This window comes from Chryseobacterium sp. CBTAP 102, assembly GCF_003201365.1.
GTDB lineage: Bacteria > Bacteroidota > Bacteroidia > Flavobacteriales > Weeksellaceae > Chryseobacterium > Chryseobacterium candidae.
Genome location: NZ_QICX01000012.1, coordinates 57,672 through 115,342, shown reverse-complemented (window position 1 = coordinate 115,342; position 57,671 = coordinate 57,672). Strand labels below are relative to the sequence as shown.

The 57,671-nt window shown below is 35.3% G+C and carries 43 protein-coding genes and 1 tRNA gene (2 of these 44 cut by a window edge); 20 read left to right on the top strand and 24 right to left on the bottom strand.

Annotation, left to right across the window (positions count from 1 at the left end; all coding sequences use genetic code 11):
• Positions 1-813, bottom strand: the 5' portion of a protein-coding gene (locus tag C8D70_RS16175; protein ID WP_110368002.1) for a hydroxymethylglutaryl-CoA reductase, degradative. It extends 516 nt beyond the left edge of the window; the window shows 813 of its 1,329 coding nt (coding positions 1-813); it begins with the start codon at positions 811-813; its stop codon lies off the left edge, out of view.
• A 156-nt stretch (positions 814-969) separates the two neighbouring features.
• Between C8D70_RS16175 and C8D70_RS16170 the strand changes: the two genes are divergently transcribed.
• Entirely contained in the window at positions 970-2,229 is a 1,260-nt protein-coding gene (locus C8D70_RS16170) for a putative DNA modification/repair radical SAM protein (protein ID WP_110368001.1), read from the top strand.
• A gap of 159 nt (positions 2,230-2,388) precedes the next feature.
• Positions 2,389-3,147 carry a TIGR03915 family putative DNA repair protein gene (locus C8D70_RS16165; protein ID WP_110368000.1) on the top strand — a complete coding sequence of 253 codons (759 nt, stop codon included), beginning with the start codon at positions 2,389-2,391 and terminating at the stop codon, positions 3,145-3,147.
• A gap of 386 nt (positions 3,148-3,533) precedes the next feature.
• On the opposite strand, the gene C8D70_RS16160 is transcribed toward C8D70_RS16165, so the two are convergent.
• Positions 3,534-4,334 carry a DNA alkylation repair protein gene (locus tag C8D70_RS16160; RefSeq protein WP_110367999.1) on the bottom strand — a complete coding sequence of 267 codons (801 nt, stop codon included), beginning with the start codon at positions 4,332-4,334 and terminating at the stop codon, positions 3,534-3,536.
• Positions 4,331-4,969, bottom strand: a complete 639-nt coding sequence (locus tag C8D70_RS16155) for a peroxiredoxin-like family protein (RefSeq protein WP_110367998.1) — start codon at positions 4,967-4,969, stop codon at positions 4,331-4,333. The genes C8D70_RS16160 and C8D70_RS16155 overlap by 4 nt, the downstream gene beginning before the upstream one ends.
• A gap of 95 nt (positions 4,970-5,064) precedes the next feature.
• Here C8D70_RS16155 and C8D70_RS16150 point away from each other — a divergent pair, with 95 nt between their 5' ends.
• The 4 genes from C8D70_RS16150 to gap all read left to right on the top strand — a co-directional run bounded on the left by C8D70_RS16150 (position 5,065) and on the right by gap (position 8,467).
• Positions 5,065-5,412: a winged helix-turn-helix transcriptional regulator gene (locus C8D70_RS16150; RefSeq protein ID WP_110367997.1), complete on the top strand. Its 348-nt coding sequence runs from the start codon at positions 5,065-5,067 to the stop codon at positions 5,410-5,412.
• Between the two features lie 69 nt (positions 5,413-5,481).
• Positions 5,482-6,360, top strand: coding sequence for a DUF4846 domain-containing protein (locus C8D70_RS16145; protein ID WP_110367996.1), 879 nt, complete (start codon positions 5,482-5,484; stop codon positions 6,358-6,360).
• A gap of 83 nt (positions 6,361-6,443) precedes the next feature.
• The gene (pfkA, locus tag C8D70_RS16140) at positions 6,444-7,430 is read left to right on the top strand and encodes a 6-phosphofructokinase (protein WP_076595792.1); all 987 of its coding nucleotides are present in this window, start codon (positions 6,444-6,446) and stop codon (positions 7,428-7,430) included.
• 32 nt (positions 7,431-7,462) lie between these two features.
• Positions 7,463-8,467 (top strand): type I glyceraldehyde-3-phosphate dehydrogenase, encoded by a 1,005-nt coding sequence (gap, locus tag C8D70_RS16135; protein WP_076595791.1) that lies wholly within the window; start codon positions 7,463-7,465, stop codon positions 8,465-8,467.
• A gap of 73 nt (positions 8,468-8,540) precedes the next feature.
• On the opposite strand, the gene C8D70_RS16130 is transcribed toward gap, so the two are convergent.
• Together C8D70_RS16130 and C8D70_RS16125 are read right to left on the bottom strand one after the other, a co-directional pair.
• A complete protein-coding gene (locus C8D70_RS16130) occupies positions 8,541-9,800 on the bottom strand; it encodes a hypothetical protein (protein ID WP_110367995.1) in 1,260 nt (419 codons plus the stop codon).
• The gene (locus tag C8D70_RS16125) at positions 9,797-10,219 is read right to left on the bottom strand and encodes a hypothetical protein (RefSeq protein WP_110367994.1); all 423 of its coding nucleotides are present in this window, start codon (positions 10,217-10,219) and stop codon (positions 9,797-9,799) included. Before C8D70_RS16125 ends, C8D70_RS16130 begins: the two co-directional genes overlap by 4 nt.
• A 286-nt stretch (positions 10,220-10,505) precedes the next feature.
• Between C8D70_RS16125 and C8D70_RS16120 the strand changes: the two genes are divergently transcribed.
• From C8D70_RS16120 to recA, 3 genes are all read left to right on the top strand, one after another.
• Positions 10,506-11,306, top strand: coding sequence for a response regulator transcription factor (locus C8D70_RS16120; protein ID WP_110367993.1), 801 nt, complete (start codon positions 10,506-10,508; stop codon positions 11,304-11,306).
• A 12-nt stretch (positions 11,307-11,318) separates the two neighbouring features.
• On the top strand, positions 11,319-12,569 hold the full coding sequence (locus tag C8D70_RS16115; protein WP_228408047.1) for an oxygenase MpaB family protein: 1,251 nt from the start codon (positions 11,319-11,321) through the stop codon (positions 12,567-12,569).
• 319 nt (positions 12,570-12,888) lie between these two features.
• The gene (recA, locus tag C8D70_RS16110; protein WP_047419990.1) at positions 12,889-13,890 is read left to right on the top strand and encodes a recombinase RecA; all 1,002 of its coding nucleotides are present in this window, start codon (positions 12,889-12,891) and stop codon (positions 13,888-13,890) included.
• Between the two features lie 307 nt (positions 13,891-14,197).
• Here recA and C8D70_RS16105 read toward each other — a convergent pair whose 3' ends face one another.
• Together C8D70_RS16105 and C8D70_RS16100 are read right to left on the bottom strand one after the other, a co-directional pair.
• Positions 14,198-15,631 (bottom strand): hypothetical protein, encoded by a 1,434-nt coding sequence (locus C8D70_RS16105; protein WP_110367992.1) that lies wholly within the window; start codon positions 15,629-15,631, stop codon positions 14,198-14,200.
• A 140-nt stretch (positions 15,632-15,771) separates the two neighbouring features.
• Entirely contained in the window at positions 15,772-18,666 is a 2,895-nt protein-coding gene (locus tag C8D70_RS16100) for an alpha/beta hydrolase family protein (RefSeq protein WP_110367991.1), read from the bottom strand.
• A 152-nt stretch (positions 18,667-18,818) separates the two neighbouring features.
• Between C8D70_RS16100 and htpG the strand changes: the two genes are divergently transcribed.
• Together htpG and C8D70_RS16090 are read left to right on the top strand one after the other, a co-directional pair.
• On the top strand, positions 18,819-20,711 hold the full coding sequence (gene htpG, locus C8D70_RS16095; protein ID WP_076595786.1) for a molecular chaperone HtpG: 1,893 nt from the start codon (positions 18,819-18,821) through the stop codon (positions 20,709-20,711).
• 315 nt (positions 20,712-21,026) lie between these two features.
• Complete coding sequence (locus tag C8D70_RS16090; protein ID WP_076595785.1) at positions 21,027-21,419, top strand: helix-turn-helix transcriptional regulator; 393 nt, start codon at positions 21,027-21,029, stop codon at positions 21,417-21,419.
• 280 nt (positions 21,420-21,699) lie between these two features.
• Here the strand turns inward: C8D70_RS16090 and C8D70_RS16085 are convergent, their stop codons facing one another.
• Positions 21,700-21,996 (bottom strand): MGMT family protein, encoded by a 297-nt coding sequence (locus C8D70_RS16085; RefSeq protein ID WP_076597759.1) that lies wholly within the window; start codon positions 21,994-21,996, stop codon positions 21,700-21,702.
• Positions 21,997-22,069: 73 nt separating this feature from the next.
• Here C8D70_RS16085 and C8D70_RS20885 point away from each other — a divergent pair, with 73 nt between their 5' ends.
• Positions 22,070-22,216 carry a hypothetical protein gene (locus C8D70_RS20885; protein ID WP_181416147.1) on the top strand — a complete coding sequence of 49 codons (147 nt, stop codon included), beginning with the start codon at positions 22,070-22,072 and terminating at the stop codon, positions 22,214-22,216.
• A 126-nt stretch (positions 22,217-22,342) separates the two neighbouring features.
• Here C8D70_RS20885 and C8D70_RS16075 read toward each other — a convergent pair whose 3' ends face one another.
• The 5 genes from C8D70_RS16075 to C8D70_RS16055 all read right to left on the bottom strand — a co-directional run bounded on the left by C8D70_RS16075 (position 22,343) and on the right by C8D70_RS16055 (position 26,415).
• Positions 22,343-23,317 (bottom strand): deoxyhypusine synthase family protein, encoded by a 975-nt coding sequence (locus C8D70_RS16075; RefSeq protein WP_047097747.1) that lies wholly within the window; start codon positions 23,315-23,317, stop codon positions 22,343-22,345.
• Between the two features lie 272 nt (positions 23,318-23,589).
• On the bottom strand, positions 23,590-23,970 hold the full coding sequence (locus tag C8D70_RS16070; RefSeq protein WP_076597757.1) for a GreA/GreB family elongation factor: 381 nt from the start codon (positions 23,968-23,970) through the stop codon (positions 23,590-23,592).
• A gap of 294 nt (positions 23,971-24,264) precedes the next feature.
• Complete coding sequence (locus tag C8D70_RS16065; protein WP_110367989.1) at positions 24,265-24,906, bottom strand: hypothetical protein; 642 nt, start codon at positions 24,904-24,906, stop codon at positions 24,265-24,267.
• A gap of 47 nt (positions 24,907-24,953) precedes the next feature.
• Positions 24,954-25,346, bottom strand: a complete 393-nt coding sequence (gene arfB / locus C8D70_RS16060) for an alternative ribosome rescue aminoacyl-tRNA hydrolase ArfB (RefSeq protein WP_110367988.1) — start codon at positions 25,344-25,346, stop codon at positions 24,954-24,956.
• A 40-nt stretch (positions 25,347-25,386) separates the two neighbouring features.
• Positions 25,387-26,415 carry an AMP-binding protein gene (locus C8D70_RS16055; protein WP_110367987.1) on the bottom strand — a complete coding sequence of 343 codons (1,029 nt, stop codon included), beginning with the start codon at positions 26,413-26,415 and terminating at the stop codon, positions 25,387-25,389.
• A gap of 100 nt (positions 26,416-26,515) precedes the next feature.
• On the opposite strand from C8D70_RS16055, the gene C8D70_RS16050 reads away from it, so the two are divergent.
• A tRNA-Gln gene (locus tag C8D70_RS16050) sits at positions 26,516-26,586 on the top strand.
• A 301-nt stretch (positions 26,587-26,887) separates the two neighbouring features.
• Here C8D70_RS16050 and C8D70_RS16045 read toward each other — a convergent pair.
• From C8D70_RS16045 to C8D70_RS16030, 4 genes are all read right to left on the bottom strand, one after another.
• Positions 26,888-27,220 carry a hypothetical protein gene (locus C8D70_RS16045; protein WP_110367986.1) on the bottom strand — a complete coding sequence of 111 codons (333 nt, stop codon included), beginning with the start codon at positions 27,218-27,220 and terminating at the stop codon, positions 26,888-26,890.
• Positions 27,221-27,316: 96 nt separating this feature from the next.
• A complete protein-coding gene (locus tag C8D70_RS16040; RefSeq protein ID WP_110367985.1) occupies positions 27,317-27,949 on the bottom strand; it encodes an HdeD family acid-resistance protein in 633 nt (210 codons plus the stop codon).
• Positions 27,950-28,212: 263 nt separating this feature from the next.
• The gene (locus C8D70_RS16035) at positions 28,213-29,631 is read right to left on the bottom strand and encodes an amino acid permease (protein WP_110367984.1); all 1,419 of its coding nucleotides are present in this window, start codon (positions 29,629-29,631) and stop codon (positions 28,213-28,215) included.
• 274 nt (positions 29,632-29,905) lie between these two features.
• The gene (locus C8D70_RS16030) at positions 29,906-30,199 is read right to left on the bottom strand and encodes a helix-turn-helix domain-containing protein (RefSeq protein WP_047435138.1); all 294 of its coding nucleotides are present in this window, start codon (positions 30,197-30,199) and stop codon (positions 29,906-29,908) included.
• Between the two features lie 184 nt (positions 30,200-30,383).
• Here C8D70_RS16030 and ccoN point away from each other — a divergent pair, with 184 nt between their 5' ends.
• The 5 genes from ccoN to C8D70_RS16005 all read left to right on the top strand — a co-directional run bounded on the left by ccoN (position 30,384) and on the right by C8D70_RS16005 (position 42,155).
• Positions 30,384-32,663 carry a cytochrome-c oxidase, cbb3-type subunit I gene (ccoN, locus tag C8D70_RS16025; protein ID WP_076597761.1) on the top strand — a complete coding sequence of 760 codons (2,280 nt, stop codon included), beginning with the start codon at positions 30,384-30,386 and terminating at the stop codon, positions 32,661-32,663.
• Between the two features lie 19 nt (positions 32,664-32,682).
• Positions 32,683-33,570, top strand: coding sequence for a cbb3-type cytochrome c oxidase N-terminal domain-containing protein (locus C8D70_RS16020; protein ID WP_110367983.1), 888 nt, complete (start codon positions 32,683-32,685; stop codon positions 33,568-33,570).
• A gap of 287 nt (positions 33,571-33,857) precedes the next feature.
• Complete coding sequence (locus tag C8D70_RS16015) at positions 33,858-38,885, top strand: translocation/assembly module TamB (RefSeq protein WP_110367982.1); 5,028 nt, start codon at positions 33,858-33,860, stop codon at positions 38,883-38,885.
• Positions 38,885-41,212: a BamA/TamA family outer membrane protein gene (locus C8D70_RS16010; protein ID WP_110367981.1), complete on the top strand. Its 2,328-nt coding sequence runs from the start codon at positions 38,885-38,887 to the stop codon at positions 41,210-41,212. Before C8D70_RS16015 ends, C8D70_RS16010 begins: the two co-directional genes overlap by 1 nt.
• Before the next feature lies 1 nt (position 41,213).
• Positions 41,214-42,155: a YihY/virulence factor BrkB family protein gene (locus C8D70_RS16005; RefSeq protein ID WP_076597748.1), complete on the top strand. Its 942-nt coding sequence runs from the start codon at positions 41,214-41,216 to the stop codon at positions 42,153-42,155.
• 93 nt (positions 42,156-42,248) lie between these two features.
• Here C8D70_RS16005 and argS read toward each other — a convergent pair whose 3' ends face one another.
• The 4 genes from argS to C8D70_RS15985 all read right to left on the bottom strand — a co-directional run bounded on the left by argS (position 42,249) and on the right by C8D70_RS15985 (position 49,409).
• On the bottom strand, positions 42,249-44,009 hold the full coding sequence (argS, locus tag C8D70_RS16000; RefSeq protein ID WP_110367980.1) for an arginine--tRNA ligase: 1,761 nt from the start codon (positions 44,007-44,009) through the stop codon (positions 42,249-42,251).
• Between the two features lie 137 nt (positions 44,010-44,146).
• Positions 44,147-45,772, bottom strand: coding sequence for a SusD/RagB family nutrient-binding outer membrane lipoprotein (locus C8D70_RS15995; RefSeq protein WP_110367979.1), 1,626 nt, complete (start codon positions 45,770-45,772; stop codon positions 44,147-44,149).
• 5 nt (positions 45,773-45,777) lie between these two features.
• Positions 45,778-48,705: a SusC/RagA family TonB-linked outer membrane protein gene (locus tag C8D70_RS15990; RefSeq protein WP_110367978.1), complete on the bottom strand. Its 2,928-nt coding sequence runs from the start codon at positions 48,703-48,705 to the stop codon at positions 45,778-45,780.
• A gap of 329 nt (positions 48,706-49,034) precedes the next feature.
• Positions 49,035-49,409 (bottom strand): lipocalin family protein, encoded by a 375-nt coding sequence (locus C8D70_RS15985; RefSeq protein ID WP_110367977.1) that lies wholly within the window; start codon positions 49,407-49,409, stop codon positions 49,035-49,037.
• A 396-nt stretch (positions 49,410-49,805) separates the two neighbouring features.
• Here C8D70_RS15985 and C8D70_RS21115 point away from each other — a divergent pair, with 396 nt between their 5' ends.
• Entirely contained in the window at positions 49,806-50,201 is a 396-nt protein-coding gene (locus C8D70_RS21115) for a transposase (protein WP_317047799.1), read from the top strand.
• Positions 50,202-50,452: 251 nt separating this feature from the next.
• Here C8D70_RS21115 and C8D70_RS15975 read toward each other — a convergent pair whose 3' ends face one another.
• Positions 50,453-51,883: a SusD/RagB family nutrient-binding outer membrane lipoprotein gene (locus tag C8D70_RS15975; RefSeq protein WP_110367976.1), complete on the bottom strand. Its 1,431-nt coding sequence runs from the start codon at positions 51,881-51,883 to the stop codon at positions 50,453-50,455.
• Between the two features lie 18 nt (positions 51,884-51,901).
• Positions 51,902-54,949 (bottom strand): SusC/RagA family TonB-linked outer membrane protein, encoded by a 3,048-nt coding sequence (locus C8D70_RS15970; protein ID WP_110367975.1) that lies wholly within the window; start codon positions 54,947-54,949, stop codon positions 51,902-51,904.
• A 489-nt stretch (positions 54,950-55,438) separates the two neighbouring features.
• Between C8D70_RS15970 and C8D70_RS15965 the strand changes: the two genes are divergently transcribed.
• A complete protein-coding gene (locus tag C8D70_RS15965) occupies positions 55,439-56,023 on the top strand; it encodes a ribonuclease HII (RefSeq protein WP_076597743.1) in 585 nt (194 codons plus the stop codon).
• A gap of 132 nt (positions 56,024-56,155) precedes the next feature.
• Here C8D70_RS15965 and yidC read toward each other — a convergent pair whose 3' ends face one another.
• Positions 56,156-57,671: the 3' portion of a membrane protein insertase YidC gene (gene yidC / locus C8D70_RS15960; protein WP_110367974.1), read on the bottom strand. 284 nt of this gene lie beyond the right edge of the window; 1,516 of the gene's 1,800 nt are visible here — the last part of the coding sequence; its start codon lies off the right edge, out of view — the gene reads right to left on this strand; the stop codon is at positions 56,156-56,158.

Here is a 57,671-nt window from a genome sequence, read left to right as displayed (position 1 = left end):
TGCAATGGTGACTGCCTGTTTGAATTTAGAAGCAAATTCTTCAGGAGAAATTCCGCTATCGTCTTTTAAGTCTTCAATTTTACAGGAAACCTCAGCCCTTACGATACAGTCCGGTGTAAAGTTGGAAAGAATATTCATCACAATCTGTAGTGAATTCTTTTCTTCCTGGGTAAAATCTTCACTGGTAGCAACTTCCTGTCTCAGCGTTTTTCCGAACTGTTCAAGACATGAGTTGATAAAATTAGCTCCCATTGAATCTACTGTATCGAAGCTTGCTTTCAGTTGATAATAATTCGGCATTTCTGCGGTTTTATCCACCAGGCTGATATTTAAGATCCCACCTCCACGTTTTCTCATGTTGGCTGTGATATCTTCTGTTGTTTCGAATAATTTTTTCTTTAAACTGAAATTAAAGAAATGTAATAATTTGTGAGGTTCCACATTAAAAATAAAGTGGGTGTGTCCCAGTTTTTCAGTATTGATAATGGTTGTTTTGAAACCTCCTTTATCAATCCAGAATTTTGCAGCTTTGGAAGCAGCAGCTACCACTGAACTTTCTTCAACAGCCATTGGCAGTGCCAGCAGTTTTCCATCGATTAAAAAGTTCGGAGCAATTCCGTACGGCATATAAAAATTGGAGATGGTATTTTCAGAAAACTCTTCGTGAAGCTTCTGAAGGTCTGCATCATCATTCCAGTATTGTTTTAATATATTTTGATATTCCTGGTTTCCTTCCAGATATTCGTTTACGAGCCATTCGATTTTCCCCTGCTTTGGAAGCTTGGAAAAACCTTCTATTGGTTTATGATTCATGATATAAACTTTAATGAGCCGTAAATATAATGATTTTGAGACTCTTTTTTGTTGATAACTTCTATGAAAAAAGGTTGACATTTATCAATTTTGGAACTAAATTTGAACAAAATTAAATAACACTTCAGATACAAAACATATCAAATTATTTTAAATATGAATTTTGACCGTCTTAAAGAAAAGCTCGAAATCCTTGCTGATGCAGCAAAATATGATGTTTCCTGTTCATCAAGCGGAGGCACGAGAAAGAATAAAAAAGGAGCGTTAGGAGACAGTTCTGCAAGCGGGATTTGTCATACCTATACAGAAGACGGAAGATGTGTTTCCCTGCTTAAAATTCTGTTGACCAATCATTGTATCTACGATTGTGCCTACTGTGTTTCCAGAAGTTCTAATGATATCAAAAGAGCCGCCTTTACGGTAGAAGAAGTGGTAGATCTTACCATCAATTTTTACCGCAGAAACTATATTGAAGGTTTATTTCTGAGCTCAGGAATTTTCAAAAATGCAGACACTACAATGGAAAGATTGGTAAGGGTTGCTAAAAAGCTGCGTCTGGAAGAGAACTTTAATGGGTATATTCATTTGAAATCTATTCCGGGAGCAAGTGATGATCTGATGCAGGAAGCGGCTTTATATGCAGACCGTTTATCCGTCAACATTGAAATTCCTACGGAAAGCGGATTGAAATTGCTGGCTCCTGAAAAAAACAGACAGGATATGATCAGCCCTATGCGGTATATTCAAAAAGGAATTATTCAATATAAGGATGAAAAGAAAATTCTGAAAAAAGTTCCCAAGTTTGCTCCGGCAGGACAGTCTACCCAGATGATCGTGGGAGCAACCAATGAAAATGACTTACAGATCATTAAAGTTGCGGATCATTTTTATAAAAACTTTAATCTGAAAAGAGTCTATTATTCCGGGTATGTTCCGGTTTTGGAAGACCAGAGACTGCCTTCTTTAACCACGGAAGTTCCAATGTTAAGGGAAAACCGTCTGTATCAGTCGGATTGGCTGATGAGATTTTATGGTTTTAAAGCGGAAGAGATTTTAGATCCGAATGTTCCTTTCCTTGACCTGGAAGTAGATCCGAAATTAAGCTGGGCATTGCGAAATCTTCATCAGTTTCCGATTAACCTTCAGACCGCCGAATATCAGTTGATTTTAAGAATTCCCGGGATTGGAGTAAAAACAGCCCAAAAGATTGTCAGTGCCAGACGTTTTCAAATTTTGACCATGGATCATTTGAAAAAACTGGGAGCGGCTGTTAACCGGGCAAAATATTTCATTGATTTCAATGCAGGAAATGCTTATCTGAAATATTTAACGGATAAAAACTTCAGAAAGCTGCTGATAGGTGGAAGTTCGTCAAAGTTTCATAATCAGTTTTCACAACAGCTGACTTTATTTTGATTCTGATATTAAACACAAATATGTTCACGAATGGCCACTAATTTATTACTTCGACTTAACAGCACATTTGTCATTCTGACGAAGGAAGAATCTCTTCAATGCTCACTGGTACACAACCTGTGTACAGAATGACAAACCAATTAAATTTTAATTAAAAACATGACAACTCTACTCTACGATGGCAGCTTTGAAGGCCTTTTTACTGCGATATTTGAAGTTTTCGAATACCGTTATAAGGATGTGGAGATTGCCAATAGAGACAGGTTTCATCAGGAAAATATTTTCGCAGAGATGCATGAAGTCATTACCCAACCGGATAAATCTGAAAGGGTTCTGAATAAACTGGAACAGAATATTGGAAAGCAGGGCATTTATCAACTTTTAAAAGTTTTTTTATCCGAAGATCCAAATCTGGAAAACCTCATCTTATCTGCGGTAAGGCAGTCTGTAAAACATCCGCAAAACAATATTCTGGAAAACTTTGCCGATTCTGATGTTTTAAAAATTTCAAAAATCTGCAAATCCGTGGATAGGGAAAGACACAGAATGACAGCTTTTGTGCGCTTTGAAAAAATGCAGGATGGTGTTTTTTTCTCCAAAACAGACCCCGACTTCAATGTTCTTCCTTTGATCAGAAAACATTTTAAAAACCGGTATCAGGATCAGAAATGGATGATCTATGATCTGCGAAGAAACTACGGACTTCTTTATGATCTGGACACCTGTGATTTTTTCTACCCTGATGAAAAAATTGACCTCCATCATTATCAGCAGAATTTTCATGATGAAGAAAAAAGTTATCAGGTGCTTTGGCAGCGATATTTTACAAAAACCAACATTGTAGAACGAAAAAATATGAAGCTCCATATTCAACATGTACCAAAAAGATACTGGAAATATCTGACGGAAAAATGGTAACCGCATTCTCAAAAATTTATAATATTTCCGTTGATTAAGCTGATTTATGAATCTAAATTTTGATTCAAAATCTCATATTGTGGATAACTTTTTATTTCGGCTAAAAAACAGATCATTTTAAGTTGTTTTCTGAAGTAAATTACTTAACACTCTCATTTTATAACAGATATAATTCACATTCATGTAAAATTCATATTGTGGATAACTTTTCTCAGTTAACATACCGTTAATATAAGATTTTTTTCAACTTATTTTTATTCGGAATGTAGCTGAAATATTATGTGTTCAATGATAACATAGGGTTGGGTACAATCAGTTAAAAATCTGAAAACACGCAACATATATACTAAAATACTGCTTTCATTTTTTTGATTTGTGGATAACTCTTACTTTTTAAGGGTTCGCAGGGCTTTCTTTATGATATACAGCGTCTCTTTTGTAGGACTTTCCCTAAGCCATTCATCACAGATTTCCACTACAAATTCAGGCTGCGACTTGCTGGCATCATTCAGCCAGTTGCCAACACTATCCTGCACATATCGGGAAGAATCCGATCGTAAAGGATCCAAAATTTCCAGTCCGAGTCCGGGATTTTGTTTTAAAGCATCAATATGTTCACACCAGACTCCTCTTGGTCTTGTAGATTCGCTGGCAAAACGTCTTACATTTTCATTGTCATGAACTGTCCATTCTGATAAAAGTGATAAACTTTCCTCAAGATTTCTGGCGATATCCGGACGTACTGTCATCCAGCAGATTTCCCTTACTCCAAAATGAGAGTCGACAGCGAATGACTGGATTCTATCTAATTTTTCTTTAAGTTGTAAATCCTTATTCCTTCCAATAGTATAAGCAGCCCAGCAACGAACAAGATCTGCCTTATGAGCAGGTAATTTCAATAGAAATTCATCATCTTTATTTTTCACAGCAAGATTAAGCAAACCAATTCCTATTGTTTCATTAATAGAATTGACAGTTTGTTTTTTCAGTTTGTCTACATTATCTAAAACAGGCAGCAGGTATTCTTTGCGGTCATTCTGCAAAAGCAGATTTTCCAGCAGCAGCCTTTGATCTACAGCGAGCCATTCTGTAAGGTTGGCGGTTTCAATTTCTCCCCTGTTCAGCTGGTCCAGAATATCCGGTGGAATATCTTTGATGGATCGGGCTCCTTTTCTTTTTTCTGTCATAATGTCTGTATTAATTCTTCTATATCTACTCTATTCATGTAATTTACATCTAAAAATTTATATACAATCTTACTATTTTCATCCACTACAAAAACAGCAGGAACAGGTAATGTATTTTCTTTATTATTGTTGAAAAGAGAAAGATCAATTCCTAAGTTCTGATAATAAGGTAATACGAAATCCTGCAGCTGAAAAACAATACCCAGTTTTTTTGCAAAATCATTATTATGATCGGTCAGCACTTCAAATTCAAGATTATTTTTTTCAACCATTGTAAGAGAGTGATCAGGATTTTGAGGAGAAATGGCGACCAAAACAGCATTCTTTTCTTTTAATCTTGAGAGATTATCCTGCAAAAATTTCAATTCCAGATTACAGTAAGGACACCAGCTTCCTCTGTAAAAGGCCAGAATCATTTTTCCTTTTTTAAGAATTTGTGTAGAATGTATGTTTTCACCATAGGCATTAGGCAGTGAAAATTCCGGCATCTGCTGTCCAGCCTGAATACTGTTATCTCCCATATTTTTTGTTTTTAAATCTTCAACCGAGTTTCCGAATGCATTTAAAATGTCTTGCGGGAGTTGTGAAGAAAGTTCCTGATTCAATTGCTCAATCTGTATGGCCAGTGGATTCATTATTTTTAATTTATTATTTTTACAAAGGTCTAAAAGCCTTTAAGAATAGGCAATACCGCATATTTTTCACCCATAGGGATAAAAAAGTCAATTTTATGGAAACAAAGGGAAAAGCTGAAGAAAATAAAATATGTCCGTTGGAAGTTGCTGTTAATAGCATCAGTGGAAAATGGAAAATTCCTATTGTGTGGCAGATTAATGAAGGGAAAAAACGTCCCAGCGAGTTTTTACGCGGTATTGCAAAAGTAGACCGCAGAGTTTTGAATCAACAGCTGGCCGAGATGGTGGAAGATGGTATTTTAACCAAACAGTCTTTTAATGAACTTCCTCCTAGAGTTGAGTATACTTTGACGGAGCTTGGTGAAAAGCTTGTGGAAATCCTCTGGCAATTGAATGATTGGGGAAAATTATTGATTCCTGAGAACGAAGAGTCATTAAACTAGCAGATTTTCAGATTATATAGTGACAGATCTGTGAAAAAAAAATGATATTTGTGTCAACTAAAAAAACGCATGAAAAAAATTTTCACCGGAATCACAGTATTTTTAATTTTCACAGGCTGTATCAAAGAAAAGCCATCAGACCGTCTGTTGGAGGAGCCAGATAAGAATGAGCATTTAATTTCAGAAAATGCTTTAAAAATCAATAAAAATAAAAACACCATCCGGGAAAGATTTTCTCCTCCGGAAGGATATGAATGGATTGAAGAAAAGCCCGGTTCTTTCGGACATTTTATTGAAAATTTTAAGCTGAAACCCTATGGAAGTCAGATTTTAAAATATGATGGAGTTCCTATTTCTACCCAGCACCTTCATGAAGCTGTTTTTGATATTGATACCGGAAATAAGGATCTTCAGCAATGTGCTGATGCCGCTATCCGCATGAGAGCTGAATATCTTTATAAGTCGAAAAAATTTAACGAAATTAAATTTCATTTTACGAGTGGTGATCTTCTCAGCTGGAATGATTATAAAAACGGAACGAGAGCTTTGGTGAATGGAAATTCTGTTAGTTTCAGAAAAACTGCAGCCTTTGATGATTCTTATAACAGTTTCAGAAATTATCTGGATCTGATTTTTAATTATGCAGGAACCATTTCATTAAACAAAGAAACAAAGCCGGTAATGAGGAATTCTGATCTGAAAACAGGAGATATTCTGATCACACCAGGAAGTCCGGGACATATCGTTTTTATTTCCGGAGCCTGCCAAAATCAGAAAGGGGAAAGATTGTTTTTATTGAGTGAAGGATTCACACCTGCTCAGTCGGTACATGTGCTTTCAAATCCGTTTAATCCCTATTTTACGCCATGGTACGAGCTTGACGTGAATGCTGCGGAAACGAAAACTGCGCGATATTTTTTTAAGCCTGCAAACTTCAGAAGCTTTTAATAATTTATATTCAAAACTATTGGAAACTTACTACGATAATCTGAACTTGTTTTTGTAAATTTGTGTTCGAAATTTTTTACTTGATGAAAGAGAGTGCTGTAAAAAAGATTGCAGTTCTTACTTCAGGGGGTGACTCTCCGGGTATGAATGCGGCATTAAGAGCGGTAGTAAGAACCGCCAATTACTATAATATCGAATGCTACGGAGTGAGAGAAGGCTACAACGGCCTTATCAACAATGATTTCCTGAAAATGGGAGCCCGTTCCGTAAAAAATATAATCAACCAGGGCGGAACGATTCTAAAATCTGCCAGATCCGCTGAGTTCAGAACAAAAGAAGGCCGTCAGAAAGCTTACGACAACTGCGTAAAACTTGGGATAGACGGATTGGTATGTATTGGAGGAGACGGAACTTTTACCGGTGCAAAGATCTTTAATGAAGAATTCGGAATAAGGGTAATCGGTATTCCCGGAACAATCGACAATGATATTTTCGGTACGGATAACACCATCGGTTATGATACTGCTTTGAATACTGCTATGGATGCCATTGACAAAATCCGTGATACAGCTACTTCCCACAACAGGGTTTTCTTTGTGGAAGTAATGGGTCGTGATGCTGGTTTTATTGCTTTAAACAGTGGATTGGCGACAGGTGCTCTGGATATTTTAATTCCTGAGAAAAAAGACAGTATTGATGAGCTTTTCACGAAATTCAGGGATGCGGAAAAAACCGGAAAGGCATCAAGCATTGTGGTTGTTGCAGAAGGTGAAAAACTAGCCAATGTGTACGAACTTGCAGAAAAAACAAAACAGACATTTCCTGATTATGATATTCGTGTAGCGGTTTTGGGTCATATGCAGAGAGGAGGTTCTCCAAGCTGTGCAGACAGGGTTTTGGCAAGCCGACTGGGCTATGGAGCCGTAACCGGATTAATGGAAGGACAAACCAATGTAATGGCAGGAATGCGTTCCAACGATCTGACGTACACGCCAATTGAAGAAGCCATTAAAAAACATAATGAAATCAATAAAGATCTTTTACTGATTTCAGAAATTTTAGCAATCTAATTATTTTTATAATCTAATAAAAACAAACTATTATGTCAACAATTAAAGTAGGTATCAACGGTTTTGGTAGAATTGGACGTCTTGTTTTCAGAGCAATGACTGAAAGAGACAACATTGAAGTTGTAGGAATCAATGACCTGATCAATGCAGAATACATGGCTTACATGTTAAAATATGACTCTGTACACGGTATTTTCCCAGGTGAAGTTTCTGTAGAAGGAAATGATCTTGTAGTAAACGGAAAAAGAATCAGAGTAACTGCTGAAAAAGACCCAAGCAACCTAAAATGGAATGAAATTGGTGCAGATTACGTAGTAGAATCTACTGGTTTATTCTTAGATAAAGAAAGCGCTGCAAAACACATTACTGCAGGTGCTAAGAAAGTAATCCTTTCTGCTCCTTCTAAAGATGATACTCCAATGTTCGTAATGGGTGTAAACCACAAGGAACTTACTGATGATATCAAAATCTTATCAAACGCTTCTTGTACTACAAACTGTTTAGCTCCTTTAGCTAAAGTAATCCACGATAACTTCGGAATCGTAGAAGGTTTAATGACTACTGTACACGCTACAACAGCTACTCAGAAAACGGTTGACGGTCCTTCAATGAAAGACTGGAGAGGTGGTAGAGCTGCTCTAAACAACATCATCCCTTCTTCTACAGGTGCTGCTAAAGCGGTAGGAAAAGTAATCCCTTCACTAAACGGAAAATTAACTGGTATGTCTTTCAGAGTACCTACAGTTGATGTTTCTGTAGTAGATTTAACAGTGAGAATTGAAAAGGCTGCTTCTTATGACGAAATCTGTTCAGTAATCAAAGCTGCTTCTGAAGGTGAATTGAAAGGTATCCTTGGATATACTGAAGAAGCTGTAGTATCTCAGGATTTCGTAGGAGATAAGAGAACTTCTATCTTCGACAAAGATGCTGGTATCATGCTTTCTCCTAACTTCGTGAAACTTGTTTCCTGGTATGACAACGAAATGGGTTACTCTAACAAGTTGGTAGATATGCTTGTACACGCTGCTTCTTTATAAGCGATAATAAGTAATATAAAAAACCGTCTCACAAAAATGTGAGACGGTTTTTTTTATATTCATCCAGTAAAAACTATTTAAATAGACTAGAAAAACCAAAGTTAAAGCCACCAACTAGAAACATTTTTGCAGGATCAGAATAAGTTGTACTATTACCATCAAAATTACTTCCTACAGACATCTGAAATGTAAAACTGTCTGAGAGTTTGTACGCAAATGAAAAGGCTGTCCGAGAAGTATGATTTTTTAACATTGTATCTGGTTTTTCACTTAGATACCTAGATATATATTCACCAGAAATACTAATCCTATTATGAATCCATTGTAACTTACCTCCAAATTCATAATAATTCGAGACATCAGTTTGCTTTGCATTAAAAGTCATTCTTGAAACGGCAATAATATCAAAAAAATCGGATGACTCTTGATCTTTATTAATATTAAATCTGTATGAGGGAGTGATCCATATTGATGTTTTCGCACTTTTAAGCTGCTTCCATTGACTCTCTACGGCAAGACTTGCATTAGCGATGGCAAATTCAAGCATGAATCCTTCTCTTGTCAAAGGAAAAGTATATTTATTTATATCATTAACTACAATTTCTGACACATGTTTCAAGTTTTCACCAACACTTTTGATTCTCACAACATCATTTTCATCTAATGAATTACTACCAATCATCTGCCGAAGTAATAGCTTTATGATTTTTTTCTGCTCTCCTTCTATTAATTTAAAACTTCCGATGGAAAGAACTTCTTCTAGATAGGTATCAAGATCATCAATTCTTCCTCTTGTATTGATGGATTCAAGAATCTGCATAAGCGCCAATGAACTATAACTAGAGACATACCATTCCGTAAGTTTTTTTACTGTTTTTTTAGATGGCTTCCCTTGTACTAACTGCAAATGCATACCAACTCCAAATGCTGTACCCTTTTGTGCTCCTCCAAATGACAGAGTATCACTTGCCGAACTCGCAAATGAAAAAGTCAGGCTTCGTAAAAGATTATTTCCATAGTTGCTACTAAAAATATAATCGATATTCTCATAATTACTTTGATTCTTATTTTTTCCCCAATAATATGGTGAAGTTTCAATGGCAAAACCAGGTTGCAATTTTTCATTAACAACAGCTGAGTTTACACTTGCGAGAAAATCAGTTGGCGAATTAGGCCGCTGAATATTCTCTGGCTCAACTCCTAATACAACAAATGCAGGAGAAGATTTAAGCTGTAAAGTTGTAATATTATTTTCTAGAGCCTTATCTTGTGCTTTTATACCAGCAAATGCAATGAAAAGCACTAATAGATTTAAAATATATCCTCTTTTCATGATATTATGAATTTTATTAATGTAATAAATATAAAAGGGTTCTGAGCAGTGCTTTCAGCCACGAATTCATTCTCAAAATCCTCATCTTCTACTTCAAATTTTAATGTATATTTAATCTTACAAGGTAAACTATCTTTTTTAGCTCCATTTGAAAAGCGGGAAACATGAGAAAATAGTGCAAATCTTGCATTATTTAAATTCTTACAAAGTCCCAAGTCTTTTTTTACTATATCAGGAGTTGGATCAAAATCCTGAGGCAATCCTCTTAAATTCATTCCATGCATTAAATACATTTTCCATCCCTGTTCAAGAAGTTCTGTTTTTGTTGAAATAAATAACTTTTTGTTTTCATAATTAGGAGATATATTAAATTTCACATATTCTCCGTTATTCTCTATTTTGATTGGATTTTCATTCATGATACTTATTTTTTCAGGTTATTATTTATTAATTAAGAACTAAGAACTAAGACTTATCACATATTTTCAGTTAAGTCAAGATAAAAATCAAAATATAATTTTCATGATATTTAATTTTAAAATTACGTTTTTGAATTGTCTAAGCTTAGGAAAACAGGATATTCCAAAAATTAAGTTTCCATGGTCATTATTTTTATTTAAAGCTACAACACTTACCTGCCACAAGAAATACCACAAAAGGGTGATTTTTTAACATAATTTTATTATTTTTAAGAAAACATTAGCCATGACGAAAAAACATTTGACCCACGCAAAAAGACCTCATCCCCTCATTAAGGTCTGGAATGACTATCCTGAAATTTTGCAGAACGACAGCAGAATATTACCCGTTCCCACCATTGAAAATATAATCGGAGAAATTTTTGCTCCCGGGAAATTCTATTATTATGTCATTAATTTTGCAGACAGTACCATCATTTGTAATCAAGAGGAAGATATTTTAGCAATACATGGTCTCCATAAACATCCTGTCCATCTGAAAGAAATTATAGACCTCATTCACCCCGACGACATAGAATTTGTGATGGAAGCCGAAAGAATGTCTATAGAAAAAATAAAAGAAATTGACGGTTTTGATTATCAGCAGGAACTGAAAACCAGCTACTGCTTCAGAATGAGAACTTCAAAAGGCAATTATGAACTGTTTCATCATCAGGCTTTACACACGTATAAAGATGAAAACGGCAGGCTTTTACAGGCAGTTAACATCCATACCAATATTGAACACATCACGCATCAAAATTCTTATATTGTACTCGTCTCAGGCATTAACGGACGGGAAGATTTTCACCAGATGCAGTGGATAGAAAACAATAAATCTACTGAATCTACCCCTGTCATTTTTACAAAAAGAGAAGTTGAGATCATTAATTGTATTGCGAAAGGATACCCCACAGGAAGAATATCCAATCTGTTACATATTTCGGAAGAAACTGTTCGGACCCACAGAAAAAATATTCTAAGAAAATCAGATTGCAAAAACAGCTCGGAGCTGATCAAAAAAACATTTGAATGGGGATATCTGTAGAAGTCAATGGTAATGCTGATAAATCTCACCGAAGAAGTTCAGCATAAAACTTGTACTTTTATAGATAAAGGAATGAACATGATACAACCGCGTTTTAAAGATGCTCCTCACTTCAGGAACTTTTGGGAATATGGTAATGGAAAGCAGCTTATAGAATTTTCCGGAGCAGAAGTAAGTTTTGAACATTTTGAAAAATTTTCTCCCTATTTTCATCATACCGATGAGGTTGGTGATGAGGTGGTAAAAGATGTTTATTTGACTAAAAAATTCCATGAAGCTTCCAGGGAAATTGAACATTACATCAGAAATGGTGTTTCTGAAAAAGATTCAGTTCCTGAAAGTGTAAAAAAATTGTTCGGCCAAACGCAAAAAATTCCTGAATGGCTGGATTATAATTTACTTAAAAGCGGTGCTGAACTCTGTATGAGAAGCAACCTTGATTCTTTGATTTCCCTGAGAGATTATTGCCTGATTGGCGGTTATGATTATGCTTACCTCAATAAACCGCTCATTGTGACAGAAGCACTGAAAAAAGGAGCCGTGAAGCGTCTTTCAGAAACCCTGGACTTTTGGGTAAATGCTACCCGCTACAACGCGCTTGAAGTTCATGCTAAAGGCTATGAATTTGCGATAAAAACCCGCTTGATTCACTCTTATGCCAGACTTTCCATAAAAAAACATTATAAAAACTGGGACACCCACAACTGGGGAGAGCCTATCAATTCATGGGATATGATGGCAACGTATATTGGGTTCAGCCTGGTCTTTCTTCACAGTCTTCAGAAACTCGGAAATCGGTTTTCTGCCGAAGAGGAACAGGGAATTTTTCACCTTTGGAAATATGTAGGCTATCTTTTGGGAATTCCGGAGCTGCTCCTCCCTGATGATAAAAAACAGGCAACGGAATATTTTTATTTATGGACTTCCGTTCAGCCACCTTCAGATAAAGATTCTGTTCTTCTTGCTCACTCTCTTTTAGATGAATCACTGGAAAATCCTATTCTAAAATTTGAATTTCAAAGAAAAAATCTGAAATATCTGCACGTCTGCTGTACCTGGTTTCTTCTGGATGATGAAGTTTGTAAAAGATTGCAGATTCCGGAAGTTCCTTACAGAAAGCTGTTTCCAAAATCTAAGATACTTTTCAACAAAATTTATGATCAACTTGTCAGTCGAAAATCCAGAATACAAAGAGGAAATAAAGATCAGATGAAAGTACTGGAAGATTATCTTAACATTACTAAGAATTCAAATTTTCATTAGGATAATAAGTCAGCAAGCCCGAAGATGGAGGCTGGAAGTTTCTATTGGACGATACATCTCACTTAGTAAAAGTAATAAATTAAGTTCAATACATTTTACAAGCTTCAATAACTCCCTTCTTCCAGCTTCCAGCATCCTTTCTAACTAACAGATTGCAATTTTTTCCATCATCCATACCACATTTTGCATCTGCTTCGTTATGAATGAGATCAGTAGTAAAATTTTATCATTTTTTAACTCTAAAAACAGCTTTCAGGCATAAATAATATTAGCTTTTGATCTATAAATTATGTATTTTTGAGAAATTATTTTAATAGAGATGAGTAACATTGATGATAAGAAAAAAGCACTCGCTTTAGTGCTTGATAAGCTAGATAAAACATATGGAAAGGGAACCGTAATGACTTTAGGTGATGAATCTATAGACAATACCATTGAAGTCATTCCTTCCGGTTCTTTAGGTTTAGATATTGCTTTAGGTATAGGCGGATATCCCAAAGGAAGAATCATTGAAATATATGGTCCGGAATCTTCAGGTAAAACAACGTTAACCCTTCATGCTATTGCTGAAGCTCAAAAAGCAGGAGGTATTGCAGCATTCATTGATGCAGAGCACGCTTTTGACAGAACTTATGCTGCGAAACTGGGAATCGATCTTGAAAATCTTATCATTTCTCAGCCAGACAACGGTGAACAGGCATTAGAAATTGCTGATAACCTGATCCGTTCTGGAGCTATTGACATTGTTGTCATTGACTCTGTAGCTGCTCTTACTCCAAAAGCAGAGATCGAAGGAGAAATGGGAGATTCTAAAATGGGTCTTCACGCAAGATTGATGTCTCAGGCATTAAGAAAATTGACTGCGACTATTTCCAGAACAAAATGTACCGTGATTTTCATTAACCAGTTGAGAGAAAAGATTGGTGTGATGTTCGGAAACCCTGAAACGACTACCGGAGGTAACGCTCTTAAGTTCTACGCTTCTGTAAGAATTGATATCAGAAAAGCCAGTGCACCTATCAAACAAGGTGACGAAGCAATCGGTAGCCGTGTGAAAGTGAAGATTGTGAAAAACAAAGTAGCCCCTCCTTTCAAGCAGGCGGAATTCGACATCATGTATGGTGAAGGAGTTTCTAAAGTAGGAGAAATTCTTGATACTGCTGTGGATATGGGAATTGTGAAGAAAAGCGGATCATGGTTCAGCTACGAGGAGACTAAACTTGGTCAGGGACGTGATGCTGTAAAAGATGTGTTAAAAGACAATCCTGATCTTTCCGAAGAATTGGAAAACAAGATCAAGGAAGAAATGAAAAACAAATAATTTTCAGAAAAATATAGAAAAGGCAATCTTCGGATTGCCTTTTTTGCTTTTAAAATAGAGATATTTTTTAACGCAAAGTTTATTTTATATTCTGATATTTTTAAGAGAGCAAAGGGCGGAATCAATTGTATTGATTCTTTCTAAGCAAACGCATTATTACAAAACTTCATCAGCAACAAAGTTTCAAGCCTTTGCCTTTTTAAGATCACCTTCGAATCTTGTATTCATTTGCTTTTAAGATAAAACTCAAATGAAAAAGAGGCCGACCTTTCGGTCAACCTCCTCAAGCTTTTATATTTTTTAAAAATTATTCAGCAATTTTACCCTGCAGCTGAAGTGCTCCGGTTACTTTCATCCCTTTTGTAAGTGTTTCCATTCTCATATTCTCTTTATTCACAAAAGCATCAATGGTAAAGAAATCTTCATTCTCTTCATTTGTGATCAACTTCAGTTTCAAGATATATCCTTTAACGCTTCCGTCTTCAAGCAATTCGGTTTCCTTAAAGTCTACAATCTGCCCAATAAAGTCAAAACATGCATAATTAGGAAGATCCTGACTTGGCGCGTAGGTAGTGAAATCTTCACTCATTTTAGTCCCGTCCGGTAAATCAGTATTTGTGTGAACATCAAGAATGAAAATAATTCCGCTGACATTTACTTTCAGATGAGGCTGCGTCATGTAGGTATTTCTATTTTCAGCATAATCTGTGGCAAAGAACCAAACACCAAACGTATCTCTGGCAGGTCCTGCTACAATCGCCTGTAAATTCAGGGCATTTTCCCATTCTCTGATTGATCTGGTTTCAAAATCCAGGGTATAATTAGTTTTCACTTCAGGAATAATGGTACTCAATTCATCTGTAACAATGGTTTTAAACCTTACATCTTGAAATTCGGTTTTATTTTTGGCTTCTCCAGCAGGATCAGAAACGGCAGACTGCATTAAAACTGTGCTAAGGTACTGTCCGTAATCTTTAGTCTGGAAATTCTGATGTCCAAAAACTCCACTCCATGTATTCACAAGATTATGAACATTCGATTTTCTGATGATAATCCCAGCTTCATTAGTGGTTTCAGGAGCCGCAATTCCTTCTGTATTTGGAAAATAATTTTTACCATCAATCAGTTGATGATTCATGATCTCATTATTTTCTTCATGAGAGAACTCTGCAAAACCTTTATAGGTGATATTTTGGTTTTCGAAAATATAAGGCAACCCTGTTTTCTTCTTTTCATCACCGGCAAAATGATAAGCAAGTGAAATTCCCTTGAATTCTCCTTCCTGAATGGCCGGAATGTGATTACCGTTATGATCAAACTGAGAATGATAAAGAATCATATAAGATTTGATTTTACCTCCCTGAAGCTCACCTTCAAATTTTTCTTCCATTTGAGCAATCGCCTGTTGTGGAGAAATCGCATAGGCATCTTCAGTTACCATATAGGCAAAACCTTCTACCTCTCCATTTTCTTTTTCAAAAGCAGAAAGAGGTGTATACTCACCTCTTAGCTGAAGGGCTATAGAATAGACGATATAATCATTATAAATCCTGATTTTTTCATATTCTTCATTTACTTTTGGCTCTTCTACCGGATGTGAAGGGATTTCCTGTGTTGTTTCTGCAACTTCTTCCACCATTTGCTCTACTACTTTTTCCTCCTGCATTTCCATTTTCTGAACCGGAGTACTTACATTTTCCTGACTGTTATTCTTTTTCTTAAAAAAATCAAAGATTCCCATACTGTTATTTATAATTGGCGGTAAATATAATAAAAGTGCTCAACAGACCCATCATAAAAAAATGCCATTGTGTCAGTTTCTTCTTCATTGCTTTTATAATAAAAAATTCCAGCGAAGCCAAAGGCTTCGCCGGATTTTTTTTAATTAGGTTTATCATCTGTCAGTTCAAATCCCCAATCTTTTCCTTTTTGGGTTGCCGGGATACCTTTTGTCATCCAGACCGGAGCTTTAGCGCCTTTAAGATAATAATCAAAAAACTGCTGTTCGCGGATTTGAATATCTTTTCTGTTCTGACGCTTTACAAGGTTATGGTCATCCCCATTATAGTTCAGAAGCCATACTGGTTTTCCGAGACGGCGTAATGCGGTAAACATTTCTATTCCCTGATACCAGGGTACTGCTCCATCTTTATCATTACTCATAATAACTACCGGAGTTTGTACTTTATCAATAGTAAAAAGGGGTGAATTCTTAATATAAAGATCGGGTGCTTCCCATAAGTTTTTCCCTAATCTGCTTTGTGATTTTTCATACTGGAATTGTCTGTTCATTCCTGAAGTCCACCGGATTCCTCCATAGGCAGAAGTCATGTTAACAACAGGAGCACCACTCCATGCAGCGGCATACATATTAGTATGGGCAATAAGATAAGCTACCTGATAACCTCCCCAGCTTTGTCCCTGAATTCCTATTTTAGTACCATCTACCCACGAATTTTGCTTTAACTTCTCAACTCCGGAATTAATATATTCCATAGCAGATTCTCCCGGGAAACCATCTGTGTAAGAAATGTCAGGAGTAAAAACCAGATATCCGTTACTCACAAAATAAGAAATATTTAATCTTGAAGGTGTGGGAGCTGGTGCTATATAACGGTTTAAATTATCTGAAAGCTTTTCATAGAAATAAACGATCATAGGATATTTTTTATTCGGATTGAAATCTTCCGGTTTGTATAAAACTCCTGTCGAAGTATTTCCTTTGGGTGTTGTCCAGTTTACCAATTCATCTGTTCCCCAGTTATATTGTTTTTGCTGTGGATTGGTATTGCTCAGTTTTTGTTGTTCTGAAAAATCTGATGTTGCAAAAATATTGGGAGAATCTGTGTAGGATTCTTTTATCAGAATATATGCTTCAGCATTTTTTGCTTTTTGAAGAGTTCTGTATCCCCAGACATTTTCCATCTGAATTTTTACAGGGTCAGCGTTTGACTGAACAAATGTTTTGAAAATCCCGTTGGCCTTGGTTGTATTATCAAATGCTGATAAGTAAATTGTCACCTTTCTGTTTATGCTTTTAATATCTTTATCCAAATCATAAGTCTCAAATGTTATTTTATTCTTACGTCCGAATCCATTGGTTATATTTCTCGGTTTTTTTGAACCATTCAGGAAAAACTCCCAAAGATCGTAGCGGTCTCTGATAATCACAGATTCATCTTTATCCGTCCATGATGCGATTCCATAAGAATTTGGAAAATCCGGCATATCAAATTCCTCGTCAACGAAGGAAACAGGTAAGCCCGTATTCAACGGAAGAGTTTGTTTGGTCTTCACATTATAGCTCAGCCACTTCCCTTTTTCTCTGTCAAAGATGACAACAAATTTACCAAGCGGAGATACAGCTGCTGCACCATTCAGATTTTTAATAATTTCAGTTCTGTCTCCCGTTCTATTGTCGATCAGAAAATAGGTTTTCTTTGTTGCACCTTCCCATTGTGAAGAAATTCTGTTATTGATACTCGTAATTCCCAATGCAAATTCTGCATTTCCTTCATTTACCAGTCGTAAAGTGTCCAGATCTTCTCCATCGATATTTCTAAAAAAGTCCGGTTTTTCCGTTTGCATTACTGCTGCATAAGATTTTTTCAGATCATTTTTCAATTCTTTTAACTGTACCGTTTGCAGATAATCATCTCTGTAATTCCAGATATCTACTACCGCGTGGTCATTCGCAATCATTGCCGTATCTTTTGCGATAGGTTTGGGAGCAACACCAAAGTACAGCTGTTTTCCGTTTTTACTGAAAATAGGTAATCGGTTTTCAGAAATTACCCAATTCTTTTTCATCTGAGCATTTTCATTAGTAACAATTTCTTTTTTGTTTCCTTTAAAATTAAAGTAATACAACTGATACAATTTCACCAGGTCATTTTGCGCCGAAGAAGTTCCTACATAAGCCAACTGGTTTCCTTCTTCGTCAAAAGATAGCTGTGAAAAATCTCCTTCCATTTCAGAAATTTTATTGACCGTTCCTTTTTGAAGATCAACTACCTGCACGGTTTGCAATGCATATTTCTTCGGCTTTGATTTGTCTGTATCTTTTTTATCTGCAGATTTTTCATCTGTTGATTCTTTCCCCTCTTTTTTATCCTTTTTTTCGTCCGGTTTTTTTGTTACAAAGACAAGCTGCTTCCCATTTTTGCTGAACTCATAACGTACTACATTATCATAGGTTGTACTTTTTCCATCCAATAGATTTCGCACTACCAGCTGTAATGGTTTTACATTTTTTTCTTCATCTTTGTTTTCATCTCCATCCTCTTTATCAGAAGCATCATCAGAAGATTTATCTTTTATATTTTCCAGAAGATAAGCAACATAGGAGCCTGCCTTTTCAGGAATTTTAAATGATTTTACATTCGGAACTTTCTCTGTTTTATCATTGAAGAAATCAACAATAGCAAGGCTGTCTTTCGGTAATTTATTCTTCTTCAGTCTTTTATCCTTTACCGCTTTTATATCTTTATGCTGCGGGCGGATTTGAAAAACAGCGAACCTGGAATCATGGGTAAAATCCACTTTGGCAGCTCTTGCAAACTTCTTTGTTGTTTTATTTTTAACAGAATATAAAGAAAGGGTAGAATTACCTTCCTGAACATCTACCGAATAGGCAATCCATTTTCCGTCATTTGAGATTTTTCTAGATCCGATATTTTGCCAGCTGTCGTAAACAGAATGGTCTAAAGGCTTCTTCTGCCCATATACCCATAAGGTCATGATGAGCAGCATAAAAACTGTACATTTCAACTTCATTTTTAAAATATTTTAAGAATTAAAAGTAAGATATTTCTTTGACAAATCTCTATAACAAGACTGTTTCAGCCTGAAAAAATGTCATTCTGTCACTTTCTTCTTCATGGTATTTTTTTTGAGAAGTATTTTGAATAATTAAAATATAAAATATGATGACTAAAGGAAATATTAATGTATCTGTGGAAAACATTTTCCCGCTTATCAAAAAATTTCTTTACAGTGACCACGAAATATTCTTAAGAGAATTAATCTCTAACGCAACTGATGCTACTTTAAAATTAAAACACCTGACAAGCATTGGTGAAGCAAAAGTGGAATACGGAAACCCGAAACTTGAAGTTAAAATTGATAAAGACCAGAAAACTTTACGAATTATTGACCAAGGTATCGGGATGACAGGTGAAGAAGTTGAAAAATATATCAACCAGGTTGCCTTCTCAGGAGCTGAAGAATTTTTGGAGAAATATAAAGACTCTGCAAAGGATTCAGGAATTATCGGACACTTTGGTCTTGGATTCTACTCTGCATTCATGGTGGCAGAAAAGGTAGAAATTCTTACAAAATCTTATAAAGATGAGCCGGCAGTACGTTGGATCTGTGATGGTAGCCCGGAATTTACACTTGAAGAAACTACTGACAAAACAGACAGAGGAACGGAAATTATCCTTCATATTGCTGAAGATTCTGTAGAATTTTTAGAAGAAGCAAAAATTCGTGAACTGCTATTAAAATATAACAAATTTATGCCTGTTCCGATTAAATTCGGGACTAAAACACATACACTTCCTTTACCGGAAGATGCTCCTGAAGATGCTGTAGCTGAAACGGAAGAGGTGGACAATATTATCAACAATCCGGTTCCGGCATGGACGATTGCTCCAAGCGAACTGACCAACGAGGATTATATGAAGTTCTACCACGAATTATATCCAATGCAGTTTGAGGAACCTTTATTCAATATTCACCTGAATGTTGATTACCCTTTCAACCTTACCGGAATTTTATTCTTCCCGAAACTGAGCAACAATTTAAATATTGACAAAGATAAAATTCAATTATACCAAAACCAGGTATTTGTAACGGATGAAGTAAAAGGAATCGTTCCTGATTTTCTGATGCTTCTGAGAGGTGTAATTGATTCTCCGGATATCCCATTGAATGTTTCCCGTTCTTATCTTCAGGCAGATGGCGCTGTAAAGAAAATTTCATCTTACATCACGAAAAAAGTTGCCGACAAAATGGCTTCTTTAATCAATGAAAACCGTGAAGATTATGAACAAAAATGGAACGACATCAAGGTTGTTATTGAATATGGAATCGTTACTGAAGAAAAATTTGCTGAAAAAGCAGACAAATTCACTTTATATCCTACAACAGACGGTAAATATTTCCTTTGGGATGAATTGGTAGAGAAAATCAAGCCGATGCAAACTGATAAAGACAACAAACTGGTTGTATTATATGCTACAAACGCAGATGAACAGCACAGCTACATCCAGTCTGCAAAAGATAAAGGATACGAAGTTCTGCTATTGGATTCTCCTATCATTTCACACGTAATTCAAAAACTGGAAACTTCAAAAGAAAATATTTCATTTGCGAGAGTAGATGCTGATCACGTTAATAACCTTATCAAAAAAGATGAACCTGTTATTTCAAAACTGAATGACACTGAAAAAGAGTCTTTGAAGAAGAATGTAGAAGAGGCAATTCAGGATTCAAAATTTACAGTGCAACTGGAAGACCTTGACAGCAATGATGCTCCGTTTACGATTACGCAGCCTGAATTCATGAGAAGAATGAAAGAAATGCAGGCTACAGGCGGGGGCGGCATGTTTGGAATGGGAGGATTCCCGGAAATGTATAATCTTGTGGTAAACTCGAACAGTGAGCTTTCTAATCAGATCTTAAAAACTGAGAATACAGAAGAGAAAGAAAATCTAATTAAATATGCTCTCGATCTGGCAAAGCTTTCCCAAAACTTACTGAAAGGAAAAGACCTGACAGATTTTATACAGAGAAGCTATAAGCAGCTTGAAAAATAATTGACAAGAGACTGTTTCATTTTGAAGCAGTCTTTTTTTGTTTAAAAAATTATATATAGCTAATTCAAACCTTATAGGTTTTAGAAACCTATAAGGTTTGAATCTCATCCTTTAAGACATTATCTTTGATTAATCAGAAGTTATTATGAAATAAACGACCACTGCAAAGAAAATTTTCAACAATTAAATCAGATAACACTTCTGTTTTTAAGTTTAGTTTCATTTTATCTTTAATCTTATTCTTTATCGCATATTTTTTCTGCTTTTTATTGTATAGCTTCTGCTTTTTTGCCATTTTTGTATAAAATGTAGGTCATGCAAAAAGAAAAATTACGTCTCATCAGAAAGCAGAAAGGCTACACCCAACAGCAGGTAGCTGACTTTATTGCAACGGATGTATCTAATTACAGCAGAAAAGAAAGCGGTGATGTAAGAATTGTAAAAGATGAATGGGACAAACTTGCCCGTTTTCTGGATGTGCCGTTTGAGGACATTTATGAAGAAGATGAACCTGCAGTAATTATCAATAATGATCATCCTGTATTTAATGACAGATCTTCTTCTGCGGGAATTATTACGAATCAAAATAATTATGATAATATTCCGGGGGCTATTATTGAAAACCTACAAAGCTATATTGCCCTATTAAAAGAAGAAAATGAAAGGCTGAAAGAAGAATTGAAAGGTCTACCGAGAGGAAGAAAGTAAGAAAGTTTGAAACTTTAAAAATATTGGTGTCACTCCTATTCAATTATGGAGTGACATTTTTTGTGATGTATAATATTGATGCAAGAGTTTTTTAACGCAAAAGGCATAGTAATTCGAATGTTTTTTATTTCAGGAGGCAAAGAGCTGCGACATTGTCGCTGATGAAGCTTTGAGTAATACATTCGCTTAGAAAGAATCAATGAAATGGATTCCGGCTTTGCTCTCTTAAAAATATTACGATATTCAGAGAAAACTTTGCGTGAAAAAGATTCTTTGAAATTCACAATTCATCCAGCGGATTCCAAAAGAGTTTTCTGAAATTTTTTATTCTAAGATTTTCCACAATGATTCCTTCAGCTTCCAGCTTAGGCTGAAATTCGGGGACAGATAATACTCCTGAGCTTGAAATCACTCGGTGTGCAGGAACATCTTTGGGACATCCTCCCATCGCTTTTCCTACATGTCTGGAATGATTAGGGTAACCAACAGCCTTTGCTATGGCGCCATATGTAGATACTCTTCCTTTGGGAATAAGTCTTGCCACTTCGTAGACCTGTTGTTTGAAAATTTCGTCCATATCTGTTTTCTATATTTTTGCATCATTTTTGAATTCTATCAAACTCGATGATGTTTCATTAAAAGATAAAGATATGAAAAAATCATTTTTCAGGCTGTTGAATACCGTTAATAGAAAAGTTCTTCCGAAACTGAGTAATAAAGATCCTAATCATCTGACTAAGATAGAAAAGGGAGTTCTGGCCTATCGATACTTTGTGCTGGTGAATTCTTTGGATTGATTTTATTTTCCCACGGATTGCACAGATGTTTGTAAAGAATTTTTGGAAAACGCAATCTAGCAAATAAAAAAGCGCTCCAAATGAATTGAAGCGCTGGTATTGTAATCTCTGGTGAGACTTTTATTCTTAAGCGTTTTCTAAGATATAAGAGAACATCAATGGTGCACAGATGGTTGCATCACTTTCAACGATAAATTTCGGTGTAGTAATATCCAGTTTACCCCAGGTGATTTTTTCATTTGGAACCGCTCCTGAATATGAACCGTAAGATGTTGTAGAATCAGAAATCTGGCAGAAATAAGACCAGAAAGGAATATCATGCATTTCCATATCCTGATATAGCATTGGAACTACACAAATAGGGAAATCTCCAGCGATACCTCCACCAATCTGGAAGAATCCAACTCCTTTTCCTCCTGAATTTTTAGTATACCAGTCTGCAAGGTAAGTCATATATTCGATCCCTGATTTCATGGTAGTGGCTTTAAGCTCGCCTTTGATACAGTAAGAAGCGAAGATGTTCCCCATTGTAGAATCTTCCCATCCTGGTACTACGATTGGCAGGTTGGCTTCTGCAGCAGCAATCATCCATGAGTTTTCTCTGGGAATTTCATAATACTGCTCCAATACTCCTGAAAGGATCATTTTGTACATAAATTCGTGAGGGAAGTATCTTTCTCCTTTAGCTTCTGCATCTTTCCAGATCTCCACGATATGTTTTTGTAATCTTCTGAAAGCTTCTTCTTCAGGGATACAGGTATCTGTAACTCTGTTCAGGCCTCTTTCCAAAAGATCCCACTCATCCTGAGCTGTTAAATCTCTATAATGAGGAACTCTTTCATAGTGAGAGTGTGCTACAAGATTCATTAAATCTTCTTCAAGGTTAGCCCCTGTACAAGAGATAAAATCCACTTTTCCCTGACGGATCATTTCAGCAAGAATCTTTCCTAATTCAGCAGTAGACATTGCTCCTGCCAAAGTAATCATCATTTTTCCGCCATCTTTAAGATGTGCAACATATCCTTTAGAAGCATCCACCAATGCAGCTGCGTTGAAGTGCAGGTAATACTTTTCTATGAATTCAGTTATCGGTTTGCTCATTTTTTTAATTTTTGCAAAGATAAAACTTAAAAACGGAATGAAGCTAAAGCACCTGAAGAAAGTGTGATAGAAGAGTATTTTTTATCATTTGTTAAATTCCAACGCTGTTTTGTAAAATATGCAAAGAGTTCCCAAACATAGCGCCTTAAAGCTTTTAACTTATAAAAAAACTTGTGCCATTTAATTTTTAAGATGGATTATATTAATAAAAAAGCGCAGCCCAAATAAGCCGCGCTTTCATTGTAATTCAACTTAATAATATTCAAAGAGATTTATCCTTCCCAGGCTTCCACTTTCAGGATCTCGATTTTCCTTTCTCCGTCTTTGAAAGGCCAGTTGATGATATCTCCTACTTTATACCCTACTACTGCAAGCGCAATCTCCGACAGTATGGAATGCTTATTCTTTTTTAGTTTTTCTTTGTTAGATGCCACAAAAATATACTCGTGTTCAAAATCTAAGGTATGGTCTTTTAATGTCACTTTTCTTTCAACCGTTACGATATCGGCAGGAAGATCTCTTCTCAACACTTGCTTTGCCTTTCTAAGCTCTTCAGTTAATCTCTTTTCTTCTCCGATGCTCACTTTTTTTCTTCTAAGTGTATCTTTTATAGCATCATAAATTCCGGTGGTTACAATAATATGATTAGACATTTTCTTCATTTTAAAAAAATTAAATGCAGTTATTCCCTGATGATCCAAAGTAGAATCCAGGCATATAACAGCCTTCTTCTCTGGAAAACTGCAAAAAGCGATAAATAAAATTCGTGATGATTCCCTGTCCTGGATCCTGACAGGGCTTAAATAATGAAGTCCTTAGAACTTTTCAGAAAAGAATCTGTATGAAGATAAAGTAAAGACAGCAGCAATCCTGACCGGCGGTGTTCTGCAGATAAAAAGATTGTTGCTGTCATTATCAATTATTATTAATTCTAACAAAGATACGGCTTAAAAACGAAATGTAGCGGCTGCACTTAAAGAAACTCTATGTAAACCTTCTTTTTGATCATCATCAAATTTATAGGTAACTCCGTTTATCTTCATTTTATTCAGAGTACCGCCGCTTAAACCTACTTTTGGCCCAATCAGAAAATTCTTGCTTACCTGATATTGATATCCAAAATCAACTTCTGCCCCGAACGTACTACCGGTACCTTTTACAGATCCTGTTTTTGTAGTATAAGATAGTACTCCCAGTGCGATATCTGCAAATACCTTATGTCTGGTAGACAGATGGTTATTTGAAATAAGTCCGGAGAAACCGAAAAATGTAATATTATCTTTTGTTGTTACAGGAACAGACACAGGCATTCCGTTGACATTTCCAAGTAAAAATCCGTCACTGGATGCACTGTAATTAGAATACTTCAGTCCAAACGCAAGACCGTTTTTCACTTCATAATGGGCAGCAATATCAAAGTTCAGTCCGTTTTTAAGACCTTTTACATATTGTTCTTCTTCCCTGCTAAGGCCGGAAATTGTTTTTGCTGTTCTCCATGCATATCCTACGGAAGGCCTGATAGAAAATTTCTGAGCGAAAGATAAAGTGGAGATTGAGAACACTCCAACTACGATTATTTTTTTTATCATGGTTTTAAAGTTTCCGACAAAAATAAAGTTTTTTATGGAAAAACTAATTAAAATCTGAAACGTCTGTTTTCTTTTTTGTCTGAAAGCTTTTTCTTGTTATCCAGCCTTTTTTGTTTCTGTCCTTTTGAAGGCTTGGTTACTGTTCTTTTTTTGGGAACAACAAGAGCTTTGTTTACCATTTCAAGTATTTTTTCAATGGCTTTATTTTTATTCATGAGCTGGGTTCTGCTTTCAGAAACCGTTAGGAATAAAAAACCGTCTGCATTGATCCTGTTTTTCAGTTTAAGCTGAATCAATACTTTTTCGTCTTCATTAAAAAACTCTGATACATCTACTTTCCAAAGTACGGTGACTGCAGTCTCCACTTTATTGACATTTTGTCCTCCTGCACCGCTGCTGCGGGAAGTTTTGAAACTGAGTTCTTTTGAAAAGTCTTTCATGGTTTTTAAGATTTTAAAATAATAGAATCAAAAGCTGAGACTATTGGTTTGAGTTTATATTTTTATACAATTCTAATCTATTTATTTTTCCATTGGGAGTTCTTGGAATTCCACTCACAAAAATAATTTCTTTAGGTCTGTGAAAATTTTTCTCAAATGATATTTCTGAAACTTTCTTTTTCACCTCATCAGATTCATCTCCTTCTATAATCAATATCAATTTCTGACCTAAACTTTCGTCAGGCAACCCCATAAATACAGCTTCGTTCGGGAGTTCTTTTTTTACCAGAGCTTCCAGGGTTTCCGGAAAAATTTTTGCGCCTCCGGAGTTAATTATATTATCAATCCTCCCAAGGAATTTAAACTCTTTATCATTTCTGATTTCAACTAAATCATTAGTTTGCAATTCTTCAGCATTTACATTGGGAGCAAAAATCTTCAGACAACCTCTGTCATCTAAAGAGATTTTTACATTTTCAAAAACGGTGAAATACTCTTCCTGTTCCGGCATCAATTGCTTTAAGCCAATATGGGAAAGGGTTTCAGACATTCCATAGGTTTCAAAAATACGATTTGAAGGACTAAGATTCATTTGCAGGATTTTACTTTTCAGACTTTCTGAGACGGCAGCACCACCAATGATCAGGTTTTTAATCAGATGAAGCTTTTCCAGAGAGTTTTCCACCTGAAGGGGTGTCATGGCACAAAAGTCTATTTCTCCATCTAGATTTTCCATCGGTTTTAAAGAAGGATCAGTAATTTTTAACTTCAGTTTTCTTTCTATGGAACGTACAATCATCATTTTCCCGGAGATATATTCCACAGGCAGGCAGAGTAATGCGGTATCCCCTTCTTTTAATCCCAGAAAATTACAGGTCATTACTGCGGAATTAACCATTTTCTTTTTTTCGATCTCAAAAATTTTCGGAACTCCGGTAGAGCCTGAAGTCTGGACCTTTACTACTGCATTTTCTGAAAACCATTCCTCCAGAAAGGTTTTCACTTTTTTTTCAAATTCGGTACCGAATGATAATTGATTAATATTGAGATTATTGAAGTCTATCAGCATGTTTTCTGTAAATAAATTCTACAGTAAATTTAAAAAAAAATTCAAAAATCTCTTGTATATAAAGAAAAAAGCTGTAAATTTGCACCACTAAAACAAACAGAGACTCATGGTGTAGCGGTAACACTACTGATTTTGGTTCAGTCATCTGGGGTTCGAATCCCTGTGAGTCTACAAACCATCCTTAAAAAGGATGGTTTTTGTTTTTTATTCTAAAATTAGTAAATCAAACACAAAAGTTGGGAAAAGAAAAAGTTTAGCTGATCTGAAAAGAAAAATGTTCCGTCTTTCACCTCTTCTGAACTAGATCGCAGGGGAAAGCGTTTTCTAGTTTAATAATCTATCTTTTAAATTAAGATTATAAAGTTGAAGTTTCATTTTCAGTAGGCAAAAAAGCTATAAAATGAAAAAAATAAGAGTGAAATTTCTTCCACTCTTATCTAATTTGATGATAATATTAGAGCAAGTATTAAACTTACTTATAAGGCTTTCCTTTACAATACCAATCATGTCTAATAATTGTATCTTTTTTATGAATGACAAGTTCTAGATTTCCCGCTCTCTTAATTATTGTATCTCCCTCTTCAACTTCGTCTAAGTCTACCATCCAATTATTATGTACCATAATACTAGTTTTTTTTTCAGTTTTTGGAACAGTTCCTCTAATCTTTATCCATACTTCATTTATATTTGATCCTTCCACAATTAAGTTGTACTCATTAAGATAGAAACCTTTTTTCACAGTATTACAATCAATTTCTCCACAAGAAAATAAACATAATAAAAACAAAAAAACAAATATTTTCATACTTTAATCGAATTGAGGCTTAAGGTAAATAGTTTTTTTAAACCAACTTTCATTTAATATAGTTATTTGAGTAAAGGAATACAATCATCATATTATTTATTTTTCAAGCTCATCAATTTCTTCCTGTATTGATTTGATTTTATCCCTTAATTCCTGACTTACTTTTCCCGGAATTTTTTTAACTTTTCTTAAGTCTAAAGCCAGCATAATGGAAGCTATTCCCATGAAGATGAAAGAAACACCTGTAAGGGTAACCAGTGAAATTCCTGTGAATACCGGATTGAATATCAGCAACAGGGAAAATATTATGCCTCCTACACTCGCCAAAGCTACATTTCCCCAACTCATTATCCTCATGCTTTTCAGGTCAAATGCAAAGCCCAGTAATTGAAAGGAACGAAACAGCAAAGTAAATCCGATTACAAACGGAAGTACCGTCATGGAAATCTGAGGGTTTGCAATTAGGTAAACTCCTATTGCTGTTGTTAATAATCCACTTACAAGAAACCAGCCCCAACCCTGTAACGATTTACTGTTTTGTAAGGAAAAGAATATTTCTGTTATTCCTGAAAATAAAAAGGAAACACTGAAAAAAATTGAGAGTGTAACATATGTTGCCAAAGGCACACTGAATACATAAAAACCACAGATAAGGAAAATAATCCCGAAGATTAATGGAATATACCAATGTTTTACGGTATTGGTAAGGGTTTGAAATAAATTGGCCATAGGTGTCTTTTTTGATAATGCCTACTTTTTGTAACGGTTTTCGGCTTCTCCGCAGGTATTGCAACCAGATTATATTTTTTTCACCTGAATTTGAAATATAACCTCTTACCAATATACAAAAAATAAGCGAAAATGGGAAGTACTCATCCAATGATTTTTATCTCTTCCTTATTTAGAAAGTCCATCAAAAGATCCTCAGAAAAAAAGGTGAAAATCATTTGATTTTCACCTTTCCAAAATATGTATAGATCTGTTTTATATTTTTATTTTGGTTTGTACAATTTATACATCACGAACAAAAAGCCAATCCATATCGGAATAAGAATTACCTGAATTTCCATTCCTGTAATGCTCATAAGCCCTAAGATCAGAACCAGAAATGCAATACAGATATAGTTGGATATAGGATAAAATATAGACGGGAATTTGGATTGAACTCCATCTGCATTTATTGATTTCTTAAACTTTAAATGCGTGTAACATATCATCAGCCAGTTAATGATCAATGTTGATACTACCAAAGCCATTAAATATTCAAATGCTTTTTCCGGAACTAATTTATTAATGATAATACAAATCCCTGCAAAGCATGATGAAATAATGATTGCGTTGGTAGGAACTGAGTTTTTATTCAGTTTTTTCAGGAATTTGGGAGCATTTCCCTGCTGAGCCAATCCGAAAAGCATTCTGCTGTTACTGTAAACACTACTGTTGTAAACAGACAAAGCGGCTGTCAAAACAATAAGGTTAAGAACATTCGCAATTAATGTATTGAACTGAATTACTTTACCAAAAAGACTGAATTCAAGTCCGTTCAGATTCTGGAATACCATTACAAAAGGGCTTGATCCTTCTGTAATATCTCTCCAGGGACTCAATGCAAATAAAATCACCAAAGCACCTACATAAAAAATAAGGATTCTGTAGATCACCTGATTGGTTGCCTGTGGAATAGTTTTTTCCGGGTTCTTGGCTTCTGCCGCTGTAATTCCGATAAGTTCAAGTCCTCCGAACGAGAACATAATCATCGCCATTGCTGCAAATAATCCTGAATATCCGTTTTCTGTTTTATTAAATAATCCTTTGGGAAAGAAACCTCCGTCATTCCAAAGGTTAGTGATGCTTGCTTTTTCTCCTCCTGTTCCACTTATTAAAAGATAGACTCCAAAAATAATCATCGCAATAATAGCTACTACTTTGATGATGGAAAACCAGAATTCTGTTTCTCCGTATACCTTTACAGAAGCCAGGTTAAGCGCATTGATTACCACAAAGAAGAATAAGCTGGAGACCCAGAGTGGTATTTCCGGCCACCAAAAATGAATGTAATGCCCGATAGCGGTAAGTTCCGCCATACTTACCAGAATATAGAGAATCCAGTAGTTCCATCCGGAAGCAAATCCCGGGAAATTTCCCCAATATTTATAGGCAAAGTAACTAAAACTTCCCGAAACAGGTTCCTGAACTACCATTTCACCCAGCTGACGCATAATAAAAAAGGCTATAATTCCTGCTAAAGCATACCCTAAGATTACAGAGGGTCCTGCCAGTACTGCTGCTGGCCCAATTCCCAGAAACAGCCCTGTTCCTATAGCTCCTCCAAGGGCAATTAATTGTATGTGTCGATTTGTTAATCCTCTAACTAAAGTCTCGTTTTGTCCTGTTTTATTTTCGTTGCTCATTGAATGAATTATTCGGTCGCTAAATATATAAAAACTTTTCAGAGAAATTCACATTGCATGGGGTAAATTGAGAATTCAGACTCATCCGCATCTTTTCTTTTTACTTCATTATAAATAAAGTTTAAATACAATTACAAAAACATTCTTAATAAGTGTAGTTAAGATTGTATTTTACCCTATCAATACTAAATAATTCACCTCCTTCTATATCAAAAGAATGACCTCTTTCTATTTTTGAAAGAGGTCATTCCTTTATAAATTATCTAAGAAAGGTCTATAAAAATTCTTTCGGAATTGAAATATCATTTTTTTTCATGTATTCCAAAAGGTTTTGGTATTTATCTTCATATCCATCAGTTCCGCACTTATGCGAAATACTACAGATATCAGATGGCTTGATGTCTAAAATATCGGATATTTTAGTCAGTATTTCCAGGTTGATCTTCACCTTGGAATTCTCAATATCGGAATATGCCTTTTGGGAAATCCCCATTTCAAAAGCCATGTATTCCTGCGTAAGATCTCTGCTCCTACGTATTTTCCTGATATTTTGTCCACATACTTTCATCGTTTTCGTTTTAGTAGTTTTCGGTATATTTTAGAAGATTATCTATTAGCCTCTAACAAAGTTAATAAATACCTTTGGCAAAACATTACACACGTTACATGATATTTATTTTCAATAGAGAAAAGGCTTAAAAATACGTCTTTTTTCAGAGAAAATATCACTTCGGTAAACACTATTGGAATTTATGGAGACGCAAAAATTTAATTATGACAATAATATTGTCAGAGCATTCCTTTATGCGACTATCGCATTCGGACTTGTAGGATTTCTGCTGGGGCTTACAGCTGCATTGATGCTTTTTTATCCTGAACTGCCTGAATTTTTATTCGGTACAGATGATACAACTATTAAAAGCTTAGCTTCGGGTAATATTCAGGGACTGATCAATACTCAAGGTGCCATGGGCTTCGGAAGAATCAGAATGCTTCATACCAGTGCTGTCATTTTTGCTTTTGTATGTAATTCCTTTTTCTGCGGTGCTTATTACAGTATGCAGAGGCTTCTTAAAACCAGAATGTACAGTGACACTCTTTCATGGATTCACTTCTGGTCTTGGCAGCTGATGATCGTTAGTGTAGTCATCACTTTCCTTATGGGAATCAATACTTCTAAAGAATATGCCGAACATGAATGGCCAATCGATATCTTAATTGCATTCTCATGGATCATTTTCGGAATCAATATGTTCGGAACTATTGCTAAGAGAAGAGTGAGACACCTTTATGTAGCAATCTGGTTCTATCTGGCAACCTGGATTGCTGTAGCTATGCTTCACATCTTCAATAATCTTGAAGTTCCGTTATCTTTCACAAGCTGGAAATCCTATTCTGTATATGCAGGGGTAAAAGATGCATTAGTACAATGGTGGTATGGGCACAATGCGGTAGCATTCGTATTAACAACCCCTGTATTAGGTCTTATGTATTACTTTATGCCAAAAGCAGCTCAGCGGCCGGTATTCTCATACAAACTATCCATTATTCACTTCTGGTCGCTGATCTTTGTATACCTTTGGGCCGGCCCTCACCATCTGCAATATACAGCTTTACCGGCGTGGGCACAGGCAGTAGGAACAGGATTCTCTATCATGCTTATTGCCCCATCATGGGGAGGGATGCTGAATGGTCTTCTTACCTTAAGAGGTGCATGGGATAAAGTAAGAGAAAATCCTATTCTTAAGTTTTTCGTAGTTGCTGTCACATGTTATGGTATGGCTACATTCGAAGGACCTTTATTAGCAACAAAATCATTAAATAAAATTGGACATTATACCGACTGGGTAATCGGGCACGTACACATTGGTGCGCTCGGATGGAATGGTTTCATGGCATTCGGAATTGTTTATTACCTGGTACCGATTATGTGGAGAACATCCCTTTGGTCTAAAAAACTGGCCAACTGGCACTTCTGGCTGGGAACATTAGGAATTATTTTCTATGCAGTACCCATGTATATTTCAGGATTCACACAGGGGTTAATGTGGAAACAGTTCAACCCGGACGGAACCTTATTATGGAAAAACTGGCTGGATACTGTAACAGCTGTCATTCCTTACTATAAAATGAGATTCTTAGGAGGACTGTTCTATCTTTCAGGAGCTATCCTAATGGTTGTAAATGTTATTAAAACTATTAAAGCTGGTTCATTCCAGAAAGAAGTTCCGGCAGAGGCTCCTGCGTTAGCCAATATCGGTAGTTCAAGAAAAGAAGGCGAAGGCATACACCTTTGGTTGGAAAGAACACCTACTCTCCTTTCTGTATTAGCTTTCATCACTATAGCAATCGGTGGATTGGTGGAAATTGTTCCTACGTTGTCACTGAAGCAAAGTGTTCCAACAATTACTGCGGTAAAACCATATACGCCATTGGAGCTGGAAGGCAGAGATCTTTATATCCGTGAAGGATGTAACTCATGCCACTCACAAATGATCAGACCTTTCCGAGATGAAGTGGTAAGATTTGAAGGGAAAAACGGACAGTATTCCAAAGCAGGAGAGTTTATCTATGACAGACCTTTCTTATGGGGTTCTAAAAGAACAGGGCCGGATCTTCAAAGAGAAGGAGGAAGAAACCCGGATTCATGGCACTTCAAACACATGTATAACCCAAGAATTACTTCTGCAGGTTCTATTATGCCTCGTTTCCCATGGTTAATCAGCAATAAACTGGACAGAACACAAATGGTGGATAAAATGAAACTGATGAAAAATGCCTTCGGTGTTCCTTATACAAAAGCTCAGATAGATTCTGCCAACCAGTGGGCAGACAACCAGTCCAAAGCAATTGTACAGAGAATTTATTCTGAAGCAACAGATGTAAAAGATCAGATGGGCAAAGAAAAAACAGCAAAAGGATCTGCTTATGTACCCCTTGAACAAAGAGAAATTGTAGCGATGATTGCTTACCTGCAAAGATTAGGTACAGACATTAAAACAACACAGGTACAGACTGCAAGCGTAGAGTAACATTTAAAATTAAACTGCAATGAAAACGAGAACCCCCATTTCAATATATATCGCAACTACGATAGGTTTAACGATCATGGCCTTTGAAATGTTCGCAGGAGATTCAGGATATTTTTCTTCTCCTTTTTTCTGGGCGCTGATATTAATAGCCACTATCCTATTGCTGATCATGAACTCTATTGGAGATCTGGTGGAAAATGAAAGTTTCAACAGATTATCCGACGAAGAGAAAAAACAATATCTGGAAGAAAAAAAAGTTCCATACTACCAGAAACTATGGAACTCTGCCTTCAAAAAACAAACCGCTACAGAAGAAAAAGATATTCTTATAGACCATGGTTTTGATGGAATTACAGAGCTTGACAACTCTCTTCCGAAATGGTGGATCGGCCTGTTCTGGTTCGGATGTATTTTCTGTGCAGTTTATCTGTTTGCCTTTTCTTTTACAGATTATGCCCATCCGGATGCAGAGTACACCAAAGAAACAAAAACCATGTTAGCATCCATTGCTGAATATGAGAAAACGGCCCCTCAGATCAATCTGGAATCTGCAAAATACAGTGCTGATAACATCGCCGAAGGACAGGAACTTTTCAAAACGAATTGTGTTACCTGCCACGGAGATGGAGGAAAAGGAGGTATAGGTCCCAATCTTACTGACACTCACTGGATTAATATTAAAGAAAAAAGCCTATTTAAAAATGTATTCTGGATGCTTGAAAACGGCTCTCCAAACAATCCTACCATGAGACCTTTCATTAAGGAAGGAACCATTACCGGAAGAGATGCCGAGAAAATCGCCGCTTATATTTATCACATCAATCAGGAAACCGCTCCTATTACAACAGCACAAGGTGGTGCAGCTCCTCAGGGAGAAGAAGTGAAATGGGAAAACGGAAACAACTAAATTATTATCTATCATATTAAACCATGCCACGCCCCCTAACAACTACTAACATTTGAATTTCATTTTTGCTAACTAACCTTTTCAACATTAAAAAATGATAAAAGGGGGCGTTTTTTTAGCATAACAATCCCTGCCTTGGCTCGTCTTACTCAACTATTCACTTGACAACTACAAACTAAAAATTCCATAATAAGACAGCCAAGGCAGGATTTTTGCATTCTCAAAGAGTACCACAACAAAGACCAAATAAAATAGTATTATTATCTTTGTTAGAAACCTCTTCGCATTTGAAACTGAAAATCAACACCACAAAACTCTTAAGGCGTATTGCCATAACCTTTATTTCGATATTGGTTCTCATTACTCTATTGATCCTGAGCTTAAGACTTCCTGCCGTTCAAAACTTCATTAAAGACAAGCTCGTTGTCTATCTGGAAAAAAAAATAAAAACTCCCGTAAGTCTTGAAAGAGTTTATATAGGATTTCCCAACAGCCTTGTCATGGAAAACCTCTATCTCAAAGGACAGGATGTAGATACTCTTCTGGCTGTTAAAAAGCTCGATGTAGGACTTCATATGATGAAGCTTCTTAATTCTACTGCAGATATTACTTCTGTTAATATGGAAGGAGCGCGCGCCAATGTTGTAAGGAAACCTGATGGCAAATTCAATTTTGATTATATTATAGATGCTTTTGCTTCCAGTGATAAGGAAGAAAGCCCTTCCAAGCCATTTATTATCTCTCTTGATAAAATTAATTTAAAAGATGTTGGAGTAACATTCAACGACCAGCAGTCTAAGAATGATATTCAACTCTACTTTACATCTTTCGATACCAGAGTAAAAACTTTTGATCTCAGCAAAAACAATTATGCCGTTAATGATATCAATCTTGACGGATTAAAATTGAAGCTAAAGCAGGGCCTTGTAGAAGAAGTAGCCAGCAAAGTAGAGAAAAAAGTAGATTCTCTCAATGATAAGAAGCCTATGAATATCGGATTGAGAGGCATCAAGCTTACTCATTTTGATATTGATTATGGGGATGAAAATACGAAAACATTCGCAAAGGTTATCTTCAAAGAGCTGAGTACAAAGGTTAATAAACTTGATCTTGAAAATAACGCTTACAATGTTTCCAATGTATTTCTTTCAGGGGCAGATATCAATGCTAATCTTTATCTTCCTGCTCAGAATGCCAATCCGAAAAATACAAAAGAACCAGAAGTTTCCAAAGCTTCCGATCAGGATAAAGCCATGAAACTTCTTTTAGGAAAACTTATTCTAAATGATGTAAAGGTCAATTATAACAACACCGCTATTGCTCCAACCCAACAAGGAATGGACTTCAACCACCTTCATTTTTCAAAAATGAATGTGGAGGTGAGAAGCTTTAAAATGGAGAATAATACCTTTGCAGGAACTGTAAATTCGGCAGAAATCAAAGAACGAAGAGGCCTGGATATCCAGAAATTCAATACCGATTTTGTTTATGCAGAAAAAGAAGCCTACCTGAAAGATCTTTATCTTCAGACACCAAAAACCATATTGCGTGATGAAGTTATTTTAAATTATAACTCCATTAATGATCTTAGCAAAAACTTAGGTGCTGTAAAGATTTCAGCCAATATCAAAGATTCAAAAATAGGATTCTCAGACATACTGAATCTGGTTCCGACGTTAAAAAATACAGTTCCATTTAATAAATATCCGAACGCTGTTCTCAACGTAAACGCTAACGTAAAAGGAAGCGTGAATGATCTCTTCATTCAGGATCTGAAAGTTTCCGGGTTAGATCAGCTGAGGATAATGGCCTCCGGAAAAATTAAAAATGCGATGAACCCGGACCAGTTATATTATGATCTGAGAATCGGAGAGTTTTCTTCCGGCGCCAAAACAATATTCAATCTTGTCCCTAAAAATACAATTCCTTCCAATATTTCGCTTCCTTCCCATTTCAGCATCAAAGGAAATGCAAAAGGAACTACTAAAGTAGTCAGTACAGACCTTAACCTCTACTCTACTTTGGGGAATGCTGCCATTATCGCACAGGTAGACATGCGCAGAAAGAATCATGAATTGTATGATGTAAAGGCAAATCTGCAGGGAATTCAGGTTGGAAAACTTATCCAGAATAAAGATATCGGTCCTGTCACAGCACAAATTGCAGCCAAAGGAGAAAGCTTTGATTTTAAAAATGCCAATGCAGACTTAAAAGGTCATGTTGCTTCCGCGGTTTACAAAGGATACCGTTATCAAAACATGAATCTTACCGGAAAAATCAATAAAGGAGCTTATCATGTTATTCTGGATTCCAAAGACCCTAATGCCAGTTTACAACTGACCGCTTCCGGAGTTTATGATGAAAAAAATCCTACGGTAAAAGTGAATGGAGAAGTCATTAAACTGGATGTCAACAAGCTTGGCTTCTATGAAAAACCGATGATTATTGCCGGAAAAATTGATGGAGATTTCACCAGCTTAGACCCCAATAATCTGAATGGATTTTTAAACCTTAAAGATTTTGCATTTTCAGATACCAAAGAAGTCTATCCGGTACAGGAGGTCAATCTGAAAGCTTCATCCACAAATGATTCTACACAGATTATTTTCAATTCTCAGATCGCAGATATAGAGCTGAAAGGTAAATACAAACTTACTCAGATTTTCGGTGCTTTAACGAAAACCGTTAATCAGTATTATCAGTTCCAGAAGCCGGATAAAAAACAGAAAATAGATCCGGGGCAGCATTTTACCTTTACGGCTAAAATTAAAAATGATGACCTGATCAGAAAATTTGTTCCGGATCTGAAAGATTTTGAAACCATTAATCTTGTTGGAAATTATGATGCTGATTCTCAGAAAATTGAAATTGACGGACAGATTCCACGATTATTATACGGTGAAAATACGATTGAAAAAGGAGCTTTAAAAGTTACTAATGAAAATCAGGCATTGCAGTACAGCCTGAATGTTGCTGCTTTGAAAAGCTCAAGTTTTTCTTTAAACAAAATAAATATTGACGGAGATGTGGCAGACAATACCATCCGATACAATGTCACCACAAAAGATGAGAAGGACGCTACCCAATTCCTGATTGCTGGAAATGCAAAATCACTGAATGATATTACCGAAATATCTCTTAACCCGAACGGTTTAAAGCTCAATTATACAGATTGGAATGTTGCGGAGAACAACAAAATCCAGATCAGTAATAAAGGGATTCTGGCAGATAACTTCATCCTATCCAATGGAAACAGCCAGATTGCAGTTCAGTCTGAAAGCAATAGCCCAAGTAGTCCTTTGAACATTTCGTTGAAAGATTTTAAAATTGAAACCATTACGGAACTTATCAAAAAAGATACGGTTCTGGCAAGAGGAACTATCAACGGAACAGCCCAGCTCCGGGATGTAACGAAAAAAATGACTTTCAATTCTGATCTGAATATTTCAGACTTAATTGTGTATGGAAGTCCTGTCGGAAATCTTGCTGTAAAAGTGAACAATGCTTCACCTAATATTTTAAATGCAGACATTGCCCTTTCCGGAAATAACAATGATGTAAAAATCCTTGGGGATTATAATACTTCTTCCAGTACTTTCGACCTGAATATGGCGATCAATCAGCTTCAGATGAAGAGTATTCAAGGGTTTTCCATGAATGCCATTACCAATACGGAAGGATATCTTTCCGGAAATTTAAAAATCACAGGAACAGCTGCTCAACCCAATATTTTAGGAAAAGTAAAATTCAATGATGCAGGGCTGGAAATAGCGAAAACAGGAAGTGACTTCAGACATCTGAGTGATGAAATAGATTTTACCAGCCGTGGAATTGAGTTTGATAAATTCAAAATTAAAGATAAAGACGGAAATGCTCTTGTTGTAGACGGACAGGTGCTTACTCAAACTTATAGAGATTTTGCCTTCAATCTGAATGTAAATGCCAGAGATTTTAAAGTTGTTAATTCTGAAAAGACCAATGATGCCATGATGTATGGTGTACTTGCAATTGATGCCAGACTTCATATCCGTGGGAACCTTGATCTCCCTAAAGTAGACGGAAAACTGAATGTAGCAGACAACACGGACTTTACTTTTGTGCTACCTCAATCTTCCCCATCTTTACAGGAGAGAGATGGTATTGTAGAATTTGTGGATCAGGATCAGGTGGTTTTAAATAAAACAATTAAAGCAGATTCTCTGAACTCCAAAAGCCGTATCAAAGGGATGGACATGAGTGTCAACATTGAAGTCAGCAAAGAAGCTAAACTCTCTATTATTATTGATAAAGTAAACGGTGATTTTGTAAAACTTCAGGGAGAGGCAGAATTAACCGGTGGTATTGACCCTTCCGGAAAAATGACGTTAGTAGGAGTTTATCAGGTGGAAAAAGGAAGCTACGATCTTTCTGTTAGTTTGCTTAAACGTAAGTTTGATATTCAGAAAGGCAGTACAATTACCTGGACAGGCGAACCTACTATGGCCCAAATGGATATTACTGCCATCTACAAAACAGAAGCTCCGCCAATTGATCTTTTAGAGCAACAACTCAGTGGAAAAGCAGCTTCACTGATGAATCAGTATAAACAAAAAATTCCTTTCAATACTTTATTAAAAATGAAAGGTGAGCTTTTGAAACCACAACTCTCTTTTGACATTACTACTGATGAAAAAAATAATTCTGTTGCATCAACAGTCACCGAGGATGTGAATGCAAAACTCGCACAGCTCAGAACCCAGGAATCTGAAATGAACAAACAGGTATTTGCTTTATTGCTACTGAACCGTTTCATCGGCGAAAATCCATTTGAAAGCGGAGCCGGAATGTCTGCGGAAACCATGGCAAGACAGAGTGTGAGTAAGATCCTTTCTCAACAGTTGAATAATCTTGCTTCCGGACTTATCAAAGGGGTAGATCTTAACTTCGGGCTGGATTCTACGGAAGATTATTCCAGCGGAGAGAAAAACACCAGAACCGATCTGAATGTAGATATCAGTAAAAAATTACTGAACGACCGACTAAAAGTGACGGTAGGAAGTAATTTCGGACTGGAAGGCCAGGCACGTCAGAATGAAAATATGACCAATATTGCGGGTAATGTTTCCGTAGATTACAGTCTTTCCAAAGATGGAAGGTATATGCTGCGTGCTTATCGTAAGGACGAATATCAGGTGGCTCTTCAGGGGCAGATCATAGAGACAGGTGTAGGATTTATTATCACGTTGGATTATGATAAATTCCGGGAGATTTTCCAGAAATCCAAAGATAAGAAGCAAAAAAAGAATCAAAATAATCAAGTGGTAGAATTTAAATAATGAATAATAAGTTCCAAATATATTGTAAGTATCTGTTGGTTTCCGGAATGGCATCCACAGTAATTTCGTGCAGCAATACAAGGTTTTTGAAAGAAGGACAGATGCTGTATACAGGAGCCAAGGTAAAGATTGAAAACGATACGATTTCAAAAAAAGAAAAAAAAGATCTTCAGGCTGCATTGGAAGCTAATCTCACCCCAAAACCCAATTCAACATTTTTGGGAATGCGTTCTAAGCTGTATTTTTATAATATCGCCAAGGAACCCAAAAAAGATAAAGGTTTTAATTACTGGCTAAAATATAAAATGGGTGAAAAGCCTGTATTATTAGGAGATGTAGACCGTGAGTTCAACAAAAACATCATTGAAAATTATTCTGAAAACAAGGGATATTTCAATGCTAAAGCTTCTTATGATACGGTATCGAAGAATAAAAAGGCTCAGGTTATTTATACCTTAAGACCAGGTTCACGCTATCTTATTGATGGTGTAAAGTTCCAGAAGGATTCTACCTTGGTAAATCAGGAAATTCAAGGTTTAACGAAAAGAACGTTTCTTAAAAACGGAAAGCCATTTGATCTGGATGTCATCAAAGCAGAAAGAGAAAGAATTGATAATGGTTTAAAAGAAAGAGGTTTTTATTATTTCCATCCTGATAATATTATCGTTCAGGCAGACAGTACAGTAAGCAAGAATCATAAAGTAGAACTTAATGTAAAGCTGAAAGACAATACTCCTGACTTAGCAACCCAGCAATTCAGCATTAATAATGTTATTGTATTTCCCAATTACAATATTCAGGATGTAAAAGAGGGAAAATACAGCATTCCGATGAATAAAGACTCTCTTTCAAAATACGCTTTTGATGATATTTACGTCATTGATCCTCAGCATAAATTTAAACCGAAGATTTTTGACAGAGCTTTGTATTTCAAAAAAGGTGATCTTTACAATCGTTCCAATCATAATCTGACACTGAACAGATTGATCAGTCTAGGTGTCTTCAAATTTGTAAAAAATGAATTCGTTGTTTCAGATTCATTAAGCCATAAGTTTGATGCTTATTATTTATTAACTCCAAGACAAATCCAGTCACTTCGTCTGGAAGCGTTGGGAAGAACAAACTCTGCGAACTATGCAGGTAGTGAGCTTAATCTGAACTGGACCCACCGAAATTTCTTCAGGGGGGCAGAACAATTCAAGGCAGCAATCTTCGGTGCTTTTGATTTTCAGATGGGAGGTTCTCAGGATGCCAATAATATTTTCCGTGCAGGAGCGAATGCACAGCTTTCCATTCCAAGAATTGTAGCGCCATTCCGTTTTCATTCTTCAAGTGAGTTTGTTCCGAGAACCAACATTACATTAGGATATGAATTCCAGAACAGAACACAATATTATACTTTAAATAACTTCACCGGATCATTCGGATATTTATGGAAAGAAAATGCCAGAAAAGAACATGATCTGAAAGTGATTGATATTACTTTGGTATCCCCTGCAAATGTTACGGAAGAATATAAAACTAAATCTGCCGGAAATCCTGCCATGCAGAGAATTGTACAAAAACAGCTTATTTTTGGACCAACCTATTCTTACACCTACACCAACACGATGCTTCCAAAGACCAATACCGTTTATTATAAAGGGACGCTTGATCTTGCAGGAAATATTACAGGGTTGGTAACAGGAGCCGATGTAAAAAAAGATAAGGAAAAGAAAATATTTGGAATTCCTTTCAGCCAGTATGTAAAGATTGAAAACGATTTCAGATTCTATCATAAGTTCACTGAAAAATCTTCACTGGCAACGAGATTTATCGGAGGAATTGCCTATCCATACGGAAATTCAGAGTATATTCCTTTCTCCAAGCAGTTTTTCTCAGGAGGGAGTAACAGTATCAGAGCATTCCGTGCGAGAACATTAGGACCGGGAAGTTTTGATCCAAGAACGCTGGAACCGGGTACTTATTTTGACCAATCCGGAGATATCAAACTGGAATTAAATGCGGAGTACCGTGCTAATCTTTATAAATTTTTAAATGCTGCCGTTTTTGTAGATGCCGGAAATATCTGGCTGCTTCACGATGATGATACGAGACCCGGCGCTAAATTTTCAAAAGACTTTTTAAATGAAATTGCGGTGGGAGCTGGAGTAGGTCTGAGACTGGATTTTTCTATACTGATTCTGAGACTTGACCTTGCGATGCCACTGAGAGTTCCCTACTATCAGAAAGGGGACAGATGGGCCTTCGATAAAATTAATTTCGGAGACTCAAACTGGAGAAAAGATAATCTTGTTCTAAATATTGCCATCGGATATCCTTTTTAATATGATCAAAACAGCTAAATTCTTCTGGGAAGTTCTGAAAGATACGTTTACTGAATGGAACAATTCTTCTGCATCAAAAGATTCAGCAAGTCTTGCGTATTATGCCATCTTTTCTATTCCGGGATTATTAATCATTATCATCTGGGTACTTGGAAATTTCTTCGGCGAAGAAGCTATCCGTGGACAGATCAGCACGCAAATCAGCGGGATTATGGGCCCGGATGTGGCTAAAAGTATTGAGGGGATGCTCGCAGGTGCTTTGATTGACAAAAAGAATGTTTTTATGAAAGCTGTGGGAGTAGGATCATTGGTTTTTGGTTCTACTACTCTTTTCTTTCAACTACAGCATACGTTAAATACCCTTTGGGAAGTAGAAGCTGCCCCCAAAAAAGCACTGGTCAAATTCTTATTAGACAGAGCCAATTCTTTAGGGATGATTCTTATTCTGGGATTTCTTCTGATGATCACCATGGTTTTGTCTTCTCTGATTAGTCTTTTTAATACGATTATCACCCAATATTTTGGCTTTGAAACCTATATGCTGGTAGAAACCGTAAATTTTGCCGTAGGTTTTGGCCTTGTCATGCTCTTGTTTGCTTTAATGTTTAAAGTACTGCCTGATGTTTTGGTGAGCTGGAAACCGGTATGGAAAGGAGCGTTCCTGACTACAGTTTTATTTACGCTCGGAAAATTTTTATTAAGTCTTTATTTTAATCAGGTAAAACCTACTTCAGCCTTCGGAGCTGCCGGGACGGTTATTCTGATAATGATGTGGATCAATTATTCCTGTATGCTGATATTCTTCGGCGCAGAATTTACTAAAGTGTATACCTACAAAAAAGGCTATAAAGTGATTCTTTCCAAACATGCACGATGGACTCCTGCTAAATTGTATGCAGATAGTTTGAAACAGATGCATGGACAGGATAATGACAAAACATAAACTCGGGTTTCGGGATTCTGGTTACGCTGATACGAAATTATTAATTCTCATATATAAAAAAGCCTCCCGAATTTTTCAGGAGGCTTTCTGTTTTTACATTCTGTTTACTGTTCCGATTCCCAGGAGTTCCAACGATTTTTTGATCGTCTTTCCTACGATATCTGAGATATTTAAACGGAATTGTTTTACATTTTCATCTTCCTGATTCAGGATAGGATTATTCTGATAGAAAGAGTTGTATGCTTTCACAAGATCATATACATAATTTGCTACTAAAGCAGGGCTTAATGTTTCTGCTGATTTAGCCACTATAGTTTTAAAGTTGGCCAGCTGCATAATCAATTCTTTTTCAGACTGATTCAATTCAGTATCAGCAGTTTCTGTCTGTAAAGTACCTGCTTTAGACAATAATGACTGAATACGCGCATAAGTATATTGAATAAACGGACCTGTATTTCCGTTAAAATCAATACTTTCTGCAGGGTTAAATAACATCTTTTTCTTAGGATCTACTTTCAGCATGAAATATTTCAGTGCCCCCAATCCTACTGTTTCATAAGATGCTTCTTTATCTTCTTCTGAAAGGGTTTCCATTTTTCCTAATTCCTGAGCTTTAGATTTTGCTGTTTCATACATTTCCTGCATCAGGTCATCTGCATCTACTACAGTTCCTTCACGGGATTTCATTTTACCTTCAGGGAGTTCTACCATTCCGTAAGAAAGGTGGAACAACTGCTCTGCCCATTCATATCCTAATTTTTTCAGGATTTTAAATAAAACCTGGAAGTGATAATCCTGTTCGTTTCCTACAGTATAGATCAGTTTCTGAATATTATTTTGCTTAAAACGCTCCACAGCTGTACCAAGATCCTGAGTCATGTAGACTGAGGTACCGTCTGAACGTAATAATAATTTCTGATCTAACCCTTCGTCAGTAAGGTCACACCAAACAGAACCGTCTTCTTTTTGATACAGAACATCTTTGTCCAATCCAGCCTGAATAAGATCTTTTCCTAAAATATAGGTATTGCTTTCATATTGAACCTGGTCAAAATCAACGCCTAATCTTTTATAGGTTTCATTGAATCCTTTATAAACCCAAGAATTCATTTCTGCCCAAAGCGCTCTTACTGTTTCATCACCATTTTCCCAATCCAACAGCATTTTCTGAGCTTGTTTCATCAACGGAGCCTCTTTTTTAGCCTGCTCTTCTCCTACACCCTGACCTACTAAATCTGCAATTTCTTTTTTGTAGTTTTTGTCAAATTCTACATAGTAGTTTCCAACAAACTTATCTCCTTTGATGTGGGTTGTTTCCGGAGTTTCTCCATTCCCAAACTTTTCCCAGGCCAGCATAGATTTACAGATATGAATACCTCTGTCATTGATGATCTGAGTTTTGATTACTTCATATCCCGCTTCTTTTAAAATCTGGGCTACCGAGAAACCTAATAAATTATTTCTGATATGTCCTAAGTGTAGCGGCTTATTGGTATTCGGAGAAGAATATTCTACCATTACCGTAGCATTTTTCTTTTCTATAGTTGAAAAATTCTTGGTTACGGATCTGAAATTGTCTACAAATAATTGATTTTTCACCTTTACATTAAGGAAACCTTTTACTACGTTAAAGCTTTCGAAAAGCTCTGTCTGCTCTGTCAAAGCTTCACCTAATTCAACCCCGATACTCTCAGGATTTTTTTTCAATTGTTTAACCAACGGAAAAGTGACAATAGTAAAATCTCCCTCAAATTCCGTTTTATTTTCCTGAACTTCCAACTTAATGTCTTTTAACTGATATACGTTTAAAATGACTTCTGAAAGTTTTTTTTCTATAATATCTTTAATATTCATGTTTCTAAATTCTCTTTTTAATGCTTATCACTGATACATTTTTAAAGTGTGTTTCAGCTCAAAATCTGAGTTACAAATATACGGAAATAAAAAAACCGCCCGAAGGCGGTATCACATGAATATTATTAAAATACATGCTAGTTTTTATCCCAAATTAGTTTTGTATTCATTTTATCTCCTCCAATAGCATTAGATGCAGCTTGATAATTCGCTGTGTTTAATGTTTGTACAGTTGTTGGATAAAATAATCTTGTAGGCAAATCAGTCAGTCCTGCAATTAGAGATGTAAAAGTATAAGTTGTATTACCTCCAGAAGCTACATTAAGAGTACCAGTCTGCCCAGGTAACAATAGCATGTTTGGATATCCTGTTCTTCTATATTCTGCCCATGCTTCATATGGCTGCATAAACAACGAAATATATTTCTGAGTTAAAACATTTGCTTTAGAAGCTGCTGGTAAGCCAGAAACAAAGCTACTAATTGTTGCTGCATTTACTCCCCATTTTTCCATTGATGCCTTTACTCCGTTTACGTAATTAGTTTGTGACCAACCGTTTGCTTCACTTAATAAAAATTCAACTTCAGAATACTCCATTAAAATTTCAGTATAATCTGGCTTTAAAATATTCTTGCTAAAAAAGTTTGAACTTGCGGCTTGGCTAGGAGCTAAAGAGCTAGGAACTCCATAAGGCATACCTTTAAAATCATTAGGATCTGTAGATTCAGTAATTGAACCATCAAGAATTCTATCTTTAAGTGATTTATTAGTACCATCTGCCAATTCTGCTGCACTCAATTTCGATTTTGTAGCGTATTTAAATAATCTTGGATCTAAACCAAAATTTCCACTATTCCCTTTCAATAGATCTACAAAAGTTTTAGAAACAGAAAAATCTGATCTGACTCTAAAATTATCATATAAAGGAGAAGGATTAACAAGGTTATTTTCATAAGTTACTCCCACATTATCAGCATTCGACGTCATCACTCCGGAAGCAATAGCATCAGCAATATGTGCCTCAGCACCAGGAACAACTCCTTTTACTCTAGTTGCAACTCTTAATCTCAAAGAGTTAGCAAATTTCTTAAGCTTAATTCCTTTACTTGTTCTAATATTATTATTTAAGTATGAAAACAAGTTATCCCCTTTACTAAACACAGACTGATTTTCATCAATCATCGCAGCTGCTTCTTTTAATTCTTTCATGATATCAGCATATACCTTTTGTTGACTTGCAAATTTAGGCTGCAAAGTTGTATCTATATTTAATGCCTGAAAGTCAGCATCTTTATTTCCATAAGACCAATATGGGATATCTCCATATGAATCTACTAAATTAAGAAATACGTAAGATAACATTACTCGTGCTGCTGCAATCTGATTTTTATTTGGACCATATAATGCCATCTGTACACTTGTAGCCGGATCGGTATTAAGATCTATAATCTGTTTATAATCTTGTGCTACTCTATAAGAAAAACTCCACAATGCATCCCCTGTTGATAACCTATATTGATATCTATCCTCCTCTGTATAGGCTCGCTGAGCAGAATACTGTACCCAAGGCAATACTATTCTTCCTGATTGCCATTCATCTCTTGTATTATCCATTAACTCTTTATTAGCACCGTTAAATATACCGTAACTTAATGGCTTATCAGTTGAGTTGGGATTAATATCTATCTCATCGAATTTATCTGCACAACTATTTGAAATAAATGTTACTGTTAAAACAGATAATATTAAAAATATTTTTTTCATTTTAGTTAAAATTTAAAATTAACATTGAACCCGTAAATTCTTGTTGAAGGTAAAGATCCACCTTCCATACCTTGGATATTACCCGAACCATAAGAGGTATTTTCAGGATCAATTCCTTTATTAGCTAAGTTCCATGCAAATAAATTTCTTGCAAATGCTGAAATCCTAATGCCCTGAAATACATTTCCTGTAAGTGATTTTGGAAGATCATAACCTAAAGTTACATCTCTTAATTTTATATAGCTTGCATCAAAAACATTTTGTGCATCCACTGTATTATAATAAGTTCCTCCCCATGTTGGCGCATCTAGCAGAATATCATTTCTAGTTCCGTCTTCTTTAACACCATCAAGAATCACCCCTGCTTCTCTGTTCCCTCCCAAAGCCGTTTCCTCTAACATTCCGGAATTCATCCCAAACATATGAGTAGTGGAGAAATACTTTCCTCCTTGCTGAATATCTATTAAAAATGATAGACTTAAAGATTTATATTTAACTGTATTTCTAAAGCCCATATTGTAATCAGGAAGAATTGACCCTAAAGATTTAAGCTCAGAAGCTTTATAAAACCCATTATCATCCACCACTCTGTTTCCATTCGCATCATACACATAATCAGTACCCCAGATGATACCATATGCCTGACCTACCTGCGCTGTTAACTGGGCTCTAAATGGTGCATTGGTAAGAACATAAGTCGGTAAATCCTGATATAAATTAACCAGTTTGTTTCTGTTTCTTGCAAAATTCCAAGTTAAATCCCATGAAAAATTATCGTTTCTTACAGGTGTGATAGTTACCATTGCTTCAATACCTTTATTAGTCATTTCTCCAGCATTAATTCTCTTATATAAGAATCCAGTAGCAGGATCAACAGGAAGAGCAATAATAAGATCTTTGGATTTTGTTTTATAATATGTAAAATCAACGCTTAATCTGTTTTTGAAGAAACTTGCTTCAAGACCAACTTCTTGAGTAATTTTCAACTCAGGTTTAATGTTAGGATCATTAGATGTATTAGGATTTGAATATTGAGGAGCTCCATTAAAAGGAAGACCGATTACCGTATAAGTAAGCCTGCTATAAGGAGCTGTTCCTGCAGCTATACTGGACCAACCCGCTCTAATTTTACCAAACGATAACCAGTCTGCCTTAAGCACTTTAGAAAACACAAAACTTCCTGTTACAGATGGATAAAACTGATCATTATTTAGCATAGAGAACCAGTCATTTCTTCCGGTTGCCTCCAAAAATAACATATCTTTATATCCTAAGGAAACTGATGCAAATAAACTTTTAACAGATGAATGCTCCGAATAATTGGTTGCTAAAGAATTTTCTTTACCATTATTTAGATTATATAAATTAGGGATAATTAGTCCCCCCACTGTAGTACCTCTTAACCAACTCATTTTGTTATCTCTAATATTAAATCCTGCAAAGGCATTTAAACTAAAATCTCCAAAATTATTATTATAATGAGCTCTACCTTCATAATTAAATTCTGATACATTCCTTTTCTCTATAGTATAATCAGAAACAGCCTGTGAGCCAACCGCAACTCTTGAGCTGATATTTTGAGAATATACATCTCCGTAGACCTTACCTACAATGTAAAAGTTCTTGTTAAAATTATATGTTAATCCTGCATTACCAAAAAAACGGTGTCTTGAATCTTCTGATGTATTTTCATTAATAGTCCAGTAAGGGTTGTCTGAATATAATGGTGTAGGGTTATCCCAAGCTGATCTATTCCATGTTCTTTGAGCTCCGTTAGAAAGCTTATAATCTTTTAGCTTGGTAAAATCAAGATTTCTTTGGCCAAACTGATAAAATTTCTGAGCGACAGAATTATTTCCATAACCTACTTCAGGTCTATTAAAACCCTCTGTATGAGCATAATTAATAACAGCCTCTCCCTTTAAATTTTCTGATAATTTTGAGTTTACATTGATACTAAAATTATCTTTTTTAATCTTAGACGTTGGAATTATACCTCCAATATTTGTATTTGTATATGAAAGTCTTACGTTTGTATCACCAAAGGACTTGGCTACAGATAGGTTATTAGTATATGTTACCCCAGTATCAAAAAAAGAATCTACATCCTTTTTAGGAGCTATCCAAGGAACTGGTTTCAAATAATCACTAGAAAATTCAGAATCAAATGCATACCATGGAAGATACATCAAATTAGAATCATATTTTGGTCCCCATGAAGCATCTGTTTCGTATTCTTGTATATTGTAGGTTTGTCCATTTATATTTGCCGTTGGTAATGTATCAGAATACCCACCCCCATATTGATTTTGTAATTTTGGACGTATGTAGATACTTTCAAAAGAAACTCCAGTATTTAATTGAATTTCTGTTCTACCTTTTTTAGCAGACTTAGTTGTATACAAGATAGCACCGTTACCTGCTCTAGAACCATATAGAGCAGCAGCAGGGCCTCCTTTTAATACAGTTACACTCTCAATATCATCTGGGTTAATATCAAATGAAGCATCTCCGTAATCTCTACCCCCAGCACCTCTTTGAGTATCAACATCGTTAACATTCGAGTTGTCCAATGGTACTCCGTCTACAATAATTAAAGGTCTGTTTTCACCAGTAATAGAACTGATACCTCTCATAGTAATTCTAGTAGACCCTCCCATTGTGCTTGGCGCAGTAACCTGTACCCCTGCAACATTTCCAGACAATGCACTTACCGCATTTGTTTGTCCCGCTTCAGAAATAATATCTCCTTTAATTTCCTGAGAGGCATATCCAAGAGCTTTCTTCTCTCTTTTAATACCCAGTGCTGTTACCACTACACCTTCAATTTCCTTTGTCTGCGTGACGGAATCATTTTTCTTCTGCTGGGCATTTGCAACTGCAACAGACGAAGATAATACCAAAACAAGCAGACTCGTTGTTAGTTTCTTCATATCACATTAATTTTTAGAGAGCAAATTTGTATTTTTTTTAACAAATTAACAACTAAAGGCTAATAAAATAATAAATAAACCAACAATCAACACAAAAATAATAAAATTAATTAATAAAATACATTAAAAACTAATCATTTAATAAAAAAAAGCAACCTTAATATTCTAATTAAAGTGATGAAAATCCACCATCAAAAACAACACATAAAACACTGAATTAATGATATTTAAAAACAAATAAATGAAATTTAATTCACAAAATCCTATAAAAAACCATTTGCCAATAAAAAAAACCGCCTTATGGCGGTTTTATAAGTAAACAAGAATGTTTATTCTTTTCTAAAAACTAAGACTGCCTCGTCATTTCCAGGCGTATTATCCAGGTTTTTACTATTGTCATTAATTCTAAGCTCAGAATCAGAATATGATTGTACTTGTTTTTTCATTGTTTTGGTGACTCCAGCATCTGTATAAGTAATTGTAAGAGTATTATACAAATTATCATAAGCCCATTTTCCTACAAAAGAATCTGACAAATTACAGTTCCCTGAAATTCCTGACTCATATCTGTCATAGGCTCCAGAAAAATCTGCATTAATCAGAATTACTCCCTTATCTTCACAATCATTCAATGCAATATTTTTACCTCTGAATTCATATTTAAATGGTCGCCAGGTCCCGCTTATGCTTACATCATTTGTCACAACATTGTTATCATCACCATTAACCTGAGTTTGGAATAAAAATAGACAAAAAAATTTTTATAAAAAAACCAGAACCACAAATAAACATGGATATCAAAACACTTAAATAAATAACCAATATGGATTTAAAACAAAAAATCACAAATAATTCTATACAAATTGATGATCTCTGTAAAGAGTTTGATACTTAATTAAAAAAATAAAGTTCCAAGCACTCAACCATAGCAAAAAAATAAGAAATAGAACATCTATAATGTTGGATTCTAAAATCATCACCGTTATGATTTTATTTCATTTGAGTGCTCACAAAAGCTTTAAGCTTTATTATAAGGAAATTGTTTGTAGTTATTGAAAGGACTTATTTCCTAAAAGTCTTTCTTACATTAGATTTATTGAATTTCAGCACAGAAGCTTCGTGATTTTTACCTTGCTTTCAAAAGACAAATATTTGGGAAAAGACACAGGAATAAGTTTTATGGGCTTAAGGTGTATCTGGTTTGTAACGAAAAAGGAGAACTTTTATCCTTTTATTTGACAAAAGGGAATGTTGACGACAGTAATATCAGGCCAATTAAAAATATGACCGAGCAGCTTTTCGGAAAACTATTTACAAATAAAGGATACCTTTCAAAAACTTTATGGAAAATGCTCTTTAAATATGAAATTCAACTATTTACAAAACTTAGAAAAAATATAAAAAATTATATCATGAAAATGGAAGACAAGATTTTGCTTAGAAAAAAATCTATCATTGAGACCATAAATAATGAATTAAAAACAACTGTAAAGTAGAACACACAAGACATCGAAGCCTGAACAATTTTATGAACAATATTTTGGGATTACTAACTGCTTATTTGCTTCTTTCAAAAAAACCGTCACTCATCTTGAAAAAAGTAAATAGCGGACAGTTATTTTTAAATTTTGCTTAAACCGAACTCTGGTAAACTTAATAACTTAACACAATTTAATTACAACACAAATGATATTATTAAACAAAAAACCGCCCTAAGGCGGTATAATATGAATGTTGTTAATACGTTTTAATATTTATCCCAGAAAAGCTTTGTTGTTGCTTTATCTCCTCCAATTGCAGTTGCAGCTGATGATACGTTAGCATTATTGACTACATATTCCTGATCAGAATATGGCATTCTGTAAGGTATTCCTCCAATATATGATGACGATGGAGCAGTAAGTACAGGATTATCTAATCTTCTGACAAAATTCCAGGCAGCAAAAGGATTATTCCACATAGCAACCCATCCTTCATATCCAATAGATTCTTTCCAATTTGTAGAATTATATGGATTTGCTAAGAGATAAGCAGTGGCATTTGTTGCAGATATCCCATTTTCCGTCATTGATGCAGTAACAGCAGCGGCATATAAGCCTGCAGCTGTTCCTCCTACATTATAACCCCTTGCTGCAGCTTCTGCTTTTAGGAATAAAACCTCTGTATAACTTAATAAATTTGCAGGAGCATTTCCTGCTAAAAAACTAGGATTTACATGAGAAAAATTAGAAAATGTGTTTAAAGCACCATAAACACCTCCTTTATAAACACCTCCTATCGGAGTAAAATATGCATCCCTTCTTGGATCAGATTTAGCGTTCATTGGATTTACAATAACATTAGAAGGTAAAAAATCATTTCTACCTGATGCAACCAAGTCATCAAATAATGGGTTTGTAAAAGTGTTTCCATCAAATTTCAACGAATAAGAGCTATCATTTGAATCAATTACTCCGCTATTGATAGCACTTTCTGCTACTGATTTTGATGTTACAGGGTCAACGTCTGCAAGATTAATTGCTAACCTTAGCTTAATTGAATTCGCTAGCTTCAACCACTTGTTCATATCTCCTTTGTACACCAGATCTTCAGGATATCCAGCTTTAGCTTTATTAATTTTTGCTATAGCTGCATCTAATCTAGATATTAAATCAAGATAGATTGTTTTTGCATCATCATATTTAGGTGACTTGATAGTTTCTGCTTGCAAAGCTTCTTTATAAGGGACATTACCAAATGTATCGACTACATTTTCCCAAACAAAAATCGATGCTATCTCTAAAGTAGCCCATTTATTATTAACTACATCAGGATCTGCGTTAATTTCAGTTGGAAGATCTTTTTTAGCTTGATCAAGAGGAGCTAAGGCATAAACATACATTCTTCTAAAATGGTTTCTAGGCTGGGCTCGAGTAGTCAGATTATAATTTGTTTCCTGTACATAAGTAGTCTCTGTCCATTGTTGTGTAAAAAAACGGTAATTATTAAAGTTTACACTACCAGTATACATATAATAAAATCCTTGAAACATACTTGTAGCCAATAGATTTCCTGTTGGTACAGTTGAAGGGTGTTTTGGATCTTCATTCAGAGAGGTAAGATCATTTTGACATGAGTTAAACAGTAACAATGAAGCAACAACACCTCCTGCGTATAATATATTTTTAAACTTTTTCATTTTAAATAAATTTTATTTTTAGAATTTAAAGGTAAAATTAACACCCAATTCTCTTGTTGTAGGAAGCGCTCCTACAGATGATCCATATGAATATAATCCACCCATTTGGGATGATTCAGGATCGGCGTATGGAAGATTCTTATGAATAATCCAAAGGTTTCTCCCTACAATAGAAATTTTAGCTTCATTCATAAAAGTGTTTGCCAATATACTCTTAGGAAGAGAGTAAGTAATACTAGCTTCTCTTAGTTTTATATAAGATCCATCATATACAAATCTTTTATCCGGAACAATGGCATAACCATCATTTGGATTATTACCATACTCCAAAGGATTAATTGCATCTGTGTTAACAGGAGTAGTATTCACCTGACCATTAGGATTAACTCCAGCTAATACAGGTATATTTGTTCTGTATCCATCAACAGCAGTTTCCGGGAACAAACCACTTGCTAATCCATAATACATATCTGATGAAAATACATCACCACCGTGACGGACATCAATTAGGAAGCTTAATGAGAAATTTTTATATCTAAATGAATTTCTAAGTCCTCCCGTCCATTTAGCTTGAACATTTCCAATTACTTTATTACTTTCGGTTTGGTACAATCCTGTTTCAGGGTCGACAACTTTTTCACCGTTTAAATAAACATAATCACTTCCATATATATCTCCCCATTGATTTCCAACCGAAGCCACAATGGAAGCTCCTCCAACTAAACCTACAAGTTGATAAACTTCTAAACCAGCATCTAATTCTACAACCTTACTTCTATTTCTAGCCCAGTTCACATCTATATCCCATGCGAAATCTTTTGTTTTTATTGGACTTACTCCTAAATGTAATTCAATACCTTTATTGTTAATTTGTCCGGCATTTATTGCTGCACCAAGTTTTCCTGAACCAGGTGAAATATCTGGAGTAATAAGTTGGTCAAATGTCTTTGTATCGTAATATGCACCATCAAGAACAATTCTATCTCTTAAAAAGTGAATTTCTGTACCAAACTCAAACTCTCGAGATCGTTGAGGCTTTAAGTTCTCATTTTTAAGGATCGTTTGTGGTCTGTAGATATTGATATTTCCATTTCCTGTATTAAAATATCCTGCCGTATAATATGAATACTTCAATTGATAAGGATCAGCAGTTCCTCCTACTTCAGCATAATTTCCTCTCAATTTCCAAAAATTCATTACTGATTTTTCAGATTTCAAAAGCTCAGATAAAATTACAGATCCGGAAACAGATCCATAAGTATATTTGTTATTACCATCTGGTAAAGTTGAACTTGTATCCCTTCTGATTGTTCCATCCAAATAGAATATTTTATTAAAATCAAATGAAGCTGTAGCATATAAACTATTCGTTTGTATTGTTGCTTCAAATTCTACCGGATTTAATAAAGGTGCTTTGGAATTATCTAATGAATAATATCCTCGCTTAATTAAACCTCCTTCTGTTGATGCTTCAATAGAACTCTCATGATTTCTTCTTACATTTCCTCCAACTATACCACTGATATTTAACCAGGAAGTAATATCATATTTATAATTTGCAAATAAATCAAAGTTTGTTTCACTTCTATTTAAATCATATCTATGATATCCTGAGCCTATTGCTTTTCCTGAAACGCCAAAGTTTTGAGGATATGAACCTTCAGCAAGTCTTCTTTCAAAAACTAAATTAGTGTTATCATAACTAAGCTTACCTGTAATATTAATATGATCATTTACATCATACGTTAACTGGGCATAAGAAAATGTTCTTGTTCTGTCATCAGTAGAATAGTTTTGGTATCTCTGAAAGTATGGATTATTCCAAAAAGCAGGTTTTCCGTTTGATGCGCTTTTTCTATTCCACGTAACGTTTCCGTAGTTATTAGCTACTGTAGGATTTCCAACATTATTGAAGTAAGCATTTTTCAGCGCTTCCAAATCAACATTTGTCTGCCACCACTGTCTGAAACCTGTCACAATATTGTCATTATAACCAGTTTCTGTTCTACCAGTCGTTCCTTGTATTGTCAGGGTCGTATAGACTGTCGCATGTAACTTAGAATTTAAATCATAGTTTACTTTTGCTGAAATTGTATTTTTTCTTAAATCAGAATTTGGTAAAAGGCCGTTAGACATATTATTATCGTATGTCAAATTAAAATTAAATCCTTTACTTCCTTTTGATAAAGAAACAGAATTAATAAATGACATAGGAGTTTCAAAAAACTTCAGCGGACCATTTTTTGCAGCCACCCAAGGGGTTGCTTTTTTATAATTTGGTGATGTTGGGTCAAATGAATCCCATTGATAAACTAATAAATTTGGATCAAATTCCGGCCCCCAAGAGGCATCCTCTCCAAAATTGGCATAGTCTTTACCATCCGATGCACTTCCATAATAAAATGAAGGATCATAACCTCCCCCATATCTAGTTTGATATTTTGCAAATGTAGATTTATCTATAAAACCTGCTTGCACTGAGGATGATAAAGTTACCCCCCAGGAGTTATCTTCTTTTCCTTTACCGTTCTTTGTTGTGATAACAATTACACCATTAAGTCCTCTTTCTCCATATAAAGCAGAAGCTGCAGCGCCTTTTAGTACGTTTACAGACTCTATATCTTCTTGATTAATATCTGATAAAGCATTACCTAAGTCGAACCCTCCATTCTGATTACCAAAAGATGTAGATGAATTATTGACTGGTGAACCATCAATTACAATTAGAGGATTACTCCCTCCTAAAGATTTTACTCCTCGAATAACCAGGTTTGAGGATCCTCCAAAATTAGAGTTGGTTGTTACATTTAAACCAGCAACTTTACCAGATAGCTGAGATGCTATATTCCCTGTATTTGTAGTACCATCAAAAAGTTTATCTGCCTTAACTTCCTGGGATGCATAACCTAAAGATTTTTTTTCTCTCTTGATTCCAAGTGCAGTAACGACTATACCTTCAATTTCTTTAGTCTGTGAAGCTGTATCATTTTTCTTCTGCTGAGCATTTACAATTGCAAAGGAAGAAGATAATACAACAACAAGAAGACTCATTGTTATTTTCTTCATATCAAATTAATTTTTGTACGCTACAAATTTGTAAAACTTTCTTAATAACACAAAGAAAAAAGCAAAAAAAATATCAATATTTCAAAATTAAACAAATAATAATAATAAAAAAATATTTATTTCTGTTAAAAACATATTTTTTAACAAAAATAAAACATTGGAACATTATAATTTTTTAAGAAACATTAACAATAATAAATATTTATATTATCTATAGAAAAAACTTCAAAAACAACAACAAATCAACTGATTAGCAACACAATAAATCACTTCTAAAAGATAAAAAAATCATTTAAAAATTTAAATACAATGCAATGCATACAATATTTCTCATTCCAAAAAGAATCTAAATCACCAAGAAATAGAGAAAATAGCATACTTAATTACCAGAATTCAAATAGAAATAATTAATAACTTAAATAATGATAATAATAAACCATAAAATAATTTCCTGGAAAATTCCATATTTTTGCAGTATAGAAACAATTCATGGAGCTAATAAAAAACTGGTCAAACCTATACATTGAGGCAGGATGCGATGAAGTAGGAAGAGGATGTCTAAGTGGTCCGGTGGTAGCGGCCGCGGTAATTTTGGATGATGATTTTAAACAGAATCTGGTGAATGATTCAAAAAAATTAACGTTCAAAACAAGGATGGAGCTGGATAGTTACATCAAAGATAATGTGAAAAACTACGCTATTGCAGAATTACCACCTTCCTTTATTGATGAGCATAATATTCTCAATGCAAGTATCCATGCAATGCATCGTGCGCTGGATAAGCTAACGATAACTCCTGAACTTATTTTGGTGGACGGAAATAAATTCCATCCTTATAACTACATTCCGCATCAATGTATTATCAAAGGAGATTCCAAGATTTTATCTATTGCTGCGGCCTCTATTCTTGCTAAAAATTACAGGGATAAACTGATGATTCAACTCCACGAAGAACATCCTGAATATGGTTGGGACACCAATTTTGGCTACGCCACAAAAAAACATCAGGAAGCCCTTATAAAACATGGCCCAACACCCCATCACAGACAATCTTTCAGGCTGAAATATGATTAAAAGCAACCGATTTTCAATTATCAAATTCGCAATCACCAGTTAGAAATTTAAAATATTTCTAAATAAAAACCCAGATAAAAAAAGAGAAGCAATACTTAATTGCTTCTCTTTTTTAACATATTATTAAGAATTTTATTTCTTCTTATTTCTTTGCTGCTCCTGAGCTTTTTGCTGTTCCTGTGCCTTCTCCATCATTTCTCTCATTCTCTTCTGGAACTTACCTTCTGCTTTTGGTTTTTCCTTGTTAGACTGAATCTGGGCATGGATTTTCTTTTCATCCAAAATCACATACTTAATAACAAGGATGATCAGAATATTAATCGCATTCGATACAAAATAATACCATGAAAGACCTGAAGCCGAAGTATTAAGGAAGAACAGGAATGTAATCGGGAAGATATACATTAACACCTTCATGTTTGGCATTCCTTCCTGCTGCGGCTGCTGCATATTTCCTGAAGTCATTACAGTATAGATCAAGATAACAACCGTACAGGCTAAAGCAAAAATACTTAAGTGATCTCCAAGGAAAGGAACTTTAAACGGAAGTTTGATCAAATCATCATAAGCTGTCAAATCTTTTGCAAACCAGAACCCTTGTCCTCTAAGATCAATAAAGTTCGGGAAGAAACGGAATAAAGCATAGAAGATAGGAATCTGAACCAACGCCGGTAAACATCCCGCCATCTGATTCACTCCGGCTTTTCTGTACACTTCCATAGTAGCCTGCTGCTTTTTCATCGGATCTGCATCCTTGAACTTCGCATTTACCTCATCAATTTCCGGACGAATTACTTTCATCATTGCACTCAATTTATGCTGCTTATACATAATTGGTGAGAGGATAAGCTTTACGATGATCGTCATTACGAAAATTACCCAACCAGCAGATAATCCCCACGCAGCAATAATGCTGTATAACCACATGAAGAAATAACGGTTCATGGCTCCGATGAATGACCAGCCTAACGGAAGAATTTCATCAAAGTTTTTATCATAGGATTTAAGCAATGGTAAATCCAATGGCATGAAATACCAAGTAAAATCCTGATTCAGCTCACTTCCGGTCATCTGAACAAAACCTTCGTAGTTGAACTTCTTTAAATATTCTCCTTCTTCAACATTTTCCTGGTTTCCTTTACTTTGAGTAAATCCGTTTTTAGCTTCAATGACAGAAGAGAAAAACTGCTGCTTTACACCAATCCAGTTAAGGGTTTCTTTTTCTTCTTCCATAGTGGTTCTTCCATCATAATCATAATCTTTATAATTATTGAAAGCATAAGAAAATTCTGAGTGAGACTGCTCCTGTGCTCTACCCTTTTCCAGGTTTCTTACATTATAATCCCAGATAAAATCTGCTTTATTATCAGAAGTAATTTTAGAAAGTCCCTGAGTTCTTACTTTAAAGTCTAAGGTATATTTTGGTAACAGTGTATAAATGAATTGAATGACAGCACCATTATAATCTGCAGTTAAGGTAACAGCGTTTCCGTTAACAGCAGGTGAGAAAACTAAATCTTTAGTATTAACAATCTTCCCTGTTTTATCTTTAAACTGAAAACCGTAGTTCGAGTTATTCTTGTTAATAAGATAAAGCGGCTGATCTGCATTGTCTGTTTTATGGTTGTAAGCTTTATACTTTAAAAGC

What these genes read in the sequence shown, in the direction of transcription:
- C8D70_RS16170 (WP_110368001.1), top strand. Translation starts at nt 970, where the DNA reads ATGAATTTTGACCGTCTTAAAGAAAAGCTCGAAATCCTTGCTGATGCA.
- C8D70_RS16165 (WP_110368000.1), top strand. Translation starts at nt 2,389, where the DNA reads ATGACAACTCTACTCTACGATGGCAGCTTTGAAGGCCTTTTTACTGCG.
- C8D70_RS16160 (WP_110367999.1), bottom strand. Translation starts at nt 4,334, where the DNA reads ATGACAGAAAAAAGAAAAGGAGCCCGATCCATCAAAGATATTCCACCG.
- C8D70_RS16155 (WP_110367998.1), bottom strand. Translation starts at nt 4,969, where the DNA reads ATGAATCCACTGGCCATACAGATTGAGCAATTGAATCAGGAACTTTCT.
- C8D70_RS16150 (WP_110367997.1), top strand. Translation starts at nt 5,065, where the DNA reads ATGGAAACAAAGGGAAAAGCTGAAGAAAATAAAATATGTCCGTTGGAA.
- C8D70_RS16145 (WP_110367996.1), top strand. Translation starts at nt 5,482, where the DNA reads ATGAAAAAAATTTTCACCGGAATCACAGTATTTTTAATTTTCACAGGC.
- pfkA (WP_076595792.1), top strand. Translation starts at nt 6,444, where the DNA reads ATGAAAGAGAGTGCTGTAAAAAAGATTGCAGTTCTTACTTCAGGGGGT.
- gap (WP_076595791.1), top strand. Translation starts at nt 7,463, where the DNA reads ATGTCAACAATTAAAGTAGGTATCAACGGTTTTGGTAGAATTGGACGT.
- C8D70_RS16130 (WP_110367995.1), bottom strand. Translation starts at nt 9,800, where the DNA reads ATGAAAAGAGGATATATTTTAAATCTATTAGTGCTTTTCATTGCATTT.
- C8D70_RS16125 (WP_110367994.1), bottom strand. Translation starts at nt 10,219, where the DNA reads ATGAATGAAAATCCAATCAAAATAGAGAATAACGGAGAATATGTGAAA.
- C8D70_RS16120 (WP_110367993.1), top strand. Translation starts at nt 10,506, where the DNA reads ATGACGAAAAAACATTTGACCCACGCAAAAAGACCTCATCCCCTCATT.
- C8D70_RS16115 (WP_228408047.1), top strand. Translation starts at nt 11,319, where the DNA reads ATGCTGATAAATCTCACCGAAGAAGTTCAGCATAAAACTTGTACTTTT.
- recA (WP_047419990.1), top strand. Translation starts at nt 12,889, where the DNA reads ATGAGTAACATTGATGATAAGAAAAAAGCACTCGCTTTAGTGCTTGAT.
- C8D70_RS16105 (WP_110367992.1), bottom strand. Translation starts at nt 15,631, where the DNA reads ATGGGAATCTTTGATTTTTTTAAGAAAAAGAATAACAGTCAGGAAAAT.
- C8D70_RS16100 (WP_110367991.1), bottom strand. Translation starts at nt 18,666, where the DNA reads ATGAAGTTGAAATGTACAGTTTTTATGCTGCTCATCATGACCTTATGG.
- htpG (WP_076595786.1), top strand. Translation starts at nt 18,819, where the DNA reads ATGACTAAAGGAAATATTAATGTATCTGTGGAAAACATTTTCCCGCTT.
- C8D70_RS16090 (WP_076595785.1), top strand. Translation starts at nt 21,027, where the DNA reads ATGCAAAAAGAAAAATTACGTCTCATCAGAAAGCAGAAAGGCTACACC.
- C8D70_RS16085 (WP_076597759.1), bottom strand. Translation starts at nt 21,996, where the DNA reads ATGGACGAAATTTTCAAACAACAGGTCTACGAAGTGGCAAGACTTATT.
- C8D70_RS20885 (WP_181416147.1), top strand. Translation starts at nt 22,070, where the DNA reads ATGAAAAAATCATTTTTCAGGCTGTTGAATACCGTTAATAGAAAAGTT.
- C8D70_RS16075 (WP_047097747.1), bottom strand. Translation starts at nt 23,317, where the DNA reads ATGAGCAAACCGATAACTGAATTCATAGAAAAGTATTACCTGCACTTC.
- C8D70_RS16070 (WP_076597757.1), bottom strand. Translation starts at nt 23,970, where the DNA reads ATGTCTAATCATATTATTGTAACCACCGGAATTTATGATGCTATAAAA.
- C8D70_RS16065 (WP_110367989.1), bottom strand. Translation starts at nt 24,906, where the DNA reads ATGATAAAAAAAATAATCGTAGTTGGAGTGTTCTCAATCTCCACTTTA.
- arfB (WP_110367988.1), bottom strand. Translation starts at nt 25,346, where the DNA reads ATGAAAGACTTTTCAAAAGAACTCAGTTTCAAAACTTCCCGCAGCAGC.
- C8D70_RS16055 (WP_110367987.1), bottom strand. Translation starts at nt 26,415, where the DNA reads ATGCTGATAGACTTCAATAATCTCAATATTAATCAATTATCATTCGGT.
- C8D70_RS16045 (WP_110367986.1), bottom strand. Translation starts at nt 27,220, where the DNA reads ATGAAAATATTTGTTTTTTTGTTTTTATTATGTTTATTTTCTTGTGGA.
- C8D70_RS16040 (WP_110367985.1), bottom strand. Translation starts at nt 27,949, where the DNA reads ATGGCCAATTTATTTCAAACCCTTACCAATACCGTAAAACATTGGTAT.
- C8D70_RS16035 (WP_110367984.1), bottom strand. Translation starts at nt 29,631, where the DNA reads ATGAGCAACGAAAATAAAACAGGACAAAACGAGACTTTAGTTAGAGGA.
- C8D70_RS16030 (WP_047435138.1), bottom strand. Translation starts at nt 30,199, where the DNA reads ATGAAAGTATGTGGACAAAATATCAGGAAAATACGTAGGAGCAGAGAT.
- ccoN (WP_076597761.1), top strand. Translation starts at nt 30,384, where the DNA reads ATGGAGACGCAAAAATTTAATTATGACAATAATATTGTCAGAGCATTC.
- C8D70_RS16020 (WP_110367983.1), top strand. Translation starts at nt 32,683, where the DNA reads ATGAAAACGAGAACCCCCATTTCAATATATATCGCAACTACGATAGGT.
- C8D70_RS16010 (WP_110367981.1), top strand. Translation starts at nt 38,885, where the DNA reads ATGAATAATAAGTTCCAAATATATTGTAAGTATCTGTTGGTTTCCGGA.
- C8D70_RS16005 (WP_076597748.1), top strand. Translation starts at nt 41,214, where the DNA reads ATGATCAAAACAGCTAAATTCTTCTGGGAAGTTCTGAAAGATACGTTT.
- argS (WP_110367980.1), bottom strand. Translation starts at nt 44,009, where the DNA reads ATGAATATTAAAGATATTATAGAAAAAAAACTTTCAGAAGTCATTTTA.
- C8D70_RS15995 (WP_110367979.1), bottom strand. Translation starts at nt 45,772, where the DNA reads ATGAAAAAAATATTTTTAATATTATCTGTTTTAACAGTAACATTTATT.
- C8D70_RS15990 (WP_110367978.1), bottom strand. Translation starts at nt 48,705, where the DNA reads ATGAAGAAACTAACAACGAGTCTGCTTGTTTTGGTATTATCTTCGTCT.
- C8D70_RS15975 (WP_110367976.1), bottom strand. Translation starts at nt 51,883, where the DNA reads ATGAAAAAGTTTAAAAATATATTATACGCAGGAGGTGTTGTTGCTTCA.
- C8D70_RS15970 (WP_110367975.1), bottom strand. Translation starts at nt 54,949, where the DNA reads ATGAAGAAAATAACAATGAGTCTTCTTGTTGTTGTATTATCTTCTTCC.
- C8D70_RS15965 (WP_076597743.1), top strand. Translation starts at nt 55,439, where the DNA reads ATGGAGCTAATAAAAAACTGGTCAAACCTATACATTGAGGCAGGATGC.